The following is a 54,409-nucleotide window of genomic DNA, read 5'->3' as shown; positions in this document are numbered from 1 at the left end:
GACCTACCCGTTCGAGCACCGGAACTACTGGTGGACGGACGTCACCGTCCCGGCCGGCCCCACCACGGCCCTTCCGGTACCGTTCGCGACTACCAGGCGACGGGCAGCCGGTAGACCCCCTGCACGGAGCCGCCCGGCTTGACGGCGAGCGCCTCGACCGGCTCCGTCGGCCGCAGGCCCGGTATCCGGACCGCCAGTTCGTACAGCGCGATCTCCAGCTCGGCACGTGCCAGGTTCTGCCCGATGCACTGGTGGACGCCGTAGCCGAACGCCAGGTGGCGCCGGTCGGCCCGGCGGATGTCGAGGCGGTCGGGGTCGGAGAAGACCTCCGCGGACCGGTTGGCCGCCGCGTTCGGCAGGTAGACCCCCTCGCCCTCGCGGATGACGACACCGCCGATCTCGATGTCCGCGGCCGCCACCCGCTGCAGCTCGTCCGCGACGGAGAGGAACCTGAGCAGCTCCTCGACCGCACCCGCGGCGGCGCCCTCGTCGGCCCGGAGCAGGGCCAGCTGCTCCGGGTGCACCAGCAGCGTCAGGACGCTGAGCGCGAGCATGTTCGCGGTCGTCTCGTGCCCGGCGACGAGCATGAACATCGCGATCGAGGTCAGTTCGGTCCGCCCCAGCTCACCGGTGGCGAGGCGGTCCGCGATCAGTTCGTCGAGCAGCCCCTCCCCCGGTCGCGCCTGCTTCACCGAGATCAGCTCGTCGAAGTACGCCATCAGTGCGGCGCTCGCCGCGGCCGCCTCCTCCGCCGTGCTGCTGGCCAGCACCATGCGGCGGGTCTGCTCCTCGAAGAACTCGTGGTCGGCGTACGGGACACCGAGCAGCTCGCAGATGACGGTGGACGGCACCGGCAGCGCGAACTCCTGGACGAGGTCCGCCTGCGGCCGCTCCTTCGCCAGCATGGCGTCGATCCGCTCCCCGACGATCCGCCGGATCGCCGGCCGGAGGCCGTTCACCCGCTTCACGGTGAAACTGGGGATCAGCATGCGCCGCTGCACGTCGTGCTCCGGCGGGTCCATGCCCACCAGCGCCGTGAGCTTCGCCGCCGCCATCCTCGGCACGAGCACCGGGAAGTCCGGGCGCGCCCGGTCGGAGGAGAGCCGCGGATCGATCAGCAGTCGCCGCGCCTCCTCGTACCCGGTGACCACCCAGGCCGTCCGGCCGTCGAACAGCCGGACCCGGGCCACCGGACCGGCCTCCCTCAGCCGCCCGTAGCCGGCCGGCGGGTGGTAGGGGCAGCCGCGCGTCATCGGGAAGTCCGGCAGCGTCTCCACGCCCGTCGCTGCGCCCGTCGTCTCACTGGTCATTCGATCCCCAGAACCCTCGGGTGACGGCCGGCTCTCGGCCGAAGCCCCCGGATTCTCCGCCGCCGGGGTAAGGCGGTTCTGAAGCCGGAGGCCCGACGGTCTCAGCGGGTGCGGCGCCTGGTGGGGGCCGGTGGGGTGAGGCGGACGGGCCGGTCGACCGGGGCGTTCTCGATGTCGTCGAGCTGGGCGAGGACCGTGGTGCGCAGGTCCGCGTAGTCCTCGAAGTCGTGGTCGTGGAAGAGGGTGTGGCCCGTCCACATCAGGTTGGCGCACACCCGGGCGGGGACGCGCCCGGTCTGCGCGCCCATGCCCACCAGGGCGACGGAGCGGATGCTGCCGGGGGCCTTGCGGTTCTGCTGGTGGACCGCCTGGAACGCGGCGGCGCACGCGAGGGCCACGTTGAGCGTCTCGCTGACGTTCTGCGAGGACTCCTCCATCGTGGGGGCGGAGATCAGGAACTTCGGGTGCTCCGCCCCGGACGGCACGCACACCGCGGCGCCCACCGGGAGGTGACCGGCGAAGCCGGTGCGTATCGCGCGCTGGACGCGCAGCTGGATGCCGGCGCCGAGGTGGCGCTTGACGGCGGCGTCGGTGCCGCCGTCCATCCGGCCGCGGGAGTTGGTGGGGCTGACCCAGGCGTCGACCTTCTCGTCGAGGATCGAGCCGGTGCGGATCTCGACCCCGGGCGTGTCGGCGAAGGCGGCCCGCCACGCCCGCACCACGGTCGAGTTGAGGTCGGTCAGTACCACCCTGAGCGGCGGCTGCGTGCGGTCCATGGGCGTGCTCCGATCGGGATCGCGTTCGTCATCTCGTTGGTCATCGCGTTCGTCATCGCGTTCGTCGACGGCTTCGTCGTCGCGTTCTTCCAACGGACTCGAAGCTAGCGCGCCGCACCGACAAACCCGGCCGGCGCCGTTGTCGGTGGGTCCTCGTACTGTCGGCAGCGACTTCCCGACGTCAGCACCGCGTGAGAACCCAGGAGTTGTGCCGCCATGAGCGAAGCCACCGCCCAGCCCGACCCGAACGACCCGCTCGCCCTCGCCGACCTGTTCAAGGGCGGCGGCGAGCCCTGGCTGCCGCTGCTCAAGCCGGTCATCGAGGCGCAGCCGGACGCGGCCTCCTTCATCGGCCCGAACCGCGCCCCCGAGGTCGTGCCGGTCCGCGAGCTGACCTTCCAGGCGCTCAAGCCCAACGCGCCGCACCAGTGGAAGGTGGTGGTCTTCGGCCAGAACCCGTACCCCCGGCCGGAGAGCGCCACCGGCATCGCGATGTTCGACAACACCTTCCACGACTGGAAGGACAGCCAGTTCGGCCGGGTCGTCAGCATCCGCTGCATCATCAAGGCCGCGGCGATGTGGAAGTACGGCATCCCCAAGAAGACGCCGATCGCCGACATACGCGCGCTGCTGAAGGAGCGGGACACCGTCCAGCCGCCGGAGTGGTTCCAGGCGATGCTCACCCAGGGCGTGCTGCTGCTCAACGCGGCCCTGACGGCGAGCAGCAGCGGCGGGGCGGGCCCCGACCGGCACACCGCGTTCTGGCGGCCGGTGGCGGAGCGGATCGTCGAGGAGATCCTCAGCGCGAAGCAGCAGGCCGCCGAGGAGGACCGCGCCGTCGTCTTCGCGTGGTGGGGCGCGCACGCGCGCAGCCTGAAGCGGGTCGTGCAGCGGCTGGAGAAGAAGTACCCCGGTGTCGAGGTCCGGCACATCGACCACGCCAACCCGGCCGCGCAGGGGGACATCTTCTGCGACGACGAGCACTTCGGCACGGTGAACGCCGCCCTCGCCTCGCTCGGCCTCGACGAGGTCGACTGGCTGCCGAGCAAGGGCTGGAACCAGCAGGCGGCCGAGGGCGGCCAGGCGGACGACGGCGTCGCCGAGCGCATGGGCGCGTTCATCGCGTCCACGATGGAACTGCACCAGCTGTACCTCGAACGCCTCGCGAGCGTGAAGGACGAGGGCCTCGAACTCCCGGCGATCACCGGGGTGTTCGACACGCCCCTGATGGACTTCCGGGACGCCGTCGGCCCGGTCGCCGAGCTGCTGCGCGGCCTGGGCGGGCACGTCGAGCGCTCGCACGAGTTCGGCAAGCGGCGGGCGGACGCCGACGCGGGCCGGGGGCTCTCCGCCGACGCGATCGCCGCGCTGTACCTCTACACGTGCGAGTCGGCGTTCTACCGCGAGATCAACGCCGTCCTGCGCTCCCCCGACCGTGCGAAGGTCGTGCCGTACCTCCCCTACCTGCGCCTGCTGTTCGCGGCGGTGTCCGGGCTGCCGGCGCGCACCGCGCCGCTGTGGCGCGGGGTGCCGCTGGACCTCCGCGCCCAGTACCCGCTCGGGCGGACGGTGACGTGGTGGGGCGTCTCCTCGTGCACCTCCGAGCTCGGCGTGGCCCGGTCGTTCCTCGGCAGCCGCGGGAAGCGGACGCTCTTCGAGGTGGTTCCGGCCCGGGCGGTGGGCATCCGCGACTTCTCGTCGTTCACGGGAGAGGAGGAGTTCATCCTCCTGCCGGGCACGCAGCTGAAGGTGACGGAGGTGAAGGCCGAGCGCGGCGGCCTGTGCACCGTCCGCCTGACGGAGGTGGAGGAGGAGCCGCTGGTGTCCTGAGTCGGAGCGCGAGCCAATCGCGGTCATGGGCGCGTCGCCGTGCGGCGGGGCGGTCGGCGCGGTTGTCTGTCCGGATGCGGATCATGAACCAGGGGCGACGGGCGGCCGGCCGGTGGGTGCTCCTGCTCGCCGTCGGCGGCGGGCTGGCGGCGTGCGGGCCCGCGACGGACGCCACGGACCGGGCCCCGGCGGCCGCGGACCGGCCCGCTCCCGAGGGGCTCGGCCCGGCCGCGCCGACGCGGATCCGGATCCCCCGGATCGGCGTGGACGCGCCGGTCGCGGGGGTCGGGCTCGACGGCCGGGGGCGCCTGGAGCCGCCGTCCGAGACCGACCGGAACCTGGCCGGCTGGTACCACGACGGCGTCTCCCCCGGCCAGGTCGGCACGGCCGTCGTACTCGGACACGTCGACACCCGTCAGGGCCCCGCGGTGTTCCGGCGGCTGGGCACGCTGCACCGGGGCGACCTGATCGACATCACCCGCGCGGACCGGCACACCGCCCGGTTCGCGGTCGACGCCGTCCAGGCCGACACGAAGGCCGGCTTCCCGGACGACCGCGCCTACGCCGCGGCGGCCGACGCCCAACTGCGGCTGGTCACCTGCGACGGCGACGCCACCGGCGCCCACGGCGACGTCGTCATCTACGCCCACCTGGCCGAGACGGACTGACACCGCCGGGGCGACGTCCTCACCACGGCCGCGCACGACCGGGCCGCGCACGACCGGGCGGCGCTCACCTCCGCGCGTGCCCGAGGTACGTGACCAACGGCCGGGCGCCCGCCGCGAGGACGAAGTCGACCAGCGGCGGGATCTCGTCGTCGGTGATCCGCCCGGCCCTGCGGGCACGGATCGCCCGGACGAGCGCGCGCGGGTCACGCGGCTTGAACTCCCGGACGTCCTGGTTGCGCAGGCCGTGGCGGGCCAGGGCCGCGGTCAGTTCGGCCGGGGTGCGCAGCCGGTCGGCGGCGTAGCGGCCCGGGGGCATGATGCGGGTCATCGGGAGGGCCTGGAACGCGCCGAGGTAGACCAGCCGCGCGAGCGGCGTCCGGTTCACGGTGTCGTAGACGAGGGTGCCGCCGGGGCGCAGGACACGGGCGGTGTGCCCGAGGACGCGGTCGAGGTCGGCGGTGACCTCGAAGGTGTCCGCGACGTAGACGAGGTCGAACTCCCGGTCCGAAAACGGCAGTTCCTCGGCGGTCGCGGTCTCGTCGGCGATCGCCAACCCGTCCCGCGCGTGGGCTGCCCGCGCCGCCGCGGTGGCCACCGGGGACGGGTCGACGGCGGTGACCCGGTAGCCGAGGCGGGCGAGCGCGGCGGCGGGCAGGCCGCGACCGCCGCCGACGACCAGGGCCGGACGCCCGCCGCCGTCCGGGGCGACCTCGGCGAGGTACGCCGTACGGACGGCCTGGAAGGCGAGGGCGCGGATGTGCCGGCCGTCGATGGCACCGGGGTGCGCTGAGTCGAGCTCGATGTGCGGGGTGGTGCCCATGGCGGTGCTCCCATCTGCTCGGGTCCGGGCCCGGTGCCGGACCCGGCCCCCGGATGGAGGCCTGGTCCTGGCCCGGAGCCGGGGTCCGGCCCCGGAGCCGGAGTCCTGACCCGGAGTCAATGTTGCGTTCCCTGAGGAAACCTAACAGGGCCAGGTTCCTTCAGGGAACCCGGGGACCGGTCTAGGCTGGCCGCCATGACCCGCACCTCCCTCGCCGACGTCGCCTGCTCGATCGCGCGCGCCACCGACCTGTTCGGCGACGCCTGGACGGCCCTGATCATGCGGGACGTCCTCGCGGGCATCGGCCGCTTCGACGACCTGGCGCACGACCTGGGCATCTCCCGCAAGACCCTGGCCGCCCGGCTCGCCCGGCTGGTCGACGAGGGCGTGCTCGTCCGCGAGCGCTACCAGGACCACCCGCCGCGCGAGCACTACCGCGCCACCGAGAAGGGCGCCGAGCTGCACGCCGTCCTGCTCGCCCTGATGAACTGGGGCGACCGCTGGTACGCGGGCGAGGCGGGACCGCCGGCCCGCGTCCGCCACCTGGACTGCGGCCACGCCGCCACCCCCGTCATGGCCTGCGGGAACTGCGGAGAACCGGTCACCGCCGCCAACACCACCGCGCTCCCCGGCCCCGGCGGCCGGACCGGTCCGGGCACCCGCGCCCTCGGTCCGCTGCTCGCCGCCCGCGGCCGGGACGACGCGGCTCACCCGATCGTCACCACCCGCGCCCAGGCGGGAGGCCCGGGCGGGGGCTCGTAGCCGGGGTCCTTCTCGGCCCACCTCGGGGTGCCCCGGGGGAACAGCCCGACGACCGTCCGGCACGGCGGCTTGGCCGACGGCCACGGCGTCTGGCCGTCCGTCAGCGCCACGATGACGTCGGGCCGCGTGCGCAGCGCCGCCGTGAACCCCTCCCGCATGTCCGTGCCGCCCCCGCCGATCAGCGGGATGCCCTCGGCCTTGCACAGCGGGTGCACCGTCCCCACCGCCGCGTCGCAGGAGAGCACCGTCACCAGGTCCCGCCGACCGCCGACCGCGCGGGCGATCGCCGCGACCTCCAGCAGGGCGCTGCCCAGTTCGGCGTCGCTGACCGACCCCGAGGTGTCCACCACCACCGCCACCCGGGGCGGACGGCGGCGCAGGCTCGGCAGGACGATCCCGGGCAGGCTCACCGAGCGCCGGGCCGGGCGGCCGTACGAGTAGTCCTGGCCCACACCGCCGCCCGAGGCCGCCGAGCGGACCGCCGCACCGAGCAGCTCCCGCCACGGCTGCGGCGGGTGGAACGCCTCCTTGGCCCAGCGCCGCCAGCCCTCCGGGGCGTTCCCCGGCCGGCCCGCGATGCCCTCGGCCACCCGGAAGCGCACCGCGTCCCGCTCCTGCCGGCTGAGCCCGTGGGCGCCGTCCGGGCCCAGGTCCCACGGGCGCGGCCGGCCGTCGACGCCGCTGCCGCAGTCGAGCCAGGCCAGGTGCTCGGTGAGCTGCCCGAGCCGGAACCGCCCGAGGTAGTCCTCCATCAGTTCGCCCGCCGGCAGCTCCAGGTCCGCCGGGACGACGGCTCCCTCGGGGCACACGAGGCCGTCGCCGTAGACGTCGTCGTTGATCTCGCAGTCGGCCGCGATGTTCATCCGCAGCTGCTCCGCCGAGCCGGTCAGCCCGTGCCGCTTCGCGTAGCGCGCGCTGCGCCCGTGGTGGTCGCGCAGGAGGTGCGACACCTCGTGCACCCACACCCCGGCGAGGTCCTCGACCGGTGTCCGGGCGACGAAGCCCGGGGAGACGTAGCAGCGCCAGTGGGCGTCGACGGCCATCGTGGGCACGTCCCGCGACTCCGCCACGTGCAGGGCGAACAGCGCCGTCGCCAGGTAGGGGCGGGCCCGGGCGGCCATCAGGCGGGCGGCGAAGAGCTTGTCGACGTCGAGGCCGAGGGCGGCCGCGCTCACCGTCGCCGTCACCGGCCGCCCTTGCCCGCGAGCGCCGCCACCCGGTCCGCCACCCGGCCCGCCGCCGCGTCCGCGCGCCGGGACAGCGTCACCGCCCCGGCGAGCCGGTCGATCGCGGCCGGCACGTCCCAGTCGTCGCGGCGCAGCGAGGCGAGCGTGGTGGCGGGGACGACCACGACGTCCGGGGCGCCGGTCTCCATCGCGCGGACGAGCAACGTCCAGGCCGCGTCCCAGCGTTCGCGCGTCGCCCGGTTGCGGACGGCGGCCACGACACCGTCGAGGACGGCCTGGCGCAGGTCGCCGCGCTCGGGCAGGACGGCGGCGGCCGGGTCGGCGAGGAGGTCCTCCGGGTCCGGCAGGTCCATCCGGTCGATGCTCGCGAGGAGTTCCAGCCCGGGGCCGTCCCCGACGGTGCCGCGCACGAGCAGCGACAGGACGTCCCGCGAGGAGCCGGCGGCCGTGGCGAAGGCGATCAGGCGCAGCGCCATGTCCCAGCTGCGCGGGGACGGCCAGGCGCCGCCGCGGCGGGCCTCGCTGCTCGGCAGCTGGTGGACGAGCTTGGGACGGGCGGCGAGCAGCCCGCAGACGGCGCGCCGGGCGAAGGCCACCGCCTCGGGGAGAGCGGCCCGGTCGAGGCTCGGCAGGGTGGCGCGCGGCCAGGTGCCGCCGAGGCCGCGGACGACGACCTCGTGGTCGTGGACCCACTGGAGGTGGACGAAGCGGTTGGCGAGCGGCGGGCTCAGCTCCCAGCCGTCGGCGGCCGAGGAGCGCGGGTTGGCGGCGGCCACGATCCGCACACCGGGCGGGAGTTGGAGGGCGCCGATGCGGCGCTCCAGGACCAGCCGGAGCAGCGCGGCCTGCACGGCGGGCGGCGCGGTGGACAGCTCGTCGAGGAACAGCAGCCCGCGCCCGGCCCGGACGAGGCGCACCGCCCAGTCCGGCGGGGCCAGCGGGACGCCCTGCTCGGCGGGGTCGTCGCCGACGATCGGCAGTCCGGAGAAGTCGGAGGGCTCGTGGACGCTGGCGATCACGGTGGTGAGCGGGAGGTCGAGGGAGGTGGCGAGCTGGGTGAGGGCGGCGGTCTTGCCGATGCCGGGCTCGCCCCAGAGGAGCACGGGGAGGTCGGCGGCCACGGCGAGGGTCAGGGCCTCCAGCTGGTCGTCCGGGCGGAGTTCGGTGGCGGTGTCGGCAAGGAGCGCCAACAGGTCTGCGGCGACGGTGAGTTCGGAGTTTTCGAGCAGGACGGAAAGAGCCATGGGGATCACCTTGTTGAAAGAGGGTCAGTAGCAGCGACTGTGCCGCGAGCACCAGGAGTGGAGGGGACGGGGCCTGGGCGGGCAGTGACCGCCGGTCAGGCCGGCGCGGTAGAGGCCGTACGCGATCCGGCGCTGCGCCGCGGCCTCCAGTTCGTCCCGCAGCGGTCCGTCGCGCAGCACGGCGGCCGGGCCGAGCAGTTCCTCGACGACGGCGAGGGCCCCGGCGGTGTCGCCGTGGTCCAGGAGTTCACGGACGCCGTCGAGCCCGGCCGGGCTCCTGTGGGTGAGGTCGATCGCCCGCAGGCACGGCAGGGGCGGGCCCCCGAGGCCGACGAGCAGCTCCTCGCGGCGGAGCTCCTCGGGGTCGTGGTCGAGCGCGGCCAACACCCCGTCCACCAGCCCGATCCGGTGCCGGGAGCCCCGGCAGTCGACGAACCGCGGCCCGTCGGGGGGCCGCATCCGGGCCGCCGGGACGTGACCGGCCACCAGGGCGGCGGCCACCAGCGGGTGCAACCGGTCGGGCTCGACGAGCCCGGCGCGCAGCAGTTCCACGTCCGGCGGGATCCACGTCGCCGCGTCGGGCAGCACCGGCAGCCCGTCCGTCATGCCGGGCGCCGGCGTGCCGTCGACGCCGAGGACGAGCCGGTGGCGGCCCCCGAGCCGGACGGCGACGGGGCCCGCGGGCAGCCCGTCGGCCGCCAGCAGGACGCCCGCCTCCGCCGCCCAGCGGTCGACGGCGCACGGCAGGCCCGGCGGCACGGCCGGATGCACCGGCTGCGCCGCGCCGTCGCCGCCGCGCGCGCCCAACTCGCCTGCGCGGTCGGCGTCCCAGAGGTGCCGGTGCAGGTCGAGCCGGTAGCGGCGGCTCGGCCGCGGATGCGGATGCGCGCCCGCGTCCGCGCCGTCGGACCACAGCGCGAGGCTGATCCGCTGGCCGCCGTCCGCCCACGCGGGCGGGGTGCGGACCACCAGGTGCACGGGGCTCCGCCCGTCGCGCCCGGTGCCGGCGTACCGGGCGAGCGGGACGGTCAGGCCGGCCCGCAGCAGCCCGTCCGGAGCGGTCCTGGGCAGGTGCCAGCGCAGCAGGTCGGGCGCCAACCTACGGAGGTCGGCGCGGAGTTGCTCGACGAACGCGCGGCCGTGGGCACGGGCGGCGGTCTTGAGGTCGAGGTCGACGTCGAGCCGCGCGGCGGCGCACGCCCCGGCCCAGTCGCCGGTGCGGCGGCGGGCGGTCGCGGACTCGATCATGGTGGGCGGCACGGCGAACTCGCGCACGCGCAGCCAGCGGAGGAGACGGGGATCCCGGTTCGCGGAGTGAGTGGCCATCAGCACTCACCTTGCGCGGACGGGACCTCCATCCTGAGAGAGGAGTGAGTCGTCATCGCCGGGGAGCATAGCCGCACGGCCGCTGATCCGCCAACGCCTTCCCCGGGAAAACCCGTTCACAGCTCGACGAGCACCTTGCCCCGGCTGGCCGCCCGGTCCGTGTACAGGCTCCGGTAGGCGGCCGGGATGCTGTCGAAGCCGCGGTGCACGGTCTGCTCGTAGGCGATCTCGCCCCGGCGCACCAGGCCGCCCACCTCCTCCCGCAGGCCCGCCCAGTTCTCGTCGGTGAACCACTCCGGCGCGAAGATCCCGCGGATCGTCGTCCGCGGGAACATGATCATCGGCAGCAGCCGCGGCCCGGTCCAGTCCCCGCCGACCTGGCTGGCCCACTGCCAGCACACCGCGACCCGGCTGTCGATGTTCAGCATCGTGAACACGACGTCGGTCAGCGTCCCGCCGAGGTTGTCGAAGTACCGGTCGACGCCGGCCGGCGCCGCCTTGGCCAGGTCCTCGCGCAGCCGCTCGGGGTCGTCCCCGTCGCGGTACAGCACGACCGCGTCGAAGCCGAGCCCGCTCAGCCGGGCCACCTTGGCGGGCGAGCCGGTCGTGCCCACCACCCGGGCGCCGCGCAGCCGCGCCAGCTGGCCGACCAGCGAGCCGACCGAGCCGGAGGCGCCGCCGACCACGACGGTGTCCCCGGGCCGGACGTCCAGGAACTTCGTCACCGTCGCCCACGCCGTCATGCCCGAGCCGCCCAGCACGCCGAGCACCGTCGACAGCGGCAGCGCCTCGTCGTAGTGCGCGGGGTCGAGCAGCCGGTACTCGGGGAAGACCATCGGGAACGTCCCGGTCTGCCACGGCGTCGCGGCGCCCGTCCCGATGACGTGGCTGCGCCAGCCGCCGAAGCCGTGCACCAGGTCGCCGACGGCGAACCGCGCCCGCGGCCCCGCCTCGACCACCTCCATGACGGAGTCGCCGCCCGCGTGGTCGCCGATCGGCGTGTCCAGGGTGATCCCCTGGAGGTACGGGTCCACCGAGACGTACCGGGTGCGGAACAGCATCTCGTCCGGGGCCAGCCGGACCTCGACGTCCTCGACCACCTTCTCGTACGTCCGCTCGACGTCCGGTACGCCCTCGACGTGCTCGCGGACGATCCACTTCTCGATCCGAACCACAGGTGTGCTCCTCAGAACTCAGAACCGACCGAAGAACTCAGAACCGACCGACACGGTCGACGAGATGGGTGGGCGGCGGGGCGATGTCGTCCACCGAAGCGGTGAACGGGCGGCCCTCGTCGTGGCAGATGAACTGCATGACGTGCCGGCCGGAGGCGGCGGCCCGGATCAGCCCGCCGGTGGTGGCCCACACCCCGGAGAGGTAGAAGTCGCGCAGGCCGGGCAGCACCGGGCCGTTGCGCTTGATCTCCTCCTCCATGGTCTCGCCGCTCTCCACGAAGGGCTGCCAGCCGAGCACCGAGCCGTCGTAGTTGCCGGTGTAGCGCAGCTGGGTCAGCGGGGTCGACACGTCCTTGACGGTGATCGCGGACCGGATGCCGGGGTGGTGGCGTTCGAGCAGCTCGATGACGGCGTCGCGCACCCGCCGCTTCTCCCGCTGGTACTCCCGGCCGCGCCCGACCGGCAGGGTGTGCAGCTCCTCGCCGCGGCGGATCCGGGCGGCCTGCTCGGGGCCGGTGCTCAGCGCCCGCCAGGGGGCGATGTCGCTGAAGTAGCTCGCGAACACGACGCCGGTGCCGGCCGGGGAGAGCTCCGGGTAGTGGCGGCTGCGGAACTGGATGTTGATGCTCGGGTGCCGGATCCCGGTGAGCCGCCCGGCGAGGTCCTCGTCGAGCAGGTACGTCGTGCACGGGTCGCCGACCGGGAACGGCTCGCGCAGGCCGAGGAAGACGGCGACGTAGCCGGGGAAGACCTGGTCCCGCTGGTCGATGCACTCGGTGTACAGGCGGCGGTACGTGTCGTTCAGGTAGCGGCCCTTGAGCAGGTCCATCACCGTCGCCCGGCCGTCGCAGGCCGACACCACGACGTCCGCCGGGATCTCGGTGCCGTCGCTCAGCCGCACCCCCACCGCGCGGTCGTCCTCGACGAGGATCTCCACCACCTTGGTGTTGCACAGCAGTTCGCCGCCGAGCCGCCGGTAACGGTCCTCGATCGAGCGCGCCAGCCCGAGCGAACCTCCCTCCGGCACCCCGGCCGACAGGCCCTCGTGGGCGGCCAGCTGGAAGTAGAACGGCAGCACCGGGAAGTTGGGGTGCTTCTCGTAGAGGATGAAGTTGAACGCCTCGCGCAGCAAGGGGTCCTGGAAGCGCTGAGAGTAGTCCGTCATGAGGACGCCGAGCGAGCGGCGGATGAGGTTGAAGTACGGGACGAACGACGCCAGCATCCGGTACCGCGCCCAGCGGCTCATCAGCCCGACCGGGCTGAGGAACGGGTAGAGCGTGAGGCAGCGGCGGAACCGGCGCAGGTCCCCGCAGAACTGCCTGATCGGGCGGGCGTCGGCCGGCGAGAGGCCGAGCAGGTGCGCCTCCAGCCGGTCCGGGTCGGAGTAGAAGTAGACCGCCCGGCCGTCCCGCCCGCGCACGACGTTGAAGGCGTCGAAGTTGCGCATCCGCTTGCCCTGGAGGGCGCCCAGCTCCAGCCAGATCTGGTGCATCTCGTTGCCCGGACCGCTGCCGAGCAGCCAGCTGATGGTGGGGTCGAACGTGAAGTCGCCGCGCTCCCAGCCGGTGCAGCAGCCGCCGGGGATCTCGTGCATCTCCAGCACCTTGGTGCGGTAGCCGTTCATCTGGCCGTAGCAACCGGTCGACAGGCCGCTGAGGCCGCCTCCGACGATCACCATGTCCGGCCTGGTCGTCGAACTCATTCCGCCGCTCCCACGGTCGTCTCCACGGCCCCGAGGTCTGCCCGGCCGAGCCGCGGCACCCGGCCCCACTTGCCGGGGTGCCAGGGCTCCTGGTCGTCGCTGGGCCAGGCCCGGAACTCCAGGCCGAGTTCCCGGCAGAGGTACTGGACGGCGAACCGCCCGCTGGTGGCCGCCCGGATCAGGCCGCCCATGCCGACCCACTGGCCCGCCATCGAGAAGCCGCTCAGCCCCGGCAGCCGCATGCGGTCCTTGTTGACCAGCCGGTTGGCGGCGTCCTCGGCGTCGGAGAACGCCTGCCAGGCGAGGATGCTGCCGTAGGTGTTGCCGGTGAACCGCTCGGTCGTGACGGGCGAGGCCACGGTGAGCAGCTCGATCCGGCCCGCCAGCCCCGGGTGCGTCCGCTCCAGGAACTCCCGGACGAAGTCGGCGACTTCCTGCTTCCTCGCGCGGTACGCCCGGCGGTCGGCCGCGCGGAGCGCCTTCCACGAGGCGTGGTCGCTGAAGTACATGCAGTGCAGGATCGACTTGCCCGGCGGCGCGAACCCGTCGCCGTAGCGCGAACGCAGCTGCACCACGAGGCTGTCCTGGAGCGCGCCGGGCAGCCGGGCGCCCTCCTCGGGGGTGAGCAGGTACGTCGTGCTGTGCGCCCCGCCGGGCGGCAGCGGGCCGTCGACGCCGACGAAGACCGAGACGGCGGCCGGGTACAAGTTGCCCGGGCTGTCGAGGAGTTCGTGGTAGAGCCGGTCCGCCGTCGGGCTCGTCCAGCGGCCCTCCAGCAGGCGGTCGACGGTGGTCGGGCCGTCGCACGCGGACACCACGTGGTCGGCGTAGTGCGTGCTGCCGTCCCGCAGCCGCACCCCGACCGCCCGGCCGTCCTCGACCAGGATCCGCTCGACCCGGCGGCGGTAGCCGACCACCCCGCCGAGCGAGGTGTAGCGCTCCTCCACCGAGCGGGCCAGCCCGAGCGAACCGCCCTGCGGGAAACCGGCGTTGCCGTTGTGCGCGGCGGCCAGCGTGTACAGGTACGGCAGCAGCGGGAAGCCGGCCGGCTCCTGGAGGAACATGTTGGGCAGGGCCCGCCGGAGCAGCGGGTCCTGGAAGCGGTCGGCGAAGCCCCGCATCGGGGTGGTCGCGGTGCGCCAGAACAGCCGGAACGCGGGCAGGACGGCGCGCGCGGTGCGCAGGCGCTGGGCCGCCGTCCGCAGTGGCGGGGGCGTGACCTCCCAGGGCAGGTCGAGCGCGGCGAAGCGGCGGAAGTCCTTGCAGAAGGAGCGGATCAGCGGCGCGTCGGCCGGGGAGGTCTCCAGCAGGTGCCGTTCGAGCCGGTCGGGGTCGTTGTAGAAGGTGACGGCCCGGCCGTGCTCGTCGACGACGCGGTTGAAGACGTCGAACTCGGTCACCGACTTGCCGTCCAGCGCGCCGAGTTCGCGCCACACCTGGTGGCCGCCGGCGCCCGGTGCGGTGCCGATCAGCCAGTCGATGCAGTAGTCGAAGAGGTAGCCGTCGCGGGACCACGCGGTGCAGCAGCCGCCGGGCAGCACGTGCTTCTCGAAGATGCGCGTCTCCATGCCGCTCATCTGCGCGTAGCAGCCGGTGGCGAGGCCCGCGATGCCCGCGCCGATGACGATCACCCGGGGCGGGCCGCCGGGAGGGCGCTCCCGGGCGGTCCAGTCCGGGCCGCGGTCAGGCGTGGCCATCGGCGCCGCCTCCGGCCAGGATCGTGCCCGCCAACTCGGCGTTCCGGGCCGCGAATTCGCCGTCCATCATCTCGGCGTGGGTGCCGTGCCCGCCGAGCACCGCGGTGCCGGCGGTGGAGGCGCCCTGCCAGGACCCGCCCGAGCCGCCCGTGTGGAGGACCACCTGCTCGCGGTCGCAGACCACGGTGAGCGGAGCGGCGACGGTGCCGGTGTTGGGTGTTCGGCTGCAGAACTCCAGGTAGTCCCGGGCCTGTTCGAGGGTCTCCTGGGCGACGATCGTCGACCCGGTGTGCCGATGCAGGTGCTCGCGGAGCTCCCGCTCGAACGCGGCGAGGTGCTCCTCGCCGAGCGCGTAGGCCTCCGTGATCCGGTAGGAGTCCAGGACGACGACGGCGCTCACCGCGCGGCCGCGCCGCTCCAGCTCCTTGGCCACCTCGAAGGCGAGGTTGCCGCCGAGCGAGTAGCCGAGCAGGGCGTACGGGCCGTCCTCGTGCAGCGCCTCGACGAGGTCCGCGTACCGGGCCGCCTTGTCGTCCCCGGAGAGGTAGTTGAAGGCGGCGATCCGGTGGCCGGGCAGGTGCGCGGCGAGCTGGCGGTAGACCAGGCCGTGCCCGCCGGCGGGCGGGAAGCAGAACACCGTCCGCTCGGGCGGCGCGTCCCGGTTGAACCACAGGTGGGGCTCGCCGCCCGCCGCCTCGCCGGTGATGATCTGCTCGACGGCGCGCGCCATGCCGTGCAGGGTGGTGACCGCGAAGAGCCGGCCGACCGGGACGGCGATGTTGAACTCGGTCCGCAGGTGGTGGATGAGCTCGATCAACCGGATGGAGCTGCCGCCGAGTTCGAAGAAGTCGTCCTGCAGGCCGACCCCGTCCACCCCGAGCAGCGCCTCCCAGTGGGCGGCCATCCGGGTCTCGTAGAGCGTGACCGGGGGCTCGTGCCGGTCGCCGCCGGCCTCGACGCGCGGTTCCGGCAGCGCGGCGAGGTCGACCTTGCCGCTCGACGTCAGTGGCAGGGCGGGCAGTTCGGTGAACCAGGACGGGATCATGAAGGTGGGCAGCCGCTCGGACAGGTGGCGCCGCAGCTCGCCGCGGTCCAGTACGGAACCCTCCGCCGGGACGCAGTACGCGCACAGGACGGCCTCGCCTGCCACGTCCTGACGGATCGTCACGCACACCTGCGCCAGTTCCGGCCGGTCGGCCAACTGGGCCTCGACCTCGCCGAGTTCGATCCGGTGGCCGCGCACCTTCACCTGATTGTCGATCCGGCCGAGCAGGTGCGCGGTGCCCCCGGCGTCCCAGTGGCCGAGGTCGCCGGTGCGGTAGAGCCGGACCGGGCCGTCCAGGTCGAGGGTGGTGAAGCGCTCGGCGGTCTGCCCGGGGTCGTTCGGGTACCCGTCGGCCACGCCCGCGCCGCCGATCCACAGTTCGCCGGGGACGCCTGGCGGCACCGGCTCGCCGTGGCGGTCGAGGATGTAGAGCGCGCTGTTGGGGAACGGCCGCCCGATGGGCACCATCCGGCCCGGCTCCAGGGCGTCCACCGGCCCCTCGAAGTAGGTGCTGTCCACGCTGGCCTCGGTCAGGCCGTAGGAGTTGACCACCCGGGTCCGCGGGCCGCACAGGGCGCTCAGCCGGGCGTGCTCGCCGGTCTTCCAGAGGTCGGAGCCGACGACCAGCAGCCGCAGGAAGTCCAGCCGCAGGCCCTCGCGTTCGCAGTGGGCGAGCAGGGCGCGGGCCACCGCCGGGACGAACTCACCGCCGTCGACGGCCTCTTCGCGCATCGTCCGGTACAGCCGGGCGGGGTCGAAGAGCAGCTCGCGGTCGACCAGGACGAGCGTGCCGCCCGAGCCGAGCGCCCGGGCGAGGTCGCCGGTGAAGACGTCGAAGGAGACGCCGGCCATCTGCAGGTGCACCCGGACGTCGGTGTCCAGCCGGTACTCGGCCCGCCAGCCCGCGGCGACCGCGGCGAGGCTGCGGTGGGCCACCCGGACGGCCTTCGGGCGGCCGGTCGAGCCGGAGGTGTGGATCACGTACGCGGGCCGGTCCGGGTCGGTGCCGGGCAGCGGGGCGTCCTCGGCCGCCGGCACCGCCAGGTCCTCCAGGGTCACCAGCGGGACGGGCAGCCCCGCCGGGGCCGGGAGCTCCTGGTCGACGACGACGAGGACGGCGCCCGCGTCGGCGACCTGGTAGGCGAGGCGGTCGGCCGGGTGCCCGGGGTCGAGCGGCAGGTAGGCCGCGCCCGCCCGCCAGACCGCGAGCAGCGTGCCGATCAGCTCGGGCGACTTGGCCAGGCAGACCGCCACCACCGAGCCCTCCCGCACGCCGAGTTCGCGCAGCCGCAGGGCGGCCCGCTGGGAGCGGTGGTCGAGCTCCGCGTAGGTGAGCCGCCGCGCCTCGCCGGGCCCCGTGCGGCCGGGCGCCACCACGGCGACGGCCTCGGGGTGTTCTGCGGCGGCCTTGGCGAACAGGTCGGGCAGCGGCACGTCGTGGTCCAGGACGCGTCCGGCGCCGCTGAACTCGGTGAGCACGAGCCTCCGTTCGTCCGCGCCGAGCATCGGCAGCCGGTCGGTGGGCCGCTCGGCGGCGGCGCGCGTCATGGCGTCCACGAGGTTGCGGTAGTGCCCGGCCATCCGCTCGACGGTCGGGGCGTCGAAGAGGTCGGAGTTGTACTTGAACACGCAGTGGAAGCAGCCGTCCGCCGCCTCCTCGTAGGCGGAGAGCGTCAGGTCGAACTGTCCCTCCTCCTCGGGCAGTTCGATGTAGTCGAGGCGGTAGCCGTCGCGCTCGACGGCGACCTTGTGGGTGAGCAGGATGAACATCGCCTGGAACACCGCCGAGCGGCTGGGGTCGTGCTGGAGCCCCAACTGCTCGACCAGCAGCACGAACGGGTACTCCTGGTTGTCCAGCCCGCCGAGCACCGTCGCCCGGACCCGCCCCAGCAGCTCGGCGACCGTCGGCTCCCCGGCCAGGCTCACGTGCAGCGGCAGCGGGTTGACGAAGTACCCGTAGACGGAGGCGAATTCCTCTTGCGTGCGCCCGGTCACCGGGCTGCCGACGATGATGTCCTCCTGCCCGGACCAGCGGTTCAGCAGCAGGTAGTAGGCGCTCAGCAGGACCATGAACGGCGTGGCGTTGTGCGCGCGGGCCAGCTCGTGCACACGCGCACTGAGCTCGGCGTCCAGCTGGAAGAAGACCGACGCGCCGTTGTGCGTCTGCACGGCCGGCCGGGGCCGGTCGGTGGGCAGGCTGAGGATCGGCACCTCGGCGGGCAGGTGGCCGCGCCAGTAGTCGAGCATCCGGCGGGCCTCGGGACCGGCCAGGAAGCGGTTCTGGTGGTTGAGGAAGTCGAGGTAGCGGGCGGGCACCGGCGGCAGCTCGGGCGTGCGGCCCGCCGTCAGCGCCTCGTAGACCTCGAACAGCTCCTCGATGAAGGTGAACGTCGAGATCGCGTCCGACACGATGTGGTGGACGGCCTTCATCAGCACCCAGTGCTCCGGCCCGCGCCGGAACATCCGCAGCCGCACCAGCGGGTCGCGCTCCAGGTCGTACGGCTTGCGGTACTCCGCGACGATCAGGTCCCGGACCTCCGCCCAGGGCCGGCCCTCGACGTCGACCAGCGCCGTGTCGACGACGGCCTCGTCCCGGATCCGCTGCACCGGGCGGCCCTCCTCCGCGGTGAAGGCGGCGCGCAGCGCGGGGTGGCGGGCGACGACGGCGCGGAAGGCCTCGGCGAACAGGCCGGGGTCGATCGCGGTGCGGACCTCGACGGCGCCGCCGATGTTGTAGGCGAAGCCGTCGGGGTGGAGCTGCTTGAGGAACCAGAGCGCCTTCTGGTTGTGGGTGAGCGGGTAGCACCGCTCGTCGGTGTGCAGGTCGACGGCCGGGCGCGCGGCCGTGCCGTCGTCGGCGGCCAGGGCGGCGAGGCCGTCGTGCAGGAGGTCCAGCAGTTCGCCGGCCGGGCCGTTGCTCAGCAGGGCCACCACCGGCAGCGCGACGCCGAGTTCGCCGAGGACGCGGGCGCGCAGCTCCATGGCGAGCAGCGAGTCCAGGCCGTGCGCGCCGAGCCGGGTGTCCTCGTCGATCCGCTCGGCGCCGATCCGCAGCACCGCGGCGACGGCGGCGGCGAAGCGCTCGGCGACCAAGGCACGGCGGCCCGCCGGGTCGGCGGCGCGGAAGGCGGCCAGGAGGCCGCCGGTCTCGGCCTGGGCGGGTTCGGCGGCGTCGGCCGCCAGGTCGGCGACGAGCGGCGGCGGCGCGGGGTACCAGGCGAGGAAGACCGGCCAGTCGACGACGGTCGCGACGAGCAGCTGGGCCCGGTCCTGCCCGATCACCCGTTCCAGGACGGCGGTGCCGGCCTCGGGCGGGAGCGAGCTCATGCCGCGGGCGTCCCGGTAGTGGGCGACGAGGCCGAGCTCCTCGATCATGCCGGTGGCCCACGGGCCCCAGTCGAGGCTGATCGCGGGCAGGCCGTCGGCGCGGCGGTGGTGGGCGAGCGCGTCGAGGAAGGCGTTGCCCGCCGCGTAGTTGGTCTGTCCGGCGGTGGTGAGCAGGGAGGCGACGGAGGCGAACAGCACGAAGTGGTCGAGCGGTTCGTCGCGGAGCAGCCGGTGCAGGAGGTGGCCGCCGGCCACCTTGGGCAGGTAGCCGGCGTCGAAGGCCGCGCGGTCCATCTGCGGGAGCAGGGTGTCGCGGACCTGTCCGGCGAGGTGGAACGCGCCCCGGACCGGCGGGAGTTGGCGGTCCCGGTAGTCGGCGAGCCAGGCGCCGAGGGCGGTCTCGTCGGTGACGTCCACGGGCGCCACGAGGGCCTCGGTGCCGAGTGCCTCCAGCTCGCGCAGGAAGGCGATGCGGGCACCGGCCGGGCTGTCGGGGTCGGTGTGGCGCCACTGGTCGCGCTCGGGCAGGGCGGTGCGGCCGAGCAGGATCAGCCGCCGGGCGCCGCGCCGCACGAGGGTGCGGCACAGCAGCCGGCCGAGGGCGCCGAACGCCCCCGTGACGAGGTAGCTGCCGTCGGGCCGCAGGCTCAGCGGCAGCGGCTTGGTGAGCCCCTCGGCGGGGCGCAGCCGGCTGGTGAGGCGGCGGCCGCCGCGCAGGGCGATCTCCTGCTCGCCGTGCGCGGCCGACGCGGTCAGTTCGCGCAGCAGCGCGTCGACCTCGTCGAGCAGGTCCGTGGGGGCGTCGAGGCCGATCGGCCTTCCGTGCCCGGTGGCGCCGTCCAGGTCGATCAACGTGCCGCGCTGGGCGACGAGTTCCTGTTGCCACAGCACCCGGCCGAGGCCCCAGGCGGGGGCGCCGAGCGGTTCGACGCGGTCGTCGGGGCCGGTGGCCTGGGTGCCGCGGGTGACGATGTGCAGCCGTCCGTCCGGTCGCGCGGCGGGCAGGGCCTGGGCGAGGGCGACGAGCGAGTAGGCGCCGAGGCCGGCGAGGCGGTCGAGGTCGGTGTGGAGGGAGTCGTCCAGGCGGGGCTGGTCGAGGTTCCAGAGGTGGGCGACGGTGCGGAACGCGGGGTCGAGGTCGGCGAGGAGGCGGGTGAAGTCCTCGGCCGCCTCGGGGCGGACGGTGGAGCCGTCGGGGGTGTGCCGGTAGCCGTCGCCGGGCCGCACGAGGTGGCAGCGGATGCCGCGCTCCCCCGCCCGGGCGGCCAGGCGTTCGGCGAGGCCGCCCGCGTCGGCGAGCAGGACGAGGCCTCCGGCGTCGGTCTCCTCGGGCTCCCCGGCCTCCTCGGGCCCCTGCGCCTCCTCGGACTCCTGTGCCTCCACCCAGGCGAGTTCGGTGAGCCAGCCGTCGATGGTGGCGAGGCCCACGGAGGAGGCGGCGCGGGCGACGTCGGCGACGCGGAAGCCGGTGATCCGGCCGAGCGGGGCGCCGTCCTCGGCGTACACGGCGAGGTCGCCGAGGAGCTCGTCCCCGGTGTCGCGGGTGACGGTCGCGTGGGCCCAGACCGGCTGGTCGCCGACCGGGCCGAGGCGCACCTCGCCGATCGACACCGGCAGCCGTACGCCGTCGCCGTCGCCCTGGAGCACCTGGGCGGCGAGGAGCGTCTGGAAGCACGCGTCGAGCAGCACCGGGTGCACGTGGTGGCCGGCGGCGTCCTCGACCGTGGGGCTGATCCGGGCGAGCGCCTCGCCGGGTGCCGTCCACACCTCGTCGACGGCCTGGAAGGCGGGGCCGTAGTGGTAGCCCCGGGCGGCCAGCGCGCGGTAGCAGTCGGCCTTCCCGTGACGGGTGCCGCGCGCGCGGACAGCGTCGGCGTCGAGCGCGGGCCCGTGGGCGCGGCGCTGGCCGGTGCGGATCCGGCCGCTCGCGTGCACCACCGGGTCGGCGCCGGCGGGCAGCGACGCGACGCCGAACCGGCCGTCGTCCGGGAGGAAGGAGAACTGCGCCCTGGTGGGCTCCGCGTCGGAGAGCACCAGCGCCCGGGCGAGGTCGACGTCGGCGAGCACCGCGTCCGTCCCGCCGGTCAGCGTCCGGACGGCCTGGGCGGCCATCTCCAGGTAGCCCGCGGCCGGGAACACCGCGCTGCCCTCGATGCGGTGGTCGGACAGGTACGGCAGCTTCTCGACGTCGAGCGCGTTCTCCCAGGTGGGCTGCGCGGCGGCGGTCCGGCGGCCGAGCAGCGGGTGGTCCGACTCGCCGCGGCGGACCTGCTCGACCGGCTTCGGCTCGGCCCAGTACCGGTCGCGCCGCCACGGGTAGCAGGGCAGCGGCACCGGGCGGCCGGCCGGGTGGAGGGCCGGCCAGGACGGCTCCACCCCGAGGGTGTGCAGCTCGGCGAGGGTGCGGGCGACGCGCTCGGGCTCGTCCTCGCGGCGGCGGACGGAGGGCAGCGCGCGGACGTCCGGGTCGCGGTCCGCCAGGCACTCGCGGATCGCGTGGCCGAGCACCGGGTGCGGGCCGACCTCCAGGTACAGCCCGTACCCGTCCTCGGCCATCAGCTCGACGGCGGCCTTGAAGCGCACCGGGTGGCGGACGTTGCGCCACCAGTACGCGGCGTCGAGCTCGGGCCCGAGGGCGCGGCCCTCGTCGGCGGTCAGGTAGAGCGGGACCTGCGCCGCGCGCGGCTTGATGCCCGCGAGCGCCGTCAGCAGCTCCTCGCGGATCGGGTCCATCCGCACGCTGTGGTAGGGGACTTCGACGTCCAGGAACTTCGCGAACACCCGCTCCTGCCGCAGTTCCTCGGCGAGGGCGCCGAGCGCGTCGGCGTCGCCCGCGAGGGTGACCGCGCTCGGCCCGTTCACGGCCGCCAGCGACACCCGCTCGCGGTGCGGGCGGATCCGGCGCTCCGCGTCGGCCTCCGGCAGGCCGACGGCGAGCATCGTGCCCGTCCCGGCGAGGCGATGCTGGAGGCGGCTGCGGTGCAGCACCACCGTGACGGCGTCGGCCAGGTCGTACACCCCGGCCTCGTGGAACGCGGCGACCTCGCCGGTGCTGTGCCCGACGACCGCGTCCGGCCGCAGGCCGCGGCTCCGCCACAGCGCCGAAAGACCGACCTGGAGAGCGAAGTTGGCGGTCTGCGCGAGCCAGGTCTCGGCCATCCGCGACTCGTCCTCGCCGCGGGCGAGTTCGTCGAGCAGCGACCACCCGGCCTGCGCGCGGATCTCCCGGTCGCAGGCGTCGACGGCCTCGCGGTAGACCGGCTCGCTCGCGTACAGCCCGCGACCCATCGCCCACCACTGCGGCCCCATGCCGGTGAACACCCAGGCCAACCGGCGCTGTCGGCGCTCGCGGGCCCGCCCCTGGACCACCCGGGGGTGCGGTTCGCCGCGCTCGTACGCGGCCAGCGCCTCGTCCAGGGACTCCCGGGAGGCGTACGCGACGGCGAGGCGCTCGGGCAGGTGCTCGCGCCGGTGCGCGAGGGTGTGCGCGAGGTCCACGAGGTCCGTGCCGTCGGCGAGTTCGCGGCGGATGCCGGCGGCCAGCTCGGGCAGTGCGGCCGCGTCGCGGGCGCTCAGCGGTAGCACCGTGCACGCCGGCGCGGGCAGTGCCGCGGGATCCGGGGCGACGGGCTCGCGCGGCGGCGGCTCCTCCAGCAGGACGTGCGCGTTGGTGCCGCCGAAGCCGAAGGAGTTGACCCCCGCCCGCGCCGGCCCCTCGTGCTCGGGCCAGTCGACGGCGGTGCGCGGGATCTCGAACGGCAGCGCGTCGAGGTCGATGTCGGGGTTCGGCCGCTCCAGGTTGATGTGCGGCGGGATCCGCCGGTGCTCGAGCGCCAGCGCCGTCTTGATCAGCCCGGCCACTCCGGCGGCGGACTCGGCGTGCCCGATGTTGGTCTTGACCGAGCCGACGTAGCAGCGTTCCCCCGGCCGCCGCCCGACCGCGAGCACCCGGCCGAGCGCATTGGCCTCGATCGGGTCGCCGACCGGGGTCGAGGTGCCGTGCGCCTCGACGTACTGCAGGCCGCCGGGCCGCACCCCGGCCTCGGCGCACACCCGCTCGATCAGCGTGACCTGGGCGTCCGCCCGCGGCACGGTGATGCCGTTGGTGCGGCCGTCCTGGTTGACGCCGCTGCCGATGATCACCGCGTGCACCGGGTCGCCGTCGCGCAGCGCGTCCGACAGCCGGCGGAGCACCACCACGCCGACGCCCTCGGCCCGCACGTACCCGTCGGCGGCGGCGTCGAAGGCCCGCGAGCGGCCGTCCGCCGAGAGGAACCCGCCCTTCGTCTCGCCGATCGTGTACTGCGGCGCCATGTGCAGCAACGTGCCGCCGGCCAGGGCGAGTTCGGTCTCGCCGCGGAGCAGGCTCTGGCAGGCCAGGTGCACCGCGACCAGCGAGGAGCTGCACGCGGTGTCGATCGAGACGCTCGGGCCGCGGAAGTCGAAGCAGTGCGAGATCCGGTTCGACACCATCGTCATCATGGTGCCGGTGGCGGTGTGCGCGGCGAGCGTCTCGAAGCCGAGGTCGGCGAACTGGAGGATCTTGTAGTCCAGGGTGAACGCGCCGACGTACACCCCGACGTCCCGGCCCGCGAGCTCCGACGGCCGCTGCCCGCCGTCCTCCAGCGCCTCCCAGGTGACCTCCAGCAGCTTGCGCTGCTGCGGGTCCATGTAGGCGGCCTCGCGCGGGCTGATGCCGAAGAACTCCGGGTCGAAGGTGTCGAAGCCGTCGATGTACCCGCCCCGGCCGCCGATCAGCCGCCCCGGTTTGGCCCGGTCCCGGCTGCCCAGCGACGCGACGTCGTAGCGGTCGGCCGGCGTCGGGACGAGACAGTCCCGGCCCGCCAGCAGGTTGCGCCAGTACGACCGGTGGTCGTTGGCGTGGCCGGGCAGGCGGCAGCCGATCCCGGTGATCGCGATCCGTTCGCTGGGCACGTCGAGGGGCGAGGAGGTCATGGTCCAATCCGGGGGTTCGGTTCGCGTTCACGAAATTCCCTGGACGGAGAAACTCGTTTCGACTGCGAACACGCGGTCCTATGGAAATCCGATTCCTAAGAAAATCCGATCACTACTGCCGGCGGGCACAGCGCGATTTCTCACGCCCCGAATAATCCGGCAGAGACGGATGGAAGCGGACATCTGACCCGACGGGCAATGGCGGACAGCACGCGCTCCCAGGCTTTTCGATGGCGGACGAACGGAAACGCCAGTGATGCTAGCCGGAGGCACCCACTACGAAGCTGATTCGACGTGCGGATTACACGAATGGCGGAATATTCCAGAGCGTCTTTGACGATCTTCTGGATCGATCGTGCACACCCCGGCAAAGCTGGTGGCAGACCCATTGGCCACGAACCCCGCCCACGGGGCCGCCGGAGGATCCATGTCCATCGATGAGCGCACGCTGATTCCCCTGCACCGCCGGAAGTCCGCCGCGCACGGCGCGCCCCGGCTCACCGCGCTGCCTAACGGCACGCCCGCCTGGCTGATCACCCGCTACCCCGACGTCCGGCAGGTGCTCACCGACCCGGCGTTCGGGCGGGCCGCGCTGTTCGCACCGGACGCCCCCTCGCTCGGTTCCGTCTCCGGCCTGGAGGGCGATCCCGGCTTCATCAGCAACATCGACGGCCCGGAGCACCGGCAGCTGCGCGCCCTCATGCAGCAGGCCTTCACCCGCAAGGCCATCGACGCGTGGACCCCCTGGCTGACCTCCGTGGTCGAGCGGCTCGTCGACGACGTGGTCGACCAGGGCCCCCCGGCCGACCTGGTCGCCTCGCTCACCATGCCGCTGCCGGTCGACGTGATCAGCCGCCTGATGGGCGTGGAGGACGTCGACCGGCGGCGGCTGCGCCACTGGACCGACCACCTGTTCGCCGACCGCAGCCAACCCGTCGACGAAGTCCGGGCGGTGCTGGCCGAGTTCTACGCCTTCGCCGCCGAACTCCTGGACCGGCGGCGGCGCGAGCCCGGGGAGGACCTGGTCAGCCGCATGGTGGCGGCGGCCGACCAGCAGGGCGGCATCTCCGAGGAGCGCATGGTCAAGCTGATCTGCGGGCTGATCGCCGGCGGCCACGAGACGACCGTCGCCACGCTCGGCAACTTCCTGGTCTACCTGCTCGACGAGCGCCCGGACGCCTGGCCGCGGCTCACCTCGGAAGACGCCGCCCAAGCGGCCGCCGACCGGCTGCTGCACACCATCCCGCTCGGCGAGGGGCAGGGCGCCCTGCGCCGGTCCGTCCGGGAGGTGGTGGTCGGCGGGGTGACGATCCCGGCCGGCGCGGTGGTGCTCCTGGACCGGTGGAGCGCCAACCAGGACCCCGAGGTCTTCACCACCGGCCTGCCCGACGGACTCTTCGAGCCGCTGGAGGCTCCGACGCTCGTCTTCAGCGCCGGACCGCACCACTGCCTGGGAGCCTGGCTCTCCCGCCTCGAACTGCGCCTCGCGCTCCACCGCCTCGCCACCCGCCTCCCGGGCCTGCGGCTCGCCGAGCCGGTCGAGGCCATCGAGTGGCGCTGCGTGTTCTCCACCCGCAGCCCGCGCCGGCTCACGGTGACGTGGTGACGCCGGGCGGGTGACCAGGCGCCCGACCAGGCTTCAGCAGGCGCAGGAGATTCCCGAGCGCGGGGCCGTCAGGTCGTCGATCGGCCGCTGCTCGGTGCCGTTGTCGGTGTCGTACGCGAAGCCCTCGCGGGCCCAGTACTCGAAGCCGCCGAGCATCTCCTTCACCCGGTAGCCGAGGCGGGCGAAGGCGAGGGCGGCCCGGGTGGCGCCGTTGCAGCCGGGGCCCCAGCAGTAGGTGACGACGGTGGCCCCGCGGTCGACCAGCCGCGGGGCCAGCTCCGGGATGCGGGCGGTGGGCAGGTGCAGGGCGCCCGGGATGCGGCCCTGGGACCACGCCACCTCGCTGCGCGAGTCGACGACGACCAGACCCGGGACACCGGCCAGCAGGTCGGCGCGCACGTCCGAGACGTCGGCCTCGAAGGTGAGGCGGGAGAGGAAGTGGGCGGCGGCGAGGGCCGGGTCGGCGGCGGGGACGGAGAGGACGGCGCTGGTCATCGGGGTGCTCCTGGGGTGGTGGCTCGGTGCGATGTGCTCATCCTGGCCCGCGCCCCGACCCGCCCACGAGTGTCGTGATCGCCTGTCTTCGTCAAGATCCCGCCAGCTCCCGATGGGCCGTACCAGGGAGCTTTCAGGACCCCGCCAGCTCCGCGAGCCGGTGCGCCTCCACCGGCCGGTGCGCAGCCAACCGCTCGCGCAGGCCGCGCAGTTCGCGCCCGACCAGCGCCGGCAGGACCTCCTCCGGTGCCGCCTCCAGCGTGCGGCCGAGCAGCGCGACGGCGGCCTGCGGGTCGTGCGCGCACGCGTGACAGTCGGCGACCCGGACGGTGAACAGCAGCCGCGTGGACGGCAGTTGGGCAGACCCGAGGAGGTGCAGCGCGCTCTCCGCGGCGGCCAGCGCGTGCCGGGCGAGCACCGGGTCGCCGACGGCGGCGGCAACATCCCGCAGGGCCGCAGCCGCGCCGGACTCGACCCGCATCCGCATGGAGGCGATGGAGAGCCACGGCGCGTCGGCCTCGTCGCGCGGCCCGATGTGGTCGAGGTGGAGCCGGGCGCGGCCGATGTGCCGGACGGTCTCGCGGACGTCGCCGGTCAGCGCGTGCGCCCTGGCCCGGCCGATCTGGCCCATCGCCGCCGCCCAGTGCCGCCCGGGCGCGACCCGGCCGGTCTCGCGGGCGTAGCCGAGGGCGGCCGCCGGGTCGCCGTCGAGCCGCGCCAGGGTGCTCATGTCGCTGAGCGCGGCGACCTGGGTAGCCGTGTCGCCGGCGAGTTCGGCCCAGGTGAGCGCCCGGTCGAAGCAGGCCATGGCGGTCGCGTTGCGGCCGCCCTGCATGCGCAGCGCGCCGGCGGCGTGCGCGTACTCGGCGGCGAGGCGGGCCAGCGGGCGCCGCTGCTCGGCGGAGGCGGACGCGGAGGCGAGCCGGGCGAGGACGGCGCGCAGGGTCCGCTCGACGGCGGCGGCGAGGCCGGGGTGGGCGGCGGCCTCGCCGGAGCGCAGCCGGGCGGCGAGGAGCCCGGTGAGGGCGTGTGCGGTGTCGGCGTCCAGGGGTGGCGGGGCGGCGGGGTCGGCCGCGCAGAACCCGGCGTGCAGGGCGGCGAGTTCGGCGGGAGCGGGCACGGCGCAGCCGTCGGCGCCGTGGAGGGGGCAGAGCAGTCCGTAGTCGGGCAGGCGGCGCGGCGGCGCGCACCACGGGGCTTGCGGGCCGCGCTCGTCGGGGTCGCCGGGCAGCGGCGGGCGGGTGAGGCCGGGGGCGAACGGCAGGACGGCGGCGTTGAGTTCGGCCTCCTCGGCCCGCGCGAGGGCGCCGCGCAGTTCGCCCCCGGCGGCGAGGAGGTCGTCGAGCCGGTCGGCGACGCGCGGGGTGACCCGGCGGGTGCCGTGCTCGATCTTGCTGACGGCAGTGTGGTCGTAGCCGATGCCGGCGCCGAGCTGGGCCTGGGTGAGTCCGGCCCGCCGCCGCCAGTGGCGCAGCCGGGCGCCGAACTCGCGCCAGGGCCCGTCCGGCTGGGGCGTCGACGGCTGGGGTGCGGACGGCCGGGCCGACGACGGCCGGGTCGTCGACGGCTGGGGCGCGGCCACCCGGTTCCGGTGCACGGCTGCCTCCCGCGGTAGCGCTCCAACCCCGGCCCCCGGGACGTTCACGGACCGTCCGACGATGAGGACGGTACTCGATGGCACGCGATCCGTACATGACGTGGTCTCAACCAATTCGGGCTTCCGGACGACCCCGGGCGGACCCCCGGCGCCTTGACGGAATTTGCCAACCCTTGGGCACCTCCGCACCGCCCATTGACCCGGCCATGACGACATGTGAGGGTTCCGGCACCCGAGCGCGGACGGCCCGCAGCGAACGGCCGTCCCCCAGACGCGGCCCGCGGAACGCACCACCACGCACCACCACGCCGTCCACGGTCGAGGACCCCCACGTTCGAGGAGCCTCGATGCAACGCAGACTGACCACGGGCCGGTTGCTCACCACGGCGACCACCCTGACCGTGCTGGCCGGCCTGATCGCCGCCACCGGCGCCGGGCCGGCCGCCGCCGCGGACCCAGGTCCCTCCGCCGCCCCGCCCAATGCCCTGGCCGCCGCCGTCAACGCCGCCGACGCCGCCGCGGCGGCCGGCCTGGACGCCCTCGCCAAGGGCCCCGGCGAGACGTACGAACGGCGGGCCGTCACCCCCTGGCTGAACGGCCTCTACTCCGTCGCCTACGAGCGCAGTTACCGCGGCCTGCCCGTGGTCGGCGGCGACGCCGTCGTCATAGCCGACGGCCAGGGGCGCGTCCAGGGCCTCCAGTCCGCGGCCACCGGCCCGGTCGGCGGCTCGACGACCCCGCAGGTGAGCGCCGCGCACGCGGAGCAGACGGCCCGCACCCGGCTCGCCGCCGTCGACTCGGTGGACGCGCGCCGGCTCGTCGTCCGGGTCAAGGACGGCGCCGGACGGCTCGCCTGGGAGACCGTCCTGACCGGCCGCACCGACAGCGCGCCCAGCAAGCTGCACGTGTTCGTCGACGCCGCCACCGGCGAGGTGATCGACAGCTACGACGACGTCCGTGCGGGCACCGTCAACAGCAAGTGGAACGGCCCCGGACCGCTCACCATCAACACCACCAACTCCGGTGGCTCGTACAGCCTGCGCGACCCCAACCGGCCCGGCCTCAGCTGTTCCGACTACGACACCGGGCAGGTGCTCACCAAGTCCTCCGACTCCTGGGGCACCGGCGACCCGTCCAGCAGGGAGACCGGCTGCGGCGACGCCATGTGGGCCGCCCAGACCGAGTGGAACATGCTCCGCGACTGGCTCGGACGCAACGGCCACGACGGCAACGGCGGCAGCTGGCCGGTCAAGATGGGCCTGAACGACGTCAACGCCTACTGGGACGGCAGCTCCGTCTCCATCGGCCACAACCAGGGCGGCGAGTGGATCGCCGCGCAGGACGTCGTCGGCCACGAGTTCGGCCACGGCATCGACCAGTACACCCCCGGCGGCGCCAACAACGAGAACGGCCTCGGCGAGGGCACCGGCGACATCTTCGGCGCGCTCACCAAGGAGTACGCCAACCAGCCCTCGCCCTACGACTACCCCGACTACCAGGTCGGCCGGGAGGCCAACCTGCTCGGCCAGGGCCCGATCCGCAGCCTCTACCAGCCCTCGCTCGTCAACAACGACCCCGACTGCTACTCCTCGTCGATCCCGAGCACCGAGGTGCACGCGGCGGCCGGCCCGCTCAACCACTGGTTCTACCTGCTGAGCCTCGGCTCCAACCCCGGTGGCGGCAAGCCCACGAGCCCCACCTGCAACGGCTCCGCGGTCACCGGCATCGGCGTCAAGCAGGCCGGGCAGGTCTTCTACGGCGGCATGCTGCTCAAGACCAGCGGCATGACGTACAAGCGCTACCGCACCACCACCCTGACCGCCGCCAAGAACCTCGACCCCACCTGCGGCTTCTACAACCGCACCAAGGCGGCCTGGGACGCGGTCAGCGTGCCCGCGCAGAGCGGCGACCCGAGCTGCACGCCGTCCGGCAACAACGACTTCTCGCTCGCCCTCGGCCCGGCGTCCGGCTCCGTCCAGCCCGGCTCCTCGACCACGGCGACGGTCAGCACCGCCGTCACCTCGGGCACCGCGCAGAACGTCGGCCTGACCGCCTCCGGCGCGCCGGCCGGCGTCACGGCCACCGTCTCGCCGTCCTCCGTGCAGACCGGCTCCTCCGCGACCCTGACCCTGTCCGCCTCCTCGGGCGCCCCGGCCGGGACGTACGTCATCACCGTCACCGGCACCGCCGGCGCGGCCACCCACACCGCCCAGTACACCCTGACGGTCGGCGGCGGCACGCCCGGCGGACCCGCGCCCGACATCGACGTCGCGAAGATCCAGGCCGACCTCGCCCAGCTCAACACCATCGCCGACCAGAACGGCGGCAACCGCCGGGCCGGCAGCGCCGGCCACAGCCAGTCCGTCGCGTACATCAAGGGCAAGCTCCAGGCCGCCGGCTACACCGTCGCCGAACAGACCTGCAGCTCCTGCGACTACCCGTCCAGCAACCTGGTCGCCGACTGGCCCGGCGGCCCCGCCGACCAGGTCACCATGCTCGGCGCCCACCTCGACAGCGTCCAGGCCGGCCCCGGCATCAACGACAACGGCTCCGGCTCGGCCACCCTGCTGGAGAACGCCCTCGCCCTCGCCCAGCAGAACCCGGCCATGACCAGGCACGTCCGCTTCGCGTGGTGGACCGGCGAGGAGCAGGGCCTCCAGGGCTCCCGCTCCTACGTCGGCCAGCTGAGCTCCGCCCAGCGCTCCGCGATCAAGGCCTACTACAACTTCGACATGGTCGGCTCGCCCAACGCCGGCTACTTCATCAACAACATCACCACCGCGCCCGCCGCCCCCATGAAGGCGTACTGGGACTCGCTCAACCTCCAGCCCGAGGAGAACGTCGAGGGCCAGGGCCGCTCCGACGACTACTCCTTCCAGCAGGCCGGCATCGCCACCTCCGGCTACGCGGCCGGCGCGGACGCCGTCAAGACGGCGGCGCAGGCGGCCAAGTGGGGCGGCACCGCGAACCAGTCCTACGACTCCTGCTACCACCAGTCCTGCGACACCAGCGGCAACATCGACCCGACGGCCCTGAAGCGCAGCGCCAACGGCGTCGCGTACACCATCTGGAAGACCTCGGTCGGCGGCACCGCCCCGTCCAACGACTTCTCGGTGTCCGTCAACCCGGCCAACGGCTCGGTGACGCCCGGCGGTTCGGCCACGGCCTCCGTCTCGACCGCCACCACGTCCGGCTCCGCGCAGAAGGTCAACCTGTCGGCGAGCGGCGCCCCGGCGGGCGTGACGGTCTCCTTCAGCCCGGCCTCGGTGCAGTCCGGCGGCTCGTCGACCATGACGGTCGCCGCCTCCTCCTCGGCCGCCGCCGGCACCTACACCATCACGGTGACCGGCACCGGCACCGCCACCCATACCACCACCTACTCCCTGACCGTCGGGAGCAGCAACCCCGGCGGCACCTGGACCCCCGGCACCACCTACCAGGCCGGCGACGTCGTCACGTACAACGGCGCAAGCTACCGCTGCATCCAGGGCCACACGGCCCAGGCCGGCTGGGAACCGCCCATCGTCCCGGCCCTCTGGCAGCGCATCTGACGTCTCTGACGCGCAGAGGGGAAAAAGAGCTGCGCCGCGGCCCGTCGAGGGGGACGGACCGCGGCGCAGCCGCGCGCGTTGATGACGAGAGGAGAGCACCGGGTCCCGTCGTCATTCCATGATCGCCACTGCCCTGCCATAGAGTTCCGTCCGGATCCGACGGACCGACAGCCGCCGCACCGAGGAGCAGCCCGTGGCCACCGAAGCGCTTTCCGTTCCCGAGCTTCCCGCCGAGGCCGTCGAGCAGTGGCGGGCCTCCGGGGCCGACCTCGTCGAGTTGCTCGCGCGGGCGCGGCGGGAGGTCGGGGGGATCGCCGCGGTCCCGCTCGGGGGCGAGCGGGCGACCGTGCTGGTGACGGATCCGGCGGGCGTGCAGCACGTGCTCGGGCGGCATCCGGACCGGTACGTGAAGCGCTCGCACCGGGCGCGGATGCTCGTCGGGGACGGTGTGCTGTCCGCCAGCGGGGATGCGTGGAAGCGTCAACGGCGGCTGCTGCAGTCCCAGTTCACCGGGACGGGCATGCGGCGCTACGAGCAGCGGATCGCCGAGGCGGCGCGGCGCACGGCCGACCGGTGGGCGGGGTACGCCCGCACCGGCGAGACCTTCGACGTCGGCGAGGAGATGCGGGGCTTCGCCCTCGACACGGTGTGGCGGGCCCTCACCGGACACGAGATGGATGACGCGACCGACCGCGAACTCCGTTCGGTGGAACGGGTGGTGGCCGCGATGCCGACCCTGCCCACCAACGCGGCCGACGCCCGCGACGCGGTGGCCGAGGACCTCGCCCGGATCGACGCGATCGCCCAGGCCGCCATCGACGCGGCGCGCACCGCCCACGACTCCCCCGGCGTCCTGCACGACCTCCTCGAAGCTTCGCGCCAACACCCCGAGTACACCGACCGGTTGATCCGCGACGAACTCGTCACCCTCATCGTCGCCGGCCACGAGACCACCGCCACCACCCTCACCTGGCTGTACCTCCTCCTCGACCGCCACCCCGAGGCCCGTACGGCCGCCCCCCAGGCGCTCGTCAGCGAGACCCTGCGCCTCTACCCGTCCGCTTGGATGCTCCCTCGGCATGCCACCGAGGACGACGTGATCGCCGGCCACCACATCGCGGCCGGAACGGACGTCCTCGTCTGCCCGTACCTCACCCACCGGGACCCCGCTCTCTGGCCCGACCCGGAGCGCTTCGACCCCACCCGCTTCACCGCCACCGGGACCCGCCCCGCCCACCTCGCCGCCTACTACCCCTTCGGCCTCGGCGCCCGCGCCTGCCTCGGCACCCAGTTCGCCGTCCGCGAGACCACTGCCCTGCTCGAACTGCTCCTCCCGGCGTACACCCCGACCTTCCTCTCCACCCCCACCGGCGCCGCCTACAGCATCACCGTCCGCCCCGACGGCCCGACGCCGGCGGTGCTGCTCACGTGACCCGGGACGCCTCCAGGGTGCGCACCCGCCTCGCCGCCATGGCCGACGCGGACCCCGAACGCCGCCGCTTCGGCTCCGACCACCACGACTACCGGCTCCGGCCGCCGCTCGCCGAGGAGACCATCCGGGCGTTCGAGCACCGGCACGGCGTCCAACTCCCGTCCTCCTACCGGAGCTTCCTCACCGACGTCGCCGACGGCGGTGCCGGCCCGGACTACGGCGTCGTCGGACTCACGGAGGTCCTCGACGAGGAGGACGCCATCCACGGCGTGCGCGAGGACGACCTGCGCCCCGGCGTCCTGGCCACGCCGTTCACCGGGCACGGCCCGCACGCCGTCGCGGGAAGCCTGGTCATCGCGGAGGGCGGCTGCGGCATGTGGTCCCGTCTCGTCGTCACCGGCCCGAACGCGGGCGAGGTGTGGCACGACGACCCCGACTGGGGCGGTCTCACCCCGGGCCCGGACTTCCGCGACTGGTACGAGGCCTGGCTCGCTCCCGCCGAAGACACCTGACGGCGAGGCGATGGCCCGTCGGAGTGATCGCGCCGCGGTGTCCGCCCCGACGTCGTCGACCCCCGGTCGGCCGCTGCGACGATGGCGCCACATCGAGCGGTCCGCCGTTGCGGGACCGCGCCACCGAACGGGAACACCCGGCTCGGACCGGGCGGCGCCTCGACGGGCCCCGGGGTTCGGGCCGACGAAACGAGGAGTCCATGCGGCCCACCCCACTCATGCGCTTCCTGCTCGCCGTCCCCCTGGCGCTGGCCCTCGCGGCCACCGCCGCGCCCGCGCAGGCCCTGACCCCGGCCGGCGGCGTGCAGCCCGCCGACCCACCGGCCGTGACCGCCGAGCGGGCGTGCGCACCGGCATCGCCCGCGGCGGCGGACGCGCCGACCACGGCCCTGACCACCCCGGACGGCACCGTCGCCGAGGTGCCGTCCGACCTGCGGGGCCCCTGCCTCGCCCTGATCCGCACCGACCTGCCCCCGCTGCGGCGCCTCCAGCCGGACACCGAGCCCCCGGGACTCGGCGCGCGCGACCTCCAGGCCGCCTACAACCTGCCCCGCAACGGCGGCGGGGAACGGACGGTGGCCATCGTGGTGGCCTTCGACGACCGCACCGCCGAGAGCGACCTCGCCGTCTACCGCGAGCAGTACCACCTGCCGCCGTGCACCACCGCCAACGGCTGCTTCCGCAAGATCAACCAGAACGGCGGCAGCACCCCGCCCCCGACCACCGACCCCGGCTGGGTCGTGGAGGCCGCCACCGACCTCGCCTCCGTCAGCGCCACCTGCCCGGACTGCCACATCCTGCTGGTCGAGGCCGACGACGAGCTGCTCCGCAACGAGATCCACGCGGTCGGCCAGGCCTTCCAGCAGAACGCCACGTTCATCTCCATGAGCTTCGGTGCGCCCGAATTCCCCAATCAGACGATCATCGACTCGTTCTTCAACCACCGCGGCATCGCCTTCGTGGCCAGCAGCGGTGACAACGGCTACCCCAACCCGACCTGGCCGGCGGCCTCCCAGTACGTCACCGCCGCCGGCGGCACCAGCCTGCACCGGGTCCGGCCCCCGTTCCTGCCGTTCAACCGCCCGGGCTGGTCCGAGAGCGCCTGGGTCGGCGCCGGTTCCGGCTGCTCCCTCTTCGAGCCGAAGCCGGCCTGGCAGCACGACCCCGGCTGCGCCAACCGCACCATCGCCGACGTCTCCGCCGTCGCCGACCCCGGCACCGGTGTCGCGGTCTACTTCACCGACCCCACCGACGGCGCCGGCTGGCACGTGATCGGCGGCACCAGCGTCGCCGCGCCCCTGATCGCCGGCATGTACGCGGTGGCGGGCACACCCGGCGCCAACGACTTCGCCGCCTCCTACCCCTACGCCCACCCCCGGGCCTTCAACGACATCACCACCGGCTCCAACGGATCGTGCGGCGGCTCCTACCTCTGCACCGCCCTCCCCGGCTACGACGGCCCCACCGGCCTCGGCACCCCCCACGGCGTCCGCGGACTGCGCCGCTGACCCTCCGACGAAAAGGCGTGGCGGTGCGGAGGTGAGTTGACCAGGATGACGCCGTGACGATCACCATCCGCACCGCGACCGCCGCCGACGCCGCCCTCCTCGCGCGGCTCAACGACCACGTCCACGCCCTGCACGTCGAACACCGCCCCGACCTCTTCACCCCGTCCCCCGACGCGGCGGCCCACTTCGAGGAGCAGATCACCGCTCCGGCCGTCACCGTCTTCATCGCCGAGGCGGCGGACGGCACACCCGCCGGCTACGCGGTCGCCCGCATCGTCCACTGGCCGGGCAACACCTTCGCCGTCCCCGACGACGTCGTCTACCTCGACCAGCTCTCCGTCTCCCCCACCGCCGCCCGCACCGGCGTCGGCTCCGCCCTCCTCGACGCCGTCCGCGCCCACGGCCGCTCCGCAGGCTGCCGCCGCCTGACCACCGCCGTCTGGCACTTCAACGAGCCGGCCCGCGCCTTCTACGAGTCCGCCGGCCTCAGCCCGATGAACCAGCAGATGGACCAACTGCTCTAGTACTGGAAGAGAACTTCCGGATTGTCCGGCGAGGGGCCGTCCAGCAGCGGACTGTGGATCCCCTTCAGCGTCCGGTCGAAGAACGCTGTCACGTACTCACGCGTGATCACGATTCCACGTTCGGGGTCGAGGGCCGGCGTCGGGAACCCGGCCTGCTCCTCGAGCAGGTCCACGTCGGTGAAGCTGGGGTGGTTGGCGCCGGTGACCGTCAGCCACTTCTTGTAGCCGCCGAGGGCGGCCCAGGTCTGTCCCCACGTGGTGTCGAAGCCGTCGGCCACGTGGGTGTCGGTCTCGCCCAGCATGAGGAACGGGCGGTTGATCTGGCCGGGCACCGGGACCGGGTAGAACTTGCCGTCCATGTTCACCCCGGCCCGTACTCGCGGGTCGGCGATCATCGTGGCGGCGGCCGCCGCTCCGCCGATGGAGTGTCCGGCCATGCCGATCTCGTGCTTGTCGATGAGGTGTGCCAGGGGCCACGCGGTATTGCCGTGCGTCAACTGGTCGATCACGAAGGACACGTCCAGCGCGCGGCCGGCGGTGACCGTGTCCATGTCGAGGTTCGGGTCATCGCAGATCGCGCACGGCGGCGTCCGGCCGTCCGCCAGCGTTTCGCCGCTGTCCCCGTTGGTGTCGCCGACGAGCGCGACGACGTAGCCCTGACTGGCCAGCTCGGTCGCGAGCGAGGTGAGCACCATGCGCGGGTCCCCGAACCCGGGTGAGAGGACCACCAGCGGATGCTTGCCGTGTTGCGGCCGAGCGCCGTCGAAGGCGTGAGTGGTGACGCTGGAAACGTTCTGTGGGGTGATGCCGGAGCTCGCCGGTATCTTCGCGCGCTGGATGTGTCCGACTGCCTCGGCGAGGGTCATGTAAGGGGCCGGAGTCCCGGTCCCGGGGACGGCCGGGTAGACCATCGTGACGGTCAGTTGGCGGGGGCCGGATGACGGCACCCACGGGTCGGGACGGCTCGCGTCGGTGAGGTGGATGACGTCCTCGCCGGCGGCGTAGGGGCCGGTCGGCGCGGGGAGCGCGCCTTGGAAGGACCGCGTGGGCGCGGTGGCCGTGGCCGTGGCCGGTGCGGCGTCGAACGCGTGCGTGGCCACCGGTGTGGCCGACGGTGTGGCCGACGGTGTCGTCGTGGCGGCGAACCCGGCGCCGGTTCCGGTGACGAGGGCGGCGAGCGCCAGCATCGCGACGGCGTTGATACGGTGATTGCGTTTCATGGGATCGACGCTAGGTTCCGCGGCTCCGCATCGAATCGGCCCGTGGATGTAAACGTTCCGGTGTCGTTCGTAGCCCCGGCGAGGTACCGGAGTCACCCGCCGGGAGTACGTCGTGCGGCGCGGGGTTCCTCGCGCCGGCATCGTCGAGCGCCGACTTCGTCTTGGCCTCCGACGAACACGACGCCGAGCCCTACCGCCGGACCCACGACGGCAGCCCACTCAAAGCCGCATGAACCCCCGAAGGATCAACGCGGCGCTGCACTAGTGACGGTGGTGGTTGTCGGGCTGGCCCGGGTCGCCCGGGTGTTCCAGTCCGGCTACGAGGGTGAGGCGGGCTGCCCGTTCTCGGTCGAGCCAGCGGGTGAAGGCCGCGCGGCGGGTGGCGTCGTGGACGGTGGTGGTGATGTCGGGGGTGGTCGAGTGCTCGGAGATGAGGGTCGCTGTCCAGCGGCCGGCGGTGACTCGTTCTCCTCTCGGGGCCTTGCGCAGGGCGTCGGCCAGGGCCAGCGGGAGCGATTCCGGGGTCGCCTCGTACTCCCCGTCGGGGAGCACCAGGCGCCAGACGACGGACGGCGGGCGGGTCGTCATCTCGCCGTAGTGCGCCAGTTCGGCCGCCGACGGCTCGACGTCCGCCGTGACGGCCTCGTAGACCGCCCGCACGGCGGCGCTGCCTTCGAAGGCCGCTGCCGTGATGGAGCCCAGCTCGACGGCTGCCTGTTGGTCGAGGTGGACGGGCGCCCCACCCGCCACCGCCAGGCCGCGTTCGGCGGCCACTGCCTCGCACAGGGCCTCGGTCAACATCACCTGGGCCACCCACCTCGTGAGTTGACGGTCCTCGGGGCTCCCGGGCCGCGGAAGCGCTGTTGAGCGGGGGCCGGTTCGGAGGGCGGTCAAACGGTGGTCGAGGTTCCTGCGTGACAGCGGGCGGCCGTCGAGGTGGCCGAGAGTCACCGGCGGACCTCCAGGGCGACGGTCGGGCTGTACTGGCAGCGGCCGAACCACATCACCTTGACCACTGCCCAGTAGGCGCCAGCGTCGGCGTCCTCGGGCACGGTGAGGTCGAACGTGGCGGTGGAGGATTGCCCCGCCGGGACGCGGAAGCCCCGGACGGGGGCTGGGATCGCCGCCCAGGTGCCCCAGGGGGAGACCACTTGCAGCTCGCCCCGGATCTCGCTCCGCGTGCGGTTGGTGAGGGTCAAGGTGAGGTTCGTCCGGACACCGGGAGTGAGAACGAGGGCCTCGGAAGAGACCGCTACCTCCAGACCCGTGTCCCGGCCGCTCGTCGCCTTCGTGCCCTGGGTGGCCACCCACTCCTCGGGGGCCTCACCCGGGACGGGCAGCAGGTCGGGCAGGTCGCCGACGGCGATCGTCACCACGTCCTCGACCTCCTGGCCGTCGTGCTCCAGCCGCACGGCGGCGAAGTACAGGCCCGGCGGGACGTCCGCAGGCGGGGTGAGCGTCACCGGGAAGCGTACGTGGCCGCCCGCCTCCAGACGGTACGGGCGGCTGCCGAGGCTCGTCCGCCAACCCTCTGGCGGCAGGACCACGGCCGTGCCCTCGACCGCAGCGTCGCGCAGGTGCGAGGCGAGGACCGCAGAGACCGACACCGCATTCCCCGCCGTCCGCAGCAGGCCGGGCGAGACGCCCACCGACACCGGCAGATAGCCGAGCGGTGCCGGGCCCCGGTTGTGCAGCCAGTAGCGGGCGTGAACCGGCTGGGCGGCCTCCGCCTCCGGGCCGAGGGCGGGACCCTCCGGGGGTGACGTGAGGGCGGGGGCCGCCAACAGCGTCACGATCTGCGAGCCGGAGAGGTCGAGGTCGGCCGGGCCCGCCGGCCGTTCCAGCAGGTCCGCCTGCCGCAGCTCGCCCAGGCCCAGCGCGCCGCCGAGCGTCACCGTCCGTCCGAAGCCCGTCGACTCCACCAGACGGACAGCGAGATCCGAACCCGCCGACGCCGCCGACCCGTGCGCGATCGGGTTGCCCGCCGGCTTCAGCGCGCTCAGCAGCACCTCCCGCTGCGGCTCGACGCGCAGCCACGACAGGGTGGACGGCAGCGGACCTTCCTGGGCGGGCACGACGCGGCCGTACAGCGGGTGGTTGAACTCCTGCCCCTGCGCGGGCAGCGCCTGCGCCCGCCAGTCGCCCGCTCCCCCGACCAGCGCATAGCTGAACTCGTGTGTCCAGTGCTGGAGTTGGAAAGAGGTGCCGTCGGGCACTGTCCGCCGGGGTGGGTCGATCCAGACGCCGGACGGCCAGCCGGTGCAGGAGCGCATCAGCGAGAGGTGCAGTGCGCCGGTCGTGTCCACCGCGAAGCCGGGCAGGCCGTAGCTCAGCAACGCGACTGTGTGGTCGGCCAGTTGGGCGTCCGGATCGTGAACCGGGCAGACGACCTCGATCCGCGCGTCCGCCAGGTCCGCCGCCAGTCCGGCCGGGTCCGTGACGACGAGCGCCGGGAGCGCCCGCAGGTCCCGCAGGTCGGCGCCGGGCCGCCACGCGTCCGCCAGCGGCGCGACCGCCGGCACCCACGCCGCACCGTGCGCCTTGAGCACGCTCGCGTACTCCTCGCCCGCCCGCTCGATCAAATCCCTGGCCACAGAGTTGACTTCCGGGCCGCCCACGACGATCCGGAAGTCCGGCAGGTTGGAGTCCACGTCCAGCCAGCCGTACCGGGCCCAGTCGGCGCCCGAAGTCGTGGCCGTGACGCCGACCCGGGCGAGCGCCACGACGAGATCGCGGACGCCGGCCGCCGAGTCCAGCGCCGGCACGACGACCTCCGCCACGCCCAACGCCCGCTCACCGAGGACCGACCCCGCCGGGTCGCGGAGCACCGCGCGGGCCGTCGCGCCGAGGCCGAACCAGGTGTTGGCCGGGTTGTCGAGCGTCCACGGCGCCTCCGCCGAGTCGACGTCGGGCATCGCGAAGCCCCGCCCGACGACCGCGCCCGCGACCTCACTGACCGGCAGCGCGCCGGGGAGGTCGACGGGGAAGCGCAGTCGCAGCAAGCGGTCGGCGCCGGAGTGGTCGACCACCCGGGTCCGGCAGTCGACCCGGTCGAGCCCGTGCCACAGCGTGACCGTCTGCTCGTAGCGGACGGCGTCCACGGAGCCCGTGATCACCAGCCGCTCCCCGAGCGGCCCGACCTCCCGCCGGACGACAGCCGCGCCCGCACCCGACCCGACCACCGGCCCCTTGGGCAGCAGGTGCCAGGGGCCCTCCCCGAAGTCGGGGTGCTGCGGGTACTCCTCGTAGACGCGCAGCTCGTTGCCGATCGCGCCGTCGCGGATCAACTCCCGTTCGTGCAGCCGGTCGTAGACCGAGGCGAGACCGCCACCGCGCGCCGGATCGGCCCGAACCCGGTACCGCCCGTTGGCGATCGTCCACCCGTCCTCGGCCGTCCAGGCCGCAGCCGGCTCGCCCGACGGCACCAGCCGCCACGTGCGCCACCCCAGCGCGGGAACGTCCGCCGCCAGGAACCGCAGCGTCCCCCGGTCGACGACGCTCGGCACCTCCGCACCGAGCGGGTCCAGCACCCGTACCGCGCGAACGTCCGGGGGCAGCCGCACGGCGACCAGATCCGTGCGGTCGAACGAGAGCGTGTTCGTTACGACCACCCCAAAACCGGTTCCCTCAAGGGAGATCCGGGCGGCCAGAGCGTCCAGCGCCGCGTCCCGCACCTCCGCCGCGAGGTCGTGCGCCTCGCGCCAGCCGCCGAGCAGGTCGAGGTACACCTGGTCGGACTCGGAGCCGGTGATGGCATCGTGGTGGGCGCCGTACGCGAGGTGGCGCCACACCTTGTCCATCGCCGCCGACGGGTACCGGCCGAGCCCGTGGACGGATGCCAGCGTGGCGAGCTTCTCGGCGTCCACGGCGGCGACCTCGCCCGCGCGCTGGGCCTGCTTGGTGTCGATGTACGAGACGTCCTTGCCGGTGTACACCGGGTTCATGTCGCGTGTCTGTGGGCTCAACCGGCGCCCCGTGGAGGCAAGTTCGGCTCGGACGGCGTCGAGGAAGTCCCTCGGCGTCCCACACACGAAGCGCGGCCACAGGTACTTGGCGGCCCAGGAGCGGTGGATCGCGGTGACCCACTTGTTGGGCGGGGTGTAGTCCGTCCCGACGGGCAGCAGCAGGTTCCGCGTCGCGCCGACGGGCTTGAGCTTGCGGTACAGGTCGTGGACGGCCCGTTCGGCGGTGGCGAGGTCCGGGGAGGAGTCCATCCACCAGCCGGCCGAGTAGTGGTGCGGCATGTAGTGGGTGAGGACGCCGTCGCCGCTCGGGGCGATCCACTCGAACTCGCTCGGGAACTGCATCACCCGGGCGTCGTCCTTGCCCTCGCGGAAGTTCTTCTGGATCGGGCCCCACTGGTGGAACGGCCCGCGCGCCCAGGCGCTGCCGGTGAGGCCGGCCGCGGCGAGGTGCCCGGGGAACTGCGGGTCGTGCCCGAACACGTCCAGCTGCCAGGCGGTTTGCGGATCGCCGCCGAGGATGTCGCGCTGGTAGCCGATGCCGTACACGATGTTGCGGATGGTCGTCTCGGCGCCGGTGAGGTTGGTGTTCGGCTCGTTGTAGGTGCCGCCGACCAGCTCGACCTGGCCGCGTGCCAGCAGCGTCCGGAGCTCCGCCCGCCGCTCGGGGTGCTGGTCGAAGTACGGTTTCAGGTAGTCGACTTCGGCGAGGACGAACTTGTAGACCGGGTCGCGCAGCGCGAGGTCCAGGTGCGCGTCGACGAGCGCGAAGCCGTTGCGCTCCCAGAGCGGGCGGGTGGTCGCGTCGGCGGAGAGCAGTTCCCAGGGGGAGGTGTAGGCGGCCTGGGTGTTCCACCAGACCGGGTCGTAGTGGAAGTGCGAGACGAGGAACATCGTCCAGCCGGGCTCGGCGACCTCGACGACGGCCTCGGCCTCGAAGTCCCCGGCCGTCACGGTGACCGGCAGCCGGTCCCCGACGGCGGCGCCGGTGATCTCCAGCGGGACTTCGACCTCCCCCGTGCCGGCCGCCTCGCCGCGCACGCCGGGACCGCTGACGGCGATCCGGGCGGAGGGGCCGTCGACGGTGACTCGCAGCACCTGGCGCGGGGCGTCCTCGGGGCCCACGAACAGGTCGGTGCTCTCGACGGCGGTGATGGTGACCGGCACGGGCGTCCTTTCCAAGACAAGCGAGGGGAGGCTGCTGAGTCACCACCCACCCGGTGAACGTGATTGCCCGGTACGTGCGGCTGGTCGTCACCAAGCCCATCCAGAACACCAGTCCGGCCGCCCGAATTCACGAGTTCGAGGCCTGGGGCAATTGACGATCCTCGCCCCCGCGAACGGGAGGCGATTCCCTTCGACTACCCGTGGGTGGCCGGTAGGGCTTCACGCGTCCGCCTCCGGGTTTGGGCCGGGACTCGCGCCGGTTCGGCGCTGCGCGTGCTGTTGATGACCGAGCCACCCGTCCGGCGGGCTCGGACCTCGATCTCCATCGAGGCATTGTGATCAGCGTCGTCTTCCCAGCCGCAATTCACGCAACGGAACAGCCGTCCACAGCCGGGACGGCTGGCGGGATCGACCTTGCCGCATGCGGGATTGCCGCACGTCTGGGAGGTATGGAACGCCGGTACCGGGATGAGCTCGGAACTGTACATGCGGCACTTGTACTCAAGCTGGCGGCGTCGCTCGCCGGGCGCGTTGTCCAGGATCGACCGGTTCAGGCCGGCCTTTGCCGCCACGTTCTTCCCGGGGGTGTCCATGGTGCCCTTGGCGCTCTTGGTCATGTAATTCACGCGCAGGTCTTCGATGCCGACGAAGCCGTGGTTTTGGGCGAGGTCAGTGGTGAGCTTGTGCGTGAAGTCGGCCCGGCGGTTGGCCTGCCGGGCCCTGATCTTGGCGATCTCGGCCATGGTGCGGCGCAGCCGGTTGGAGTAGCGACCGCCGTTGTGCTTCTTGGCGTAGGTGAGCTGCCGGGCTTTCTTGCGCTCCAGGTGCTTGAGCCGGGCCTGTTCGGCCTTGGTGAGAGTGGGCGGCATGAGCCGGGGCTCGGTCTCGGTGGAGGCGAACGCCGAGGCCGCGACTCCGAAGTCAACGCCGCAGCCCGGCCTTCCGTTCGGTGCGTCGGGGATGCGGCCCATATGGACGCCGAAGGAGACGTGCCAGCCGGTTCCATCCCGGGACACGGTGGCGTTGCGGATGGTGCCCCCGAGGGCGCGGGAGAGCCGGAACCGCACCCATCCGAGCTTGGGCAGCCGCACCTCGGCCCAGTGCCGGTTGAGCTTGTGGACCTCGATGCGCTGGCCCTTGAACGGAATCGACATGCGCTCCCGGCGCTTCTTCCGCGCAGGGAATCCGGCCGGGTGGTTGGGGTTCCAGAAGTTCAGGTAGGCCGCGTCCAGATTCGCCAGCACGCGCTGACCGCACTCGGCCGGCAGGTCGGCCATCCAGTCCAGTTCGGCGCGGGCGGCGGTGAGCTGCCCGCACTGGGCTGATCCCATGAGGGTAGTCCCGCGCTGACGGTACACGTACCGGCGCTGTTCCAGGGCCACGTTCCACAGGGCACGGCAGGTGTGACCCCACCGGATCAGGATCTCCTCCTGGTCCACGGTGGGGTACAGCCGGTGCCGGCGCCCCATGTCAGCCTTCACGAGAATCACCCTATGTTGAGTCATTTCATGGTTGTCAATCAGGCGACCAGAATTGATCGGAGCGGTGCATTTCTGCTAACGCCCGCCGGTTCTGTGACGAACCACCAGCGCTATGTGTTCACCACCCCCGCCCGACCCGCATGCCAGAAATCACGTGGTCCGTGCGTGCGGACCGCGAGACAGAACTGTTCGAGTCCAAATGATGGAAGGCGATCGCGTTCACCTACGCGTCAACTTCGGGACCTAAGTGGCCATCTCGAAGCCAGCCAACAGCTTCAAAGCCATCAGATCGCACCGCCTGCATCACGAGCTTCCCGACCTGGTTCCAGCACTGCTGATGAGCACAACGCCTGTGATCCCGGCTGGCCGGAGGCGGTGGCGGGCCGGTTGAGCGCGAGGTTGCTGCCGGAGGGCGCGGCCGTCCAGGCCACCGTGGTGGACGCGGCCGCCGAGCGGCCGTACGTCGTCGAGACCGCCTCGACGTCGACCACCGTACTGTCCTCGCCGCCCGCCCGGTCCAACTTGCCGACGAAATAGGCGTCGTTGGGCGTGGCACCGAGGAACGTCCGGGTGCCGTCGGCGTTGCGCCGGTACACCTCGTAGTGGTGGACGTTTCCGCCGGGCGCCGCCGTCCACGAGAGCCGCAGGGACTGGCTGGCGCCGGCCACCACGTCGCTCGCGCCGAGGACGGTGAGCCCTGCGGGCGCGGCCGGAGCCTCCACCGAGCCGTCGTAGACGGCGAGTTGGCCGATCCGGACGTCGTACGCGGGGTCGGACCCTTCGACCCGGAGCCCGATCTGGGCAATCGTGCGGCCCGCGTACGGCGACAGGTCGAGGGTGTGGCGCTCCCAGCCCGTACCGGTGTCGGCGCCCACGTCGAGGGTGGTGAAGCTGTCCGGCGCGTCGGTGAAGGAGACTGCGGCCTTGAGCTTGGTCGGGCCGGCGCCCGGAGTCTTCACGACCATCGACAGCCGCGTGTCCGCCGCGACGGGCAGGCTGGTCTGGTAGAGCCGCACGGTGTTGGCGGAGTCGAGCGTGCCGGTGAGGCGCAGCGAGGAGCCGCCCTGGTAGGCGTCGGTGAAGTCGACGGACGGGGTGAGCCTGCTGCCGTCGGAGTCGACGATCCAGCGGTAGGTGGGCGGGACGTCCTGGAGGGAGAGGTTGTTCCAGCCGCCGGTGGCCACGCGGGTGCCGCCGGCGTTGTAGAAGTCCCCTTGCCCGGTGTCGAAGTTGGTGACGAACGGCTTGGCCGTGACGGGCGAGGACTCGGCGACGTAACTGGCGAGGCCGGGCCAGGAGTCGGACAGGTTGGTGTTGGAGGGGTCGGCGTTGGCGCCGACCCAGTAGCGGGAGTCCTTGGCGTAGAAGTCGTTGCGGTCGGTGGCCGACTTCCAGGTCCACTCGGGCCGGTAGAGGCCGAGCGAGGTGGTGTGCGGCTGCCCGGCGGGGAAGAGCGTGTTCCAGTCGACGCTCGTGTTGGAGCCGTTGGCCTCGGTGTCGATGCCGGAGTAGAGCTCGTACTCGCTGCGGCCGAGTTGCCGGGCCAGCGTGCGGGAGGAGTCCAGACCCGACGGCGTCCAGCCGAAGTTGAGGAACATCGAGTCCGAGGTGCGCTTCGAACCATCTTGCAGGAACGGCGAGTTCGCGGTGGTGAGCGCATTCTGCCAGTCGACGGCGCCGGAAGTGGTCATGGCGTCGTACCACATGAAGTCGGTGCCGCCGCTGCGCGCCTTGGTGTACTGCATGAGGTCGCGCAACTGCCCGGCGAGGGCCTGATCGCCGCCGCCCGTCTCCTGGTTGATGAACCAGCCGTCGAAACCGTAGTACTGGGCGGCCTGGACGAGCTTGTCGGCGACGGGGTAGCGGTCGCCGGATTTCTGGACGAAGTCGCGTACCCACTGCAGTTGGCCGCCGTAGGCCGCGGGCGGGAAGAAGACGGTGCCGTAGACCTTGACGCCGTTGCGGTGGGCCGCGTCGATGACGGTCGGGTTGGGGGCGAGGATGAGACCTTCACCCGCCGAGCCGCCCCAGAAGACGAGCTTGTCGACGTACTGCCAGTAGCCGAAGGCGTAGTAGTTGGGGTCGGCGGAGCCCTGGGAGGGGTTGTTCGAGGTGGGGGCGAAGGAGACCAGGGAGGCTATCTTCCCTTCCCCCGCACGGGCGTTGGGGTTGGCCGCGAGGGACGGGTCGCTGGTGCGCGGCTGGAGGGGGACGCGGGAGCGGTTGAAGCGGGCGTCGGGGTCGGTGGACGGGTCCCAGGTGAGGATGGTGCCGGGGTACCAGTACGACGCGTAGGGCTGGCTGCCGGCCGCGGCAGCCTTCACGGCCGGGGGCGCGGCGGGCGGGGGTGCGGCGGGCGAGGCGTGGGCGGCGGGCACGACGCCCAGCGCGGCGGCGGCGAGCGCGGCACTGAGCAGCAGGGGGAGACGTCTGGACATGCGCTGACTCCGATCGAGCGGAGGAGGGGGCGGGCCCACCGGCGCGGCGGGCCCGGTGCATGCGGGCGTGACGATGCGCATCGGAGGAGGCGCCGGCGATCGGCTGACGGTACGCAATCAACGGGCAGGGTGCCGGACCCCCTCGGCGCAGCGAGGCTAAACCGGTTCAGAACCGCTGTCAACGACCCGCGCAACAACCGCCCCCACGGGTGAAACGACCGCGGCCCCGGGCGGCGCCGTCGACTCCCGGACGGTCAGCCGCGGCGTCGGCATCTGGAGGTCCCGCCCGGGCCCGGCCCCGTCCAGGGCCTCCAGCAGGCTGCGCGCCACCTGCTCGCCGAGGGCGAAGGTGTCCCGGCTGAGCGCGGTGAGCGGCGGGTGGACGATCCGGGCGAGCACCGAGTCGTCAAAGGAGACGATCGACAGCTCGCCGGGCACCGCGACCCCCATCTCGCCGGCGACGCCCAGGCCGGCCACCGCCATCACGTCGCTGTCGTAGACGATCGCGGTGGGCCGCCGGGCGCGCGAGAGCAGCGTGCGGGTGGCCGCGGCGCCCTCGGCGTCGCTGAAGTCGGTCGGCACCGAGACCGCCTCCTCCAGCCCGAGCCGACGCGAGGCGTCGCGCAGCGCGCGGATCCGCCGCTGGGTGTGCTGGAAGTGCGGGAGCCCGGCGAGGTGGGCGATCCTGCGGTGCCCGATGGCGGCCAGGTAGTCGACGATGGAGAGCATCGCCTCCCGGTCGTCGGCCCAGATCCGCAGCCGGCCGCCGCCCTTGCCGGGCCCGCCCAGGACGACCGCGGGCAGCCCGAGTTCGTCCAGTACGGGCAGCCGCGGGTCGCGGGTCTGCAGGTCGACGACGATGAAGCCGTCGACGCGGTGCTCGGAGGCCCAGCGCCGGTAGACCCCGATCTCGGCGGCGGTGTCCTCGACGACCATCAGGTGCAGCGCGACCGAGCTGGCCGAGAGCACCGCCTGGAGCCCGGAGAGCAGCTGGCTGAAGAACGGCTCGACCCCGATGGTGCGGGCGGGCCGGGCGATCACGAGGCCGACGGCGTCGGCCCGGGCGCCGCCGAGGGCGCGGGCGGCGCTGTGCGGCCGCCAGTTCATCTCCTCGGCGACCCGCAGGATCCGGGCCCTGGTCGCCTCGCTCACCCCGGGTCGCCCGTTGAGCGCGAAGGACACCGCGCCCTTGGAGACACCGGCCTGCCGGGCGATGTCGGCGATCGTCGGTCTGCCCACGGGACCCGACTCCTCTCTTGACATCCAAGTTTAGGCGGGAGCATAGTCCCTGGCATAGCTAGACCGGTTTAGTAAGTCAGGTTCCGAATTCCCGCGCAATCCCCCTGCGTACGCACAACTGAGCAGCATCCCCCACCCACCACCCTGGACCGGGAGACCCTCAATGCGAAGAATCTGGGCGGCACTGACGACAACGGCGGTCACCGCCGCCGCACTCGCCGGCTGCGGACTCGGCTCCGGCGACGGCAAGAACGGCGACAGCGTGGCCAGTGCGGCCGCGACCGGCGAGGTCAAGGGGAAGGTCTCGCTCCAGACCTGGGCGCTCAAGCCGAAGTTCACCGACTACATGCAGGGCGTGATCGACGGCTTCAAGAAGAAGTACCCGGGCGTCGAGGTCGACTGGCTGGACCAGCCCGGCGACGGCTACTCCAACAAGGTGCTCAGCCAGGCCGCCGCGGGCGACCTCCCCGACGTGGTCAACCTCCCGCCGGACTTCGCCCTCCCCCTGGCGAAGAAGGACCTCCTCCTCGACGTCTCCAAGGCCGACCCGAAGCTCGCCGACGAGTACGTCAGCGGCGGCGTCGACGCCTACCGCTTCGTCGGCCAGGACGGCGTCTACGGCTACCCCTGGTACCTCAACACCGATGTGAACTACTGGAGTTCGGACCTCCTCAGCCAGAACGGCCTGGACCCGAAGAAGCTCCCCGCCAACCTGGACGAACTCATCGCCCAGGCCCGCGTCATGAAGGACAGGTCCGGCGGCAAGGCCTACCTGATGAGCCGCAAGCCGGGCATCGGCGACCTCTACAACGCCGGCGTGAAGATCATGGCCGACGACGGCAAGTCCTTCACCTTCAACACCCCCGAAGCCGCCGCACTGCTCGACAAGTACCGCGACGCCTTCAAGGAGGGCCTGCTGCCCAACGACGTCCTCACCAACACCTACGCGGGCAACAGCAAGCTCTTCAACTCCGGCACCGCGGCCTGGACCACCGCCGGCGCCAACTACATCACCTCGCTCGCCACCGACAACCCGACGCTCGCCCCCAAGGTCGTCCCGTCCGCCGCGTTCAACACGCCGCCGCTGTACGTCCAGGGCGTGTCCATCCCGAAGAGCACCAAGAACCCGGCCGCCGCGGTGGCCCTGGCCCGCTGGCTCACCAGCCCCGAGAACCAGGCCGGGCTGGCCCACCTGACCAGCGTCTTCCCGTCCACCAAGGCCTCCGCCGACGACCCGTTCTTCAGCAAGGGCGACGGCACCAACGCGGGCGACGCCAAGGTGATCGCCTTCGCCTCGCTGGCCAAGGCGAAGCTCATCCAGCCCGTCGTGATCGACGACGCGATGAGCACGGTCGTCAACCAGCAGATCGCCCTGGCGATCAGCGGCCAGGCGAGCTCCAAGCAGGCGCTCGACTCCGCGGTCCAGCAGTGCGACAAGCTGCTCAAGGGCTGATCCCGCGGGCCCGGACGGCGGGCGCCCCCACCCCGCCGCTCCCGGGAACGACCGCACCGCCCCCAGGCCCCAGGAAGGCACTCCGCATGACCCACCGGCGCTGGTTCACACCCTGGCTGCTCGCCGGGCCCGCGTTACTCTGGCTGGCCGTCTTCAACCTGTGGCCGGCCGTCAACACGGTGATCCTGTCCTTCACCAACGCCAAGCCGCTGGGCGGCGGCACGTTCACCGGCCTGGAGAACTACGGACGCCTCCTCGACGACGAGCAGCTCGCCGACGCCCTGCTCAACAGCATCGTCTTCATGCTGGTCTGCCTGCCCCTCCTGACGGTCCTGCCGCTGCTGCTCGCCCTCCTCGTCCAGCGGAAGGCCCCCGGCATCACCTTCTTCCGCACCGCCTTCTACACGCCCGTCATCGCCTCCGCCGTCGTCGTCGCACTGATCTGGGGCTGGGTGCTGGACGACCGCGGCCTCGTCAACGGCGTCCTCCAGCAGAGCGGACTCACCGACACCCCGGTCACCTTCCTCACCGACCGCTGGCTCCTGCTCTTCAGCGCCATCGCCCTGACCACGTGGAAGGGCCTCGGCTACTACATGGTCATCTACCTGTCCGCCCTCGCCAACGTGCCGCGCGAGCTGCACGAGGCCGCCGCCGTCGACGGCGCGAGCCCGCTGCGCCGGCTGTGGCACGTCACGCTCCCGGGCGTGCGGCCGACGATGATGCTCGTCTCCGTACTCATCTCGGTCAGCTCCCTGCGCGTCTTCTCCGAGCTGTACGTGCTCTCCAACGGCCAGGGCGGCCCCGGCGGCCGGGACATGTCCGTGGTGATGCTCATCCAGATGTACAGCCGCGGCTTCACCGGCCACCTCGGCTACGCCTCCGCGCTCAGCCTGCTGCTGTTCGTCATCACGCTCGGCCCGATGCTGCTCCTGACGCGCCTGAACCGGAAGGCGGACTGAACCCGATGGCGACCCGACGCTCCAGGGCCTTCAACACCCCCACCCCCGCGCGGACGGCGGCACGCTACGCACTCCTCGTCCTCGTGCTGCTCCTCGTCATCGGCCCGTTCCTGTGGCAGCTGTCCACGTCCCTCAAGGGCCCGGGCGAGGACGTGTACACCCGGACGCCGGACTTCCTGCCCGAGGACCTGACCTTCGGCAACTACGGGAAGGTCGCCGACACCATCCCGGTGTGGACCTACGCCCTCAACTCCGTGATCGTGGCCGCGATCTGCATCGCGGGCAACGTCGCCGGCTGCACCCTCGCCGGCTACGCGCTCGCCCGGCTGCGGTTCCGCGGCGCCAAGCTCGTGTTCGGCCTGTTCCTCGCCACGCTCGTGCTGCCCGGCGAGGTCACGATCGTCTCCCAGTACGTGCTCGTGCGCAGCCTCGGCCTGGCCGACAGCCTGGTCGGCGTGGCGCTGCCCGGCGCGCTCGCGATGCTCAACGTGCTGCTGATGCGGACGGCGTTCGCCGCCGTGCCCGCCGAACTCGACCAGGCCGCCCTGGTCGACGGCGCCACCGTGTGGCAGCGGCTGTGGCACATCGGCCTGCCGAACGTGCGCGGCATGCTCAGCGTGATCGTCATCTTCACGTTCATCGGCGCCTGGGACGACTTCCTGTGGCCGCTGATCGTGCTCAACGACCCGCAGAAGTACACGCTCACCGTCGGACTCCAGTACCTCAACGGCACGTTCTCCGCGAACCCCCGGCTGATCGCGGCCGGCACGATGATCGCCTTCCTGCCGATCGTCCTGGTGTTCGCCGCCTGCCAGCGCTTCTTCTTCAAGGGCGTGGAAGAGGGAGCCGTCAAAGGCTGATCCCCACCGTCCCGTCTACTCGTTGAGGATCCATGACCACCGCTCCGCACGTCCCCCGCTTCGGCGTCAACTACACCCCCACCACAGGCTGGTTCCACCACTGGCTCGACTTCGACCTCGACGCCGTCCGCGCCGACCTCGACTCGGTCGCCGCGCTCGGCCTCGACCACGTCCGGGTGTTCCCGCTCTGGCCGCTCTTCCAGCCCAACCGCACGCTGATCCGCCCGCGCGCCGTCGAGCAGCTCGCCGCGCTCGTGGACGCCGCCGGGGAGCGCGGGCTCGACGTCGCCGTGGACGGCCTCCAGGGCCACCTCTCCAGCTTCGACTTCCTGCCGTCCTGGACCCGGACCTGGCACCGGCGGAACGTCTTCACCGACCCCGACGTCCTCGACGGCCAGGCCGCCTACCTGCGCACCCTCGCCGAGGCACTGCGCGAGAAGTCCAACTTCCTCGGCCTGACGCTCGGCAACGAGATCAACCAGTTCGCCGGCGACCCGCACCCCGACCCCGACCGGATCACCCCCGGGCAGGCCGACGCGTGGCTGCGCCGCATGCTCGCCGCGTGCGAGGAGGGCGCGCCCGGCCGGCTCCACCTGCACGCCTCCTACGACGCCGCCTACTACCTCGACGGGCACCCGTTCACGCCGTGGCACTCGGCGCGGATCGGCGCGGCGACGGCCGTGCACTCGTGGGTGTTCAACGGCACCGCCCAACGCTACGGCGCCGCGTCCGCCGCGACCGCGCAGCACGCCGCCTACCTGGTCGAGCTCGCCAAGGCGTGGGCGGACGACCCGGCGCGCCCGGTCTGGCTCCAGGAGGTCGGCGCCCCGGCCCCGCACATCGCCCCGGAGGACGCCGCGCGCTTCACCGGCGCGACCGTCGAGGCCGTCCTGGACTGCCCGGACCTGTGGGGCGTCACCTGGTGGTGCTCGCACGACGTCGACCGCTCGCTCGCCGACTTCCCCGAACTCGAGTACGGCCTCGGCCTGTTGACCACCGACCGGAAGGTCAAGCCGGCCGGCGCCCGGCTCGCCGAGGCCGCCGCCGAGGCTCGCCGCGCGTGGCAGCCGCCCAAGCCGCGGACGACGGCGGTGGTGATCGCCGCCGGCGACGAGGTCACGGCGCCGAAGCGCTCGGTCTGCGGGCCCGGCGGCGCGGTCTTCGAGGCGTTCATGCGCCTCACCGAGGCGGGCGCCCGTCCGACCACCGTCCTCGCCGAGCACGCCGAGGACCGCGCGCACCTGGCCGCACGCGGAATCACCGAGGTGGTCCACCCCGACGACGTACGTTCTCTCTGAGCCGTTCCCCCAGCCAAGCAACGGAGCCGCCGACATGCACGATGACCGCACCCTGGTCGAGTCCCGCCTCAAGCGCGTCCTCGACGAGCGCATCCGCCCCGCCGTGTACCCCGAGTCCGTCCCGCTGACCGTCGGCATCTGGACGGCGCCCGGCGAGCCCGTCCCGGTCGCCGAGGGCCTGGCGGCGCCGCGCTCCCCGATCGCGGTCGGCGACGCCTGGGGCGCGCCGTGGGGCACCAGCTGGCTCACCGTGACCGGCACGGTGCCGCAGGCGTGGGCCGGGCGGACGGTCGAGGCGCTGATCGACCTCGGCTTCGACGCCAACATGCCCGGATTCCAGTGCGAGGGCCTCGTCTACCGCCCGGACGGCACGCCGGTGAAGGGCCTCAACCCGCAGAACCAGTGGGTGCGCGCGGCCTCCCCGGCAGTCGGCGGCGAACCGGTCCTCCTGCACGTGGAAGCGGCGTCCAACCCGGTCATCCTCGACTACCACCCGTTCCTGCCGACCGAGTTGGGCGACAAGGAGACAGCCGGCACCGAACCCCAGTACAAGCTCACCCGGATGGACCTCGCCGTCTTCGACGAGACGGTGTGGCAGCTGGTGATCGACCTGGAGGTCCTCGGCGAACTGATGGCCGAACTGCCGGTCGAGAGCGCCCGCCGCTGGGAGATCCTGCGCGCCGTGGAACGAGCACTGGACGCGATCGACCTGCAGAACGTCAACAAAACTGCCCCACAAGCCCGTTCGGCGCTGAACACCGTACTCTCCACCCCCGCGGCCCCATCCGCCCACCGGATCAGTGCGATCGGCCACGCCCACATCGACTCGGCCTGGCTGTGGCCGCTGCGGGAGACGGTCCGGAAGGTGGCCCGCACCACCGCCAACATGACGGCGCTGTTGGAGGACGAGCCCGACTTCCTCTACACCATGTCCCAGGCGCAGCAGTTCGCGTGGATCAAGGAGCACCGCCCCGAGGTGTACGCACGCGTGCGCAAGGCCGTGGCCGACGGGCGGTTCGTACCGGCCGGCGGCATGTGGGTGGAGTCGGACACCAACATGCCGAGCTCGGAGGCGATGGCACGTCAATTCGTCCACGGGAAACGCTTCTTCCTGGACGAGTTCGGGGTGGAGAACCACGAGGCCTGGCTGCCCGACACGTTCGGCTTCACCGGCGGCCTGCCGCAGATCATCCGCAACGCGGGCTCCAAGTGGCTGCTGACGCAGAAGATCTCGTGGAGCCAGGTCAACACGTTCCCGCACCACACGTTCCTGTGGGAGGGGATTGACGGGACGAGGATCTTCACCCACTTCCCGCCCGTGGACACCTACAACTGCTCGATGAAGGGCAGCGAAATCGCCCACGCCGCCCGCAACTTCAAGGACAAGGGGGTGGCCAGGCACTCGCTCGCGCCGACCGGCTGGGGCGACGGCGGTGGCGGCACGACGCGCGAGATGGTCGCCAAGGCCGCGCGGCTGAAGGACCTGGAGGGCTCGGCGACGGTCCGCTGGGAGCGGCCGGCCGAGTTCTTCGCGAAGGCCGAGGCCGAGTACCCGAGCCCGCCGGTGTGGGTCGGCGAGCTGTACCTGGAGCTGCACCGGGCCACGCTCACCAGCCAGGCGAAGACCAAGCAGGGCAACCGGCGCAGCGAGAACCTCCTGCGCGAAGCCGAACTCTGGTGCACCACCGCGACGTTGCGGACCGGAGCCGCCTACCCGTACGAGGAGCTGGACCGGATCTGGAAGACGGTGCTGCTGCACCAGTTCCACGACATCCTGCCCGGCTCGTCGATCGCCTGGGTGCACCGCGAGGCCGAGGCGACGTACGCGGCGCTGGCCACCGAACTGGAAGCACTCATCGGCCGCGCCCAGCAGGCCCTCGCCGGTGACGCCGCCGGCGGACACGACCTGGTCTTCAACGCGGCACCGCACGAACGCTCCTCGGTGCCCGCAGGCGGAGCGGCAGCAACACCGACCACGCCCGGCAACTGCGCCGCAACCGAACGCCCCGAAGGCGGATTCACCCTCCACAACGGCCTGCTGGACGTCGTCGTCGACACCGAAGGCCTGATCACCTCCGTCACCGAGGTGGCGAGCGGCCGCGAGACCGTCGCCCCCGGCACGAGGGCCAACCTGCTCCAACTGCACCCCGACTTCCCCAACATGTGGGACGCGTGGGACGTCGACCAGTTCTACCGCAACACCGGAACGGACCTCACCGACGTCGACGCGATCACCGCCACCACCCACCCGGACCGGGCGAGCGTCCGGATCGAGCGCTCCTTCGGCTCGTCCCGCGTCGTCCAGACGCTCACGCTGCGGGCGGGCGAGCAGCGCCTCGACATCGACACCGAGGTCGACTGGCACGAGACCGAGAAGTTCCTCAAGGCCGCCTTCCCGCTCGACCTCCACACCGAGCGCTACGCGGCGGAGACCCAGTTCGGCCACCTCTACCGCCCGACCCACACCAACACCAGCTGGGAGGCCGCGAAGTTCGAGGCCTGCAACCACCGCTTCGTCCACCTCGACGAACCCGGGTGGGGCGTCGCCCTCGTCACCGCGTCGACCTACGGCCACGACGTCACCCGGACCGTGCGCGACACCGACGGCGGGACGACCACCACCGTCCGCTTCTCGTTGCTGCGCGCCCCGCGCTTCCCCGACCCCAAGACCGACCAGGGCCTGCACCGCTTCCACCACGCCCTCGTCCCCGGCGCCACGATCGCCGACGCCGTCCGCGAGGGCTACCGCATCGGCCTCCCCGAACGGCGGGTCACCGGCAGCGAGGAGACAGTGACCCCCCTGGTGACGGTCGACAACGACGCCATCGTCGTGAGCGCCGTCAAACTCGCCGACGACCGCAGCGGCGACCTGATCGTCCGCGTCTACGAGGCGAACGGAGGCCGAGCGAGGGGCCGTCTGACCACGTCGTTCCCGCTGGCCGAAGCCCAGCCGTGCGACCTGCTGGAACGCCCGTGGGAGGGCACCCGGGGAGACGTGACAGTGACCGAGGGCACAGTAGACCTGGCCCTCCGCCCATTCGAACTGGTCACCGTGCGCCTGAGCACACAAGGCTGACAGACCGCACCCCCACCCCCACCAGTGCACCCCCTCAACCACCCCCCTCCCCCTCAACCACCCCCCCACCCCATACCGACCCACCCCCCTCAGCCACCCCCCACCCCCAAACCCACCCAAGGCGAGAGGGTCGGGCTGCGGGAGGGGGTGGCGGAGGGGGTGGCCGCGGAGAGGGGCGTGACGGGTGATTTTCAGACTGCCAACGG

General features: G+C 73.1%; 32 protein-coding genes. 14 read left to right on the top strand and 18 right to left on the bottom strand.

The window, feature by feature from the left end:
* Nucleotides 1-89: 89 nt before the first annotated feature.
* On the bottom strand, nt 90-1,310 hold the full coding sequence (locus ACFVU9_RS25575; protein ID WP_380436448.1) for a cytochrome P450: 1,221 nt from the start codon (nt 1,308-1,310) through the stop codon (nt 90-92).
* A 101-nt stretch (nt 1,311-1,411) separates the two neighbouring features.
* On the bottom strand, nt 1,412-2,086 hold the full coding sequence (locus ACFVU9_RS25570) for a macro domain-containing protein (RefSeq protein WP_380506609.1): 675 nt from the start codon (nt 2,084-2,086) through the stop codon (nt 1,412-1,414).
* A gap of 216 nt (nt 2,087-2,302) precedes the next feature.
* Between ACFVU9_RS25570 and ACFVU9_RS25565 the strand changes: the two genes are divergently transcribed.
* Together ACFVU9_RS25565 and ACFVU9_RS25560 are read left to right on the top strand one after the other, a co-directional pair.
* Nucleotides 2,303-3,916: an ADP-ribosyltransferase domain-containing protein gene (locus tag ACFVU9_RS25565; RefSeq protein WP_387597116.1), complete on the top strand. Its 1,614-nt coding sequence runs from the start codon at nt 2,303-2,305 to the stop codon at nt 3,914-3,916.
* Between the two features lie 83 nt (nt 3,917-3,999).
* Nucleotides 4,000-4,584 (top strand): class F sortase, encoded by a 585-nt coding sequence (locus ACFVU9_RS25560; protein WP_387597113.1) that lies wholly within the window; start codon nt 4,000-4,002, stop codon nt 4,582-4,584.
* Nucleotides 4,585-4,648: 64 nt separating this feature from the next.
* On the opposite strand, the gene ACFVU9_RS25555 is transcribed toward ACFVU9_RS25560, so the two are convergent.
* The gene (locus tag ACFVU9_RS25555; RefSeq protein WP_387597111.1) at nt 4,649-5,404 is read right to left on the bottom strand and encodes a methyltransferase domain-containing protein; all 756 of its coding nucleotides are present in this window, start codon (nt 5,402-5,404) and stop codon (nt 4,649-4,651) included.
* Between the two features lie 195 nt (nt 5,405-5,599).
* Between ACFVU9_RS25555 and ACFVU9_RS25550 the strand changes: the two genes are divergently transcribed.
* Nucleotides 5,600-6,166, top strand: coding sequence for a winged helix-turn-helix transcriptional regulator (locus ACFVU9_RS25550; RefSeq protein ID WP_387597108.1), 567 nt, complete (start codon nt 5,600-5,602; stop codon nt 6,164-6,166).
* On the opposite strand, the gene ACFVU9_RS25545 is transcribed toward ACFVU9_RS25550, so the two are convergent.
* The 7 genes from ACFVU9_RS25545 to ACFVU9_RS25515 form a co-directional block, all read right to left on the bottom strand.
* Nucleotides 6,112-7,353 carry a VWA-like domain-containing protein gene (locus ACFVU9_RS25545; RefSeq protein WP_387597106.1) on the bottom strand — a complete coding sequence of 414 codons (1,242 nt, stop codon included), beginning with the start codon at nt 7,351-7,353 and terminating at the stop codon, nt 6,112-6,114. The two genes, ACFVU9_RS25550 and ACFVU9_RS25545, sit on opposite strands and share 55 nt — an antisense overlap.
* Entirely contained in the window at nt 7,350-8,597 is a 1,248-nt protein-coding gene (locus ACFVU9_RS25540; protein WP_387597103.1) for an AAA family ATPase, read from the bottom strand. The genes ACFVU9_RS25545 and ACFVU9_RS25540 overlap by 4 nt, the downstream gene beginning before the upstream one ends.
* Nucleotides 8,598-8,621: 24 nt before the next feature.
* On the bottom strand, nt 8,622-9,923 hold the full coding sequence (locus ACFVU9_RS25535; protein ID WP_387597100.1) for a hypothetical protein: 1,302 nt from the start codon (nt 9,921-9,923) through the stop codon (nt 8,622-8,624).
* Between the two features lie 116 nt (nt 9,924-10,039).
* Nucleotides 10,040-11,098, bottom strand: coding sequence for an MDR family NADP-dependent oxidoreductase (locus ACFVU9_RS25530; protein ID WP_380436430.1), 1,059 nt, complete (start codon nt 11,096-11,098; stop codon nt 10,040-10,042).
* Nucleotides 11,099-11,135: 37 nt separating this feature from the next.
* On the bottom strand, nt 11,136-12,776 hold the full coding sequence (locus tag ACFVU9_RS25525) for a phytoene desaturase family protein (RefSeq protein ID WP_380436460.1): 1,641 nt from the start codon (nt 12,774-12,776) through the stop codon (nt 11,136-11,138).
* Nucleotides 12,777-12,796: 20 nt separating this feature from the next.
* Nucleotides 12,797-14,497 (bottom strand): phytoene desaturase family protein, encoded by a 1,701-nt coding sequence (locus ACFVU9_RS25520; protein ID WP_387597097.1) that lies wholly within the window; start codon nt 14,495-14,497, stop codon nt 12,797-12,799.
* On the bottom strand, nt 14,484-23,825 hold the full coding sequence (locus ACFVU9_RS25515; protein WP_387597094.1) for an amino acid adenylation domain-containing protein: 9,342 nt from the start codon (nt 23,823-23,825) through the stop codon (nt 14,484-14,486). The genes ACFVU9_RS25520 and ACFVU9_RS25515 overlap by 14 nt, the downstream gene beginning before the upstream one ends.
* A 427-nt stretch (nt 23,826-24,252) precedes the next feature.
* Here ACFVU9_RS25515 and ACFVU9_RS25510 point away from each other — a divergent pair, with 427 nt between their 5' ends.
* Complete coding sequence (locus ACFVU9_RS25510; RefSeq protein ID WP_387597091.1) at nt 24,253-25,431, top strand: cytochrome P450; 1,179 nt, start codon at nt 24,253-24,255, stop codon at nt 25,429-25,431.
* A gap of 33 nt (nt 25,432-25,464) precedes the next feature.
* Here the strand turns inward: ACFVU9_RS25510 and ACFVU9_RS25505 are convergent, their stop codons facing one another.
* Entirely contained in the window at nt 25,465-25,926 is a 462-nt protein-coding gene (locus ACFVU9_RS25505; RefSeq protein WP_380506636.1) for a rhodanese-like domain-containing protein, read from the bottom strand.
* Between the two features lie 133 nt (nt 25,927-26,059).
* Complete coding sequence (locus ACFVU9_RS25500) at nt 26,060-27,523, bottom strand: helix-turn-helix domain-containing protein (RefSeq protein WP_387597088.1); 1,464 nt, start codon at nt 27,521-27,523, stop codon at nt 26,060-26,062.
* A gap of 347 nt (nt 27,524-27,870) precedes the next feature.
* Between ACFVU9_RS25500 and ACFVU9_RS25495 the strand changes: the two genes are divergently transcribed.
* From ACFVU9_RS25495 to ACFVU9_RS25475, 5 genes are all read left to right on the top strand, one after another.
* Nucleotides 27,871-31,074: a M28 family peptidase gene (locus ACFVU9_RS25495; RefSeq protein ID WP_387597085.1), complete on the top strand. Its 3,204-nt coding sequence runs from the start codon at nt 27,871-27,873 to the stop codon at nt 31,072-31,074.
* A 193-nt stretch (nt 31,075-31,267) separates the two neighbouring features.
* Nucleotides 31,268-32,506, top strand: a complete 1,239-nt coding sequence (locus ACFVU9_RS25490) for a cytochrome P450 (RefSeq protein ID WP_387597082.1) — start codon at nt 31,268-31,270, stop codon at nt 32,504-32,506.
* The gene (locus ACFVU9_RS25485; protein WP_387597079.1) at nt 32,503-33,018 is read left to right on the top strand and encodes an SMI1/KNR4 family protein; all 516 of its coding nucleotides are present in this window, start codon (nt 32,503-32,505) and stop codon (nt 33,016-33,018) included. Before ACFVU9_RS25490 ends, ACFVU9_RS25485 begins: the two co-directional genes overlap by 4 nt.
* A 200-nt stretch (nt 33,019-33,218) precedes the next feature.
* Nucleotides 33,219-34,526, top strand: a complete 1,308-nt coding sequence (locus ACFVU9_RS25480) for a S8 family serine peptidase (RefSeq protein ID WP_387597076.1) — start codon at nt 33,219-33,221, stop codon at nt 34,524-34,526.
* A 53-nt stretch (nt 34,527-34,579) separates the two neighbouring features.
* Nucleotides 34,580-35,050, top strand: coding sequence for a GNAT family N-acetyltransferase (locus ACFVU9_RS25475; protein WP_380446480.1), 471 nt, complete (start codon nt 34,580-34,582; stop codon nt 35,048-35,050).
* Here ACFVU9_RS25475 and ACFVU9_RS25470 read toward each other — a convergent pair.
* From ACFVU9_RS25470 to ACFVU9_RS25445, 6 genes are all read right to left on the bottom strand, one after another.
* Entirely contained in the window at nt 35,047-36,270 is a 1,224-nt protein-coding gene (locus tag ACFVU9_RS25470) for an alpha/beta hydrolase family protein (RefSeq protein ID WP_387597073.1), read from the bottom strand. The genes ACFVU9_RS25475 and ACFVU9_RS25470 overlap by 4 nt on opposite strands.
* Nucleotides 36,271-36,531: 261 nt before the next feature.
* Nucleotides 36,532-37,074: a hypothetical protein gene (locus ACFVU9_RS25465; protein ID WP_387597070.1), complete on the bottom strand. Its 543-nt coding sequence runs from the start codon at nt 37,072-37,074 to the stop codon at nt 36,532-36,534.
* Between the two features lie 143 nt (nt 37,075-37,217).
* Nucleotides 37,218-41,399, bottom strand: a complete 4,182-nt coding sequence (locus ACFVU9_RS25460) for an NEW3 domain-containing protein (protein WP_387597067.1) — start codon at nt 41,397-41,399, stop codon at nt 37,218-37,220.
* A 194-nt stretch (nt 41,400-41,593) separates the two neighbouring features.
* Nucleotides 41,594-42,880, bottom strand: coding sequence for an RNA-guided endonuclease InsQ/TnpB family protein (locus ACFVU9_RS25455; protein ID WP_387597065.1), 1,287 nt, complete (start codon nt 42,878-42,880; stop codon nt 41,594-41,596).
* 284 nt (nt 42,881-43,164) lie between these two features.
* Complete coding sequence (locus ACFVU9_RS25450; RefSeq protein WP_387597062.1) at nt 43,165-45,318, bottom strand: endo-beta-N-acetylglucosaminidase; 2,154 nt, start codon at nt 45,316-45,318, stop codon at nt 43,165-43,167.
* A 156-nt stretch (nt 45,319-45,474) separates the two neighbouring features.
* The gene (locus tag ACFVU9_RS25445) at nt 45,475-46,557 is read right to left on the bottom strand and encodes a LacI family DNA-binding transcriptional regulator (protein WP_387597059.1); all 1,083 of its coding nucleotides are present in this window, start codon (nt 46,555-46,557) and stop codon (nt 45,475-45,477) included.
* Between the two features lie 163 nt (nt 46,558-46,720).
* On the opposite strand from ACFVU9_RS25445, the gene ACFVU9_RS25440 reads away from it, so the two are divergent.
* The 5 genes from ACFVU9_RS25440 (at nt 46,721) to ACFVU9_RS25420 (ending at nt 54,203) form a co-directional block, all read left to right on the top strand.
* A complete protein-coding gene (locus tag ACFVU9_RS25440; protein ID WP_387597056.1) occupies nt 46,721-48,010 on the top strand; it encodes an ABC transporter substrate-binding protein in 1,290 nt (429 codons plus the stop codon).
* Between the two features lie 86 nt (nt 48,011-48,096).
* On the top strand, nt 48,097-48,969 hold the full coding sequence (locus ACFVU9_RS25435; protein WP_380506679.1) for a carbohydrate ABC transporter permease: 873 nt from the start codon (nt 48,097-48,099) through the stop codon (nt 48,967-48,969).
* Nucleotides 48,970-48,974: 5 nt separating this feature from the next.
* Complete coding sequence (locus ACFVU9_RS25430; protein ID WP_380446495.1) at nt 48,975-49,829, top strand: carbohydrate ABC transporter permease; 855 nt, start codon at nt 48,975-48,977, stop codon at nt 49,827-49,829.
* A gap of 32 nt (nt 49,830-49,861) precedes the next feature.
* The gene (locus ACFVU9_RS25425) at nt 49,862-51,127 is read left to right on the top strand and encodes a glycosyl hydrolase (protein WP_387597051.1); all 1,266 of its coding nucleotides are present in this window, start codon (nt 49,862-49,864) and stop codon (nt 51,125-51,127) included.
* A gap of 34 nt (nt 51,128-51,161) precedes the next feature.
* Nucleotides 51,162-54,203 carry an alpha-mannosidase gene (locus ACFVU9_RS25420; RefSeq protein WP_387597048.1) on the top strand — a complete coding sequence of 1,014 codons (3,042 nt, stop codon included), beginning with the start codon at nt 51,162-51,164 and terminating at the stop codon, nt 54,201-54,203.
* Nucleotides 54,204-54,409 lie beyond the last annotated feature (206 nt).

Source organism: Kitasatospora sp. NPDC057936 (assembly GCF_042887525.1).
Taxonomy (GTDB): Bacteria; Actinomycetota; Actinomycetes; order Streptomycetales; family Streptomycetaceae; genus Kitasatospora.
Note: the sequence above shows the minus strand (reverse complement) of the source record. Positions and strands in the feature narration are given on the sequence as shown.

Coding starts and splice junctions, on each gene's coding strand:
- ACFVU9_RS25440 (WP_387597056.1), top strand. CDS start 46,721: ATGCGAAGAATCTGGGCGGCACTGACGACAACGGCGGTCACCGCCGCC.
- ACFVU9_RS25425 (WP_387597051.1), top strand. CDS start 49,862: ATGACCACCGCTCCGCACGTCCCCCGCTTCGGCGTCAACTACACCCCC.
- ACFVU9_RS25540 (WP_387597103.1), bottom strand. CDS start 8,597: ATGGCTCTTTCCGTCCTGCTCGAAAACTCCGAACTCACCGTCGCCGCA.
- ACFVU9_RS25575 (WP_380436448.1), bottom strand. CDS start 1,310: ATGACCAGTGAGACGACGGGCGCAGCGACGGGCGTGGAGACGCTGCCG.
- ACFVU9_RS25560 (WP_387597113.1), top strand. CDS start 4,000: ATGAACCAGGGGCGACGGGCGGCCGGCCGGTGGGTGCTCCTGCTCGCC.
- ACFVU9_RS25565 (WP_387597116.1), top strand. CDS start 2,303: ATGAGCGAAGCCACCGCCCAGCCCGACCCGAACGACCCGCTCGCCCTC.
- ACFVU9_RS25555 (WP_387597111.1), bottom strand. CDS start 5,404: ATGGGCACCACCCCGCACATCGAGCTCGACTCAGCGCACCCCGGTGCC.
- ACFVU9_RS25550 (WP_387597108.1), top strand. CDS start 5,600: ATGACCCGCACCTCCCTCGCCGACGTCGCCTGCTCGATCGCGCGCGCC.
- ACFVU9_RS25435 (WP_380506679.1), top strand. CDS start 48,097: ATGACCCACCGGCGCTGGTTCACACCCTGGCTGCTCGCCGGGCCCGCG.
- ACFVU9_RS25420 (WP_387597048.1), top strand. CDS start 51,162: ATGCACGATGACCGCACCCTGGTCGAGTCCCGCCTCAAGCGCGTCCTC.
- ACFVU9_RS25470 (WP_387597073.1), bottom strand. CDS start 36,270: ATGAAACGCAATCACCGTATCAACGCCGTCGCGATGCTGGCGCTCGCC.
- ACFVU9_RS25505 (WP_380506636.1), bottom strand. CDS start 25,926: ATGACCAGCGCCGTCCTCTCCGTCCCCGCCGCCGACCCGGCCCTCGCC.
- ACFVU9_RS25430 (WP_380446495.1), top strand. CDS start 48,975: ATGGCGACCCGACGCTCCAGGGCCTTCAACACCCCCACCCCCGCGCGG.
- ACFVU9_RS25570 (WP_380506609.1), bottom strand. CDS start 2,086: ATGGACCGCACGCAGCCGCCGCTCAGGGTGGTACTGACCGACCTCAAC.
- ACFVU9_RS25525 (WP_380436460.1), bottom strand. CDS start 12,776: ATGGTGATCGTCGGAGGCGGCCTCAGCGGCCTGTCGACCGGTTGCTAC.
- ACFVU9_RS25480 (WP_387597076.1), top strand. CDS start 33,219: ATGCGGCCCACCCCACTCATGCGCTTCCTGCTCGCCGTCCCCCTGGCG.
- ACFVU9_RS25515 (WP_387597094.1), bottom strand. CDS start 23,825: ATGACCTCCTCGCCCCTCGACGTGCCCAGCGAACGGATCGCGATCACC.
- ACFVU9_RS25520 (WP_387597097.1), bottom strand. CDS start 14,497: ATGGCCACGCCTGACCGCGGCCCGGACTGGACCGCCCGGGAGCGCCCT.
- ACFVU9_RS25450 (WP_387597062.1), bottom strand. CDS start 45,318: ATGTCCAGACGTCTCCCCCTGCTGCTCAGTGCCGCGCTCGCCGCCGCC.
- ACFVU9_RS25535 (WP_387597100.1), bottom strand. CDS start 9,923: ATGGCCACTCACTCCGCGAACCGGGATCCCCGTCTCCTCCGCTGGCTG.
- ACFVU9_RS25495 (WP_387597085.1), top strand. CDS start 27,871: ATGCAACGCAGACTGACCACGGGCCGGTTGCTCACCACGGCGACCACC.
- ACFVU9_RS25510 (WP_387597091.1), top strand. CDS start 24,253: ATGTCCATCGATGAGCGCACGCTGATTCCCCTGCACCGCCGGAAGTCC.